The organism is Allosalinactinospora lopnorensis, from assembly GCF_000981225.1.
Classification (GTDB): domain Bacteria; phylum Actinomycetota; class Actinomycetes; order Streptosporangiales; family Streptosporangiaceae; genus Allosalinactinospora; species Allosalinactinospora lopnorensis.
Window position 1 is genome coordinate 1 of record NZ_LAJC01000020.1, and the last position, 55,902, is coordinate 55,902.

General features: G+C 69.5%; 55 protein-coding genes and 7 pseudogenes (1 of these 62 only partly in view). 26 read left to right on the top strand and 36 right to left on the bottom strand.

Going from position 1 to position 55,902, the window contains the following annotated elements:
* The 4 genes and pseudogenes from VS93_RS09545 to VS93_RS09560 form a co-directional block, all read right to left on the bottom strand.
* Positions 1-198: gamma-glutamyl-gamma-aminobutyrate hydrolase family protein (locus tag VS93_RS09545; RefSeq protein ID WP_046469619.1), on the bottom strand; the 198-nt coding region annotated here is incomplete at its 3' end.
* 39 nt (positions 199-237) lie between these two features.
* A pseudogene (locus tag VS93_RS09550) lies at positions 238-1,001 on the bottom strand (3-oxoacyl-ACP reductase).
* 17 nt (positions 1,002-1,018) lie between these two features.
* A pseudogene (locus tag VS93_RS09555) lies at positions 1,019-2,379 on the bottom strand (aldehyde dehydrogenase family protein).
* 50 nt (positions 2,380-2,429) lie between these two features.
* Positions 2,430-3,797 carry a glutamine synthetase family protein gene (locus VS93_RS09560; protein ID WP_046469620.1) on the bottom strand — a complete coding sequence of 456 codons (1,368 nt, stop codon included), beginning with the start codon at positions 3,795-3,797 and terminating at the stop codon, positions 2,430-2,432.
* 521 nt (positions 3,798-4,318) lie between these two features.
* Between VS93_RS09560 and eat the strand changes: the two genes are divergently transcribed.
* The 3 genes from eat (at position 4,319) to VS93_RS09570 (ending at position 6,372) form a co-directional block, all read left to right on the top strand.
* The gene (gene eat, locus VS93_RS09565) at positions 4,319-5,410 is read left to right on the top strand and encodes an ethanolamine permease (protein WP_236700440.1); all 1,092 of its coding nucleotides are present in this window, start codon (positions 4,319-4,321) and stop codon (positions 5,408-5,410) included.
* A complete protein-coding gene (locus VS93_RS31330) occupies positions 5,374-5,514 on the top strand; it encodes a hypothetical protein (protein WP_236700441.1) in 141 nt (46 codons plus the stop codon). The genes eat and VS93_RS31330 overlap by 37 nt, the downstream gene beginning before the upstream one ends.
* 105 nt (positions 5,515-5,619) lie before the next feature.
* Positions 5,620-6,372 carry a FadR/GntR family transcriptional regulator gene (locus VS93_RS09570; RefSeq protein WP_236700442.1) on the top strand — a complete coding sequence of 251 codons (753 nt, stop codon included), beginning with the start codon at positions 5,620-5,622 and terminating at the stop codon, positions 6,370-6,372.
* A 53-nt stretch (positions 6,373-6,425) separates the two neighbouring features.
* Here the strand turns inward: VS93_RS09570 and VS93_RS09575 are convergent, their stop codons facing one another.
* From VS93_RS09575 to VS93_RS09580, 3 genes are all read right to left on the bottom strand, one after another.
* On the bottom strand, positions 6,426-7,718 hold the full coding sequence (locus VS93_RS09575) for an NAD(P)/FAD-dependent oxidoreductase (RefSeq protein ID WP_046469621.1): 1,293 nt from the start codon (positions 7,716-7,718) through the stop codon (positions 6,426-6,428).
* Between the two features lie 116 nt (positions 7,719-7,834).
* On the bottom strand, positions 7,835-7,990 hold the full coding sequence (locus VS93_RS28990; RefSeq protein WP_156184748.1) for a hypothetical protein: 156 nt from the start codon (positions 7,988-7,990) through the stop codon (positions 7,835-7,837).
* A complete protein-coding gene (locus tag VS93_RS09580) occupies positions 7,987-9,432 on the bottom strand; it encodes a sodium:solute symporter family protein (RefSeq protein ID WP_046469622.1) in 1,446 nt (481 codons plus the stop codon). Before VS93_RS09580 ends, VS93_RS28990 begins: the two co-directional genes overlap by 4 nt.
* A gap of 136 nt (positions 9,433-9,568) precedes the next feature.
* Between VS93_RS09580 and VS93_RS09585 the strand changes: the two genes are divergently transcribed.
* A complete protein-coding gene (locus VS93_RS09585; protein ID WP_046469623.1) occupies positions 9,569-10,792 on the top strand; it encodes a CdaR family transcriptional regulator in 1,224 nt (407 codons plus the stop codon).
* Between the two features lie 182 nt (positions 10,793-10,974).
* On the top strand, positions 10,975-11,421 hold the full coding sequence (gene cynS, locus VS93_RS09590; RefSeq protein ID WP_046469624.1) for a cyanase: 447 nt from the start codon (positions 10,975-10,977) through the stop codon (positions 11,419-11,421).
* A 112-nt stretch (positions 11,422-11,533) separates the two neighbouring features.
* On the opposite strand, the gene VS93_RS09595 is transcribed toward cynS, so the two are convergent.
* From VS93_RS09595 to sigJ, 5 genes and pseudogenes are all read right to left on the bottom strand, one after another.
* Entirely contained in the window at positions 11,534-12,499 is a 966-nt protein-coding gene (locus VS93_RS09595) for a LysR family transcriptional regulator (protein ID WP_046469625.1), read from the bottom strand.
* A 173-nt stretch (positions 12,500-12,672) separates the two neighbouring features.
* The gene (locus VS93_RS32460) at positions 12,673-12,801 is read right to left on the bottom strand and encodes a hypothetical protein (protein ID WP_269082820.1); all 129 of its coding nucleotides are present in this window, start codon (positions 12,799-12,801) and stop codon (positions 12,673-12,675) included.
* Positions 12,802-12,873: 72 nt separating this feature from the next.
* Complete coding sequence (locus VS93_RS32905) at positions 12,874-13,533, bottom strand: MFS transporter (RefSeq protein ID WP_338022711.1); 660 nt, start codon at positions 13,531-13,533, stop codon at positions 12,874-12,876.
* A 41-nt stretch (positions 13,534-13,574) separates the two neighbouring features.
* Positions 13,575-14,255 (bottom strand): annotated as a pseudogene (locus VS93_RS32910) (MFS transporter); the annotation flags it as partial.
* A 439-nt stretch (positions 14,256-14,694) separates the two neighbouring features.
* Entirely contained in the window at positions 14,695-15,591 is an 897-nt protein-coding gene (gene sigJ, locus VS93_RS09605) for an RNA polymerase sigma factor SigJ (RefSeq protein ID WP_046469626.1), read from the bottom strand.
* Positions 15,592-15,698: 107 nt separating this feature from the next.
* Here sigJ and VS93_RS09610 point away from each other — a divergent pair, with 107 nt between their 5' ends.
* Both VS93_RS09610 and VS93_RS30045 read left to right on the top strand, forming a co-directional pair.
* Complete coding sequence (locus VS93_RS09610; RefSeq protein ID WP_046469627.1) at positions 15,699-16,508, top strand: SDR family oxidoreductase; 810 nt, start codon at positions 15,699-15,701, stop codon at positions 16,506-16,508.
* 221 nt (positions 16,509-16,729) lie between these two features.
* Entirely contained in the window at positions 16,730-16,906 is a 177-nt protein-coding gene (locus VS93_RS30045) for a hypothetical protein (RefSeq protein WP_173434286.1), read from the top strand.
* 275 nt (positions 16,907-17,181) lie between these two features.
* Here the strand turns inward: VS93_RS30045 and groL are convergent, their stop codons facing one another.
* The 9 genes from groL to VS93_RS09650 form a co-directional block, all read right to left on the bottom strand.
* The gene (gene groL / locus VS93_RS09615) at positions 17,182-18,831 is read right to left on the bottom strand and encodes a chaperonin GroEL (RefSeq protein WP_046469628.1); all 1,650 of its coding nucleotides are present in this window, start codon (positions 18,829-18,831) and stop codon (positions 17,182-17,184) included.
* Between the two features lie 87 nt (positions 18,832-18,918).
* Positions 18,919-19,944, bottom strand: coding sequence for an NAD(P)-dependent alcohol dehydrogenase (locus tag VS93_RS09620; protein ID WP_046469629.1), 1,026 nt, complete (start codon positions 19,942-19,944; stop codon positions 18,919-18,921).
* Entirely contained in the window at positions 19,941-20,663 is a 723-nt protein-coding gene (locus VS93_RS09625; RefSeq protein WP_046469630.1) for an iron-sulfur cluster assembly protein, read from the bottom strand. Before VS93_RS09625 ends, VS93_RS09620 begins: the two co-directional genes overlap by 4 nt.
* Positions 20,660-21,703 (bottom strand): amidohydrolase family protein, encoded by a 1,044-nt coding sequence (locus VS93_RS09630; RefSeq protein WP_046469631.1) that lies wholly within the window; start codon positions 21,701-21,703, stop codon positions 20,660-20,662. The genes VS93_RS09625 and VS93_RS09630 overlap by 4 nt, the downstream gene beginning before the upstream one ends.
* Before the next feature lie 118 nt (positions 21,704-21,821).
* On the bottom strand, positions 21,822-22,172 hold the full coding sequence (gene mimD / locus VS93_RS09635) for a propane 2-monooxygenase effector subunit MimD (RefSeq protein ID WP_046469632.1): 351 nt from the start codon (positions 22,170-22,172) through the stop codon (positions 21,822-21,824).
* Positions 22,169-23,272 carry an aromatic/alkene monooxygenase hydroxylase subunit beta gene (locus tag VS93_RS09640; RefSeq protein WP_046469633.1) on the bottom strand — a complete coding sequence of 368 codons (1,104 nt, stop codon included), beginning with the start codon at positions 23,270-23,272 and terminating at the stop codon, positions 22,169-22,171. The genes mimD and VS93_RS09640 overlap by 4 nt, the downstream gene beginning before the upstream one ends.
* Before the next feature lie 44 nt (positions 23,273-23,316).
* On the bottom strand, positions 23,317-24,369 hold the full coding sequence (locus tag VS93_RS09645; protein ID WP_046469634.1) for an FAD-binding oxidoreductase: 1,053 nt from the start codon (positions 24,367-24,369) through the stop codon (positions 23,317-23,319).
* 96 nt (positions 24,370-24,465) lie between these two features.
* Positions 24,466-24,888 (bottom strand): hypothetical protein, encoded by a 423-nt coding sequence (locus tag VS93_RS30325; protein ID WP_201776586.1) that lies wholly within the window; start codon positions 24,886-24,888, stop codon positions 24,466-24,468.
* Entirely contained in the window at positions 24,873-26,108 is a 1,236-nt protein-coding gene (locus VS93_RS09650; protein ID WP_201776587.1) for a ferritin family protein, read from the bottom strand. The genes VS93_RS30325 and VS93_RS09650 overlap by 16 nt, the downstream gene beginning before the upstream one ends.
* Before the next feature lie 112 nt (positions 26,109-26,220).
* Here VS93_RS09650 and VS93_RS33335 point away from each other — a divergent pair.
* The 5 genes and pseudogenes from VS93_RS33335 to VS93_RS09665 all read left to right on the top strand — a co-directional run.
* Positions 26,221-26,892 (top strand): annotated as a pseudogene (locus tag VS93_RS33335) (GAF domain-containing protein); the annotation flags it as partial.
* A gap of 521 nt (positions 26,893-27,413) precedes the next feature.
* Positions 27,414-28,175 (top strand): helix-turn-helix domain-containing protein, encoded by a 762-nt coding sequence (locus VS93_RS31340; RefSeq protein ID WP_052745635.1) that lies wholly within the window; start codon positions 27,414-27,416, stop codon positions 28,173-28,175.
* 105 nt (positions 28,176-28,280) lie between these two features.
* Entirely contained in the window at positions 28,281-28,889 is a 609-nt protein-coding gene (locus tag VS93_RS26840) for an enoyl-CoA hydratase/isomerase family protein (RefSeq protein ID WP_052745636.1), read from the top strand.
* 159 nt (positions 28,890-29,048) lie between these two features.
* On the top strand, positions 29,049-29,189 hold the full coding sequence (locus VS93_RS28995) for a hypothetical protein (RefSeq protein ID WP_156184749.1): 141 nt from the start codon (positions 29,049-29,051) through the stop codon (positions 29,187-29,189).
* A gap of 130 nt (positions 29,190-29,319) precedes the next feature.
* Positions 29,320-29,646 (top strand): putative quinol monooxygenase, encoded by a 327-nt coding sequence (locus VS93_RS09665; protein ID WP_046469635.1) that lies wholly within the window; start codon positions 29,320-29,322, stop codon positions 29,644-29,646.
* A 302-nt stretch (positions 29,647-29,948) separates the two neighbouring features.
* On the opposite strand, the gene VS93_RS09670 is transcribed toward VS93_RS09665, so the two are convergent.
* Together VS93_RS09670 and VS93_RS09675 are read right to left on the bottom strand one after the other, a co-directional pair.
* A complete protein-coding gene (locus VS93_RS09670; RefSeq protein WP_046469636.1) occupies positions 29,949-30,641 on the bottom strand; it encodes a GAF and ANTAR domain-containing protein in 693 nt (230 codons plus the stop codon).
* Between the two features lie 216 nt (positions 30,642-30,857).
* Positions 30,858-31,082 carry a hypothetical protein gene (locus VS93_RS09675; protein WP_046469637.1) on the bottom strand — a complete coding sequence of 75 codons (225 nt, stop codon included), beginning with the start codon at positions 31,080-31,082 and terminating at the stop codon, positions 30,858-30,860.
* A 313-nt stretch (positions 31,083-31,395) separates the two neighbouring features.
* Between VS93_RS09675 and VS93_RS29000 the strand changes: the two genes are divergently transcribed.
* Positions 31,396-31,605 (top strand): hypothetical protein, encoded by a 210-nt coding sequence (locus tag VS93_RS29000; protein WP_156184750.1) that lies wholly within the window; start codon positions 31,396-31,398, stop codon positions 31,603-31,605.
* A gap of 237 nt (positions 31,606-31,842) precedes the next feature.
* Complete coding sequence (locus VS93_RS09685) at positions 31,843-32,427, top strand: snapalysin family zinc-dependent metalloprotease (RefSeq protein WP_052745637.1); 585 nt, start codon at positions 31,843-31,845, stop codon at positions 32,425-32,427.
* A 114-nt stretch (positions 32,428-32,541) separates the two neighbouring features.
* Here VS93_RS09685 and VS93_RS09690 read toward each other — a convergent pair whose 3' ends face one another.
* The 3 genes from VS93_RS09690 to VS93_RS31345 all read right to left on the bottom strand — a co-directional run bounded on the left by VS93_RS09690 (position 32,542) and on the right by VS93_RS31345 (position 36,054).
* Positions 32,542-34,005 (bottom strand): catalase, encoded by a 1,464-nt coding sequence (locus tag VS93_RS09690; protein ID WP_046469640.1) that lies wholly within the window; start codon positions 34,003-34,005, stop codon positions 32,542-32,544.
* Between the two features lie 46 nt (positions 34,006-34,051).
* Positions 34,052-34,480, bottom strand: coding sequence for a Fur family transcriptional regulator (locus VS93_RS09695; RefSeq protein ID WP_046469641.1), 429 nt, complete (start codon positions 34,478-34,480; stop codon positions 34,052-34,054).
* A gap of 962 nt (positions 34,481-35,442) precedes the next feature.
* Positions 35,443-36,054: a hypothetical protein gene (locus VS93_RS31345; RefSeq protein ID WP_236700443.1), complete on the bottom strand. Its 612-nt coding sequence runs from the start codon at positions 36,052-36,054 to the stop codon at positions 35,443-35,445.
* A 278-nt stretch (positions 36,055-36,332) separates the two neighbouring features.
* Between VS93_RS31345 and VS93_RS09710 the strand changes: the two genes are divergently transcribed.
* Positions 36,333-37,295 (top strand): magnesium transporter CorA family protein, encoded by a 963-nt coding sequence (locus tag VS93_RS09710; protein WP_046469643.1) that lies wholly within the window; start codon positions 36,333-36,335, stop codon positions 37,293-37,295.
* A gap of 2 nt (positions 37,296-37,297) precedes the next feature.
* Here the strand turns inward: VS93_RS09710 and VS93_RS31350 are convergent, their stop codons facing one another.
* From VS93_RS31350 to VS93_RS09720, 3 genes are all read right to left on the bottom strand, one after another.
* Complete coding sequence (locus VS93_RS31350; RefSeq protein WP_236700444.1) at positions 37,298-37,993, bottom strand: MFS transporter; 696 nt, start codon at positions 37,991-37,993, stop codon at positions 37,298-37,300.
* On the bottom strand, positions 37,987-38,922 hold the full coding sequence (locus VS93_RS31355) for an MFS transporter (RefSeq protein ID WP_236700445.1): 936 nt from the start codon (positions 38,920-38,922) through the stop codon (positions 37,987-37,989). The genes VS93_RS31350 and VS93_RS31355 overlap by 7 nt, the downstream gene beginning before the upstream one ends.
* Before the next feature lie 84 nt (positions 38,923-39,006).
* Positions 39,007-39,621: a TetR family transcriptional regulator gene (locus VS93_RS09720; protein ID WP_046469644.1), complete on the bottom strand. Its 615-nt coding sequence runs from the start codon at positions 39,619-39,621 to the stop codon at positions 39,007-39,009.
* A 360-nt stretch (positions 39,622-39,981) separates the two neighbouring features.
* On the opposite strand from VS93_RS09720, the gene VS93_RS09725 reads away from it, so the two are divergent.
* From VS93_RS09725 to VS93_RS27905, 11 genes and pseudogenes are all read left to right on the top strand, one after another.
* A complete protein-coding gene (locus tag VS93_RS09725) occupies positions 39,982-40,989 on the top strand; it encodes a tripartite tricarboxylate transporter substrate binding protein (protein ID WP_046469645.1) in 1,008 nt (335 codons plus the stop codon).
* Between the two features lie 2 nt (positions 40,990-40,991).
* A complete protein-coding gene (locus tag VS93_RS09730; RefSeq protein WP_046469646.1) occupies positions 40,992-41,519 on the top strand; it encodes a tripartite tricarboxylate transporter TctB family protein in 528 nt (175 codons plus the stop codon).
* 13 nt (positions 41,520-41,532) lie between these two features.
* Positions 41,533-43,140, top strand: a complete 1,608-nt coding sequence (locus VS93_RS09735) for a tripartite tricarboxylate transporter permease (RefSeq protein ID WP_052745638.1) — start codon at positions 41,533-41,535, stop codon at positions 43,138-43,140.
* Between the two features lie 5 nt (positions 43,141-43,145).
* The gene (locus tag VS93_RS09740) at positions 43,146-44,126 is read left to right on the top strand and encodes an aldo/keto reductase (RefSeq protein WP_046469673.1); all 981 of its coding nucleotides are present in this window, start codon (positions 43,146-43,148) and stop codon (positions 44,124-44,126) included.
* Between the two features lie 32 nt (positions 44,127-44,158).
* Entirely contained in the window at positions 44,159-44,848 is a 690-nt protein-coding gene (locus VS93_RS29730; protein ID WP_052745639.1) for a GntR family transcriptional regulator, read from the top strand.
* 38 nt (positions 44,849-44,886) lie between these two features.
* A pseudogene (locus tag VS93_RS31360) lies at positions 44,887-45,971 on the top strand (Ldh family oxidoreductase).
* A complete protein-coding gene (locus VS93_RS09755) occupies positions 45,968-46,753 on the top strand; it encodes an HpcH/HpaI aldolase family protein (protein ID WP_046469647.1) in 786 nt (261 codons plus the stop codon). The pseudogene VS93_RS31360 and the gene VS93_RS09755 overlap by 4 nt, the downstream one beginning before the upstream one ends.
* A 188-nt stretch (positions 46,754-46,941) precedes the next feature.
* Positions 46,942-47,817: a diacylglycerol/lipid kinase family protein gene (locus VS93_RS09760; RefSeq protein WP_269082821.1), complete on the top strand. Its 876-nt coding sequence runs from the start codon at positions 46,942-46,944 to the stop codon at positions 47,815-47,817.
* 228 nt (positions 47,818-48,045) lie between these two features.
* A complete protein-coding gene (locus VS93_RS27900) occupies positions 48,046-48,222 on the top strand; it encodes a hypothetical protein (protein WP_394298811.1) in 177 nt (58 codons plus the stop codon).
* A gap of 71 nt (positions 48,223-48,293) precedes the next feature.
* Positions 48,294-48,434, top strand: a complete 141-nt coding sequence (locus VS93_RS30050; RefSeq protein WP_046469648.1) for a GPGG-motif small membrane protein — start codon at positions 48,294-48,296, stop codon at positions 48,432-48,434.
* 175 nt (positions 48,435-48,609) lie between these two features.
* Positions 48,610-48,850: pseudogene (locus tag VS93_RS27905) on the top strand (sigma factor-like helix-turn-helix DNA-binding protein); the annotation flags it as partial.
* Between the two features lie 80 nt (positions 48,851-48,930).
* Here the strand turns inward: VS93_RS27905 and VS93_RS09775 are convergent.
* The 7 genes and pseudogenes from VS93_RS09775 to VS93_RS09805 all read right to left on the bottom strand — a co-directional run.
* Positions 48,931-49,629 (bottom strand): hypothetical protein, encoded by a 699-nt coding sequence (locus tag VS93_RS09775; protein ID WP_156184752.1) that lies wholly within the window; start codon positions 49,627-49,629, stop codon positions 48,931-48,933.
* A gap of 164 nt (positions 49,630-49,793) precedes the next feature.
* Positions 49,794-50,090, bottom strand: a complete 297-nt coding sequence (locus VS93_RS09780; RefSeq protein WP_046469651.1) for a contact-dependent growth inhibition system immunity protein — start codon at positions 50,088-50,090, stop codon at positions 49,794-49,796.
* A gap of 77 nt (positions 50,091-50,167) precedes the next feature.
* The gene (locus VS93_RS09785) at positions 50,168-51,715 is read right to left on the bottom strand and encodes an RNase A-like domain-containing protein (protein WP_052745642.1); all 1,548 of its coding nucleotides are present in this window, start codon (positions 51,713-51,715) and stop codon (positions 50,168-50,170) included.
* A 36-nt stretch (positions 51,716-51,751) separates the two neighbouring features.
* Positions 51,752-52,114 (bottom strand): hypothetical protein, encoded by a 363-nt coding sequence (locus VS93_RS09790; protein ID WP_046469652.1) that lies wholly within the window; start codon positions 52,112-52,114, stop codon positions 51,752-51,754.
* A 429-nt stretch (positions 52,115-52,543) separates the two neighbouring features.
* Entirely contained in the window at positions 52,544-53,773 is a 1,230-nt protein-coding gene (locus tag VS93_RS09795) for an amidase family protein (protein WP_052745643.1), read from the bottom strand.
* Positions 53,774-53,896: 123 nt separating this feature from the next.
* Complete coding sequence (locus tag VS93_RS09800; RefSeq protein WP_046469653.1) at positions 53,897-54,799, bottom strand: hypothetical protein; 903 nt, start codon at positions 54,797-54,799, stop codon at positions 53,897-53,899.
* Between the two features lie 405 nt (positions 54,800-55,204).
* Positions 55,205-55,902 (bottom strand): annotated as a pseudogene (locus tag VS93_RS09805) (propionyl-CoA synthetase) (its annotated part continues 1,207 nt past the right edge of the window); the annotation flags it as partial.

Sequence of the window (55,902 nt, forward strand, 5' to 3'; positions counted from 1 at the left end):
CGCCGGCAGCAGCAGCGCGTCCAGCCGCCGCACCGCCTCCGCGGCCCCCTCCACCGGCGGCAGCAGCACCGGGACCGCCCCCGCGCCCGCGACCGAATCCACGTAGGCCTGGGGCAGGAGCGACGCGGGCATGTCCCACGCCTGGCCCCAGCGTGCGTTCTCGGCATAGGAGGAGATCCCGACGATCGGTCGCCGCACTGCTCTTCCTCTCGTGAAATCCGCGCGTCCGCGGCGGGGTTACAGGGGGGTGACGTAGGCCCCGGAGATGCCACCGTCCACCAGGAAGTTCGACGCCGTGATGAACGAGGCGTCGTCGCTGGCGAGGAAGGCCACCGCGGCGGCGATCTCCGCCACCTCGGCGAACCGCCCCATCGGCACGTGCACCAGCCGGCGCGCGGCGTGCTCGGGGTCCTTGGCGAACAGCTCCTGGAGCAGCGGTGTGTTCACGGGGCCGGGGGAGAGCGCGTTGACCCGGATCCCCTCCCGGGCGAACTGCACACCCAGTTCCCTGCTCAGCGAGAGCACCCCGCCCTTGCTGGCGGTGTAGGAGACCTGGGAGGTGGCGGCGCCCATGGTGGCCACGAACGACGCGGTGTTGACGATGGACCCCCGCCCTGTTCCCGCATGTAGGGCAGGACGTGCCTGCAGCACAGGTACACGGAGGTCAGGTTGACCTCCTGCACGCGCCTCCAGGCGTCGAGACCGGTCTCCAGGATGGAGTCGTCCTCGGGGGGAGAGATCCCGGCGTTGTTGAACGCGACGTCGATCCTGCCATACACGGCCTTGACCTCGGCGTAGACCCGCTCTACGGCGGCCTCGTCGGTGACGTCCGCCGCGACGAACAGCCCGCCGCTCTCCTTGGCGACCCGCTCCCCGGCGGCCTGGTCCAGATCCACTGCCACGACGGATGCGCCCTCCTCGGCCAGCCGCAGCGCCGTGGCCCTGCCGATTCCGCTGCCCGCGCCGGTGATGACGGCGACGCGCCCCTCGAACCGCTGCATGGTCCTCCTGTCGTTGCTCACTCGTCGGAGACGAACACCGTTTTGGTGTCGCTGAACGCGTCCAGGGCGTCCGGGCCGAGCTCGCGCCCGAGCCCCGACTGCCGGAAACCGCCGAACGGGGTCCAGTACCGGACCGCCGAATGGGAGTTCACCGACAGGTTCCCGGCGGTCACGGCGCGCGCCACCCTCAGGGCGCGGCCGACGTCGCGCGTCCACAGCGACCCCGCCAGCCCGAGCTCGGTGTCGTTGGCGATGCGCACCGCCTCGGCCTCGTCCTCGAACGGCACCACCGTCACTACCGGCCCGAAGATCTCCTCGGTGAACGTGCGGTCCCGCGTGCTGACGGGTGCCAGTACGGTCGGCGGGAACCAGAAGCCGGCGCCTTCGGGCGCGCTCCCGCGGAACGCGACGGGGGCCCCGCCGGGCACGTAGGAGGCCACCCTGTCGCGGTGGCCGGCGGAGATCAGCGGCCCCATCTCGGTCCCGCTCTCCCGGGGATCACCCACGGCCACGCCCTGCACCGCCGGTTCCAGCAGTTCCATGAACCGGTCGAAGACCGAGCGCTGCACCAGCAGGCGCGACCGCGCGCAGCAGTCCTGCCCGGCGTTGTCGAACACTCCGTACGGGGCGTCGGCGGCCGCGCGCTCCAGGTCGGCGTCGGCGAAGACGATGTTGGCGCTCTTGCCTCCCAGCTCCAGCGTGACCCGTTTGACCCCCTCGGCGCAGCCGGCCATGACGCGCTTGCCGACGGCCGATGAGCCGTGAACGCGATCTTGGCGACGTCGGGATGGTGCACCAGCCGTTCCCCCACCACCCGGCCGGCGCCGGGCAGCACCTGCAGCACGCCTTCGGGCAGCCCCGCCTCCCGGGCCAGCTCACCGATACGCAGAGCGGTGAGCGGGGTCAGCTCCGCGGGCTTGACGATGACCGTGTTTCCGGCGGCCAGGGCGGGCGCGACGCCCCAGGAGAAGATCGGCATCGGGAAGTTCCAGGGCACGATGACGCCGGCCACACCGAGCGGCTCGGCGAAGGTGACGCTCCAGCCGCCGGCCACCGGGATCTGGCGGCCGGAGTGGCGTTCCGGGGCGGCCGCGAAGTACTCGAACACGTCGCGCACCTGCTCCGCCTCGCCGCGGGCCTGGCTGATCGGGTGGCCGGCCTCGCGGACTTCCAGTTCGGCGAGTTCCTCGATCCGGCCGTCGACGGCGTCGGCGACCGCGCGCAGCATCCGGGCGCGCTCGCCCGGCGGGACCGCGCGCCAGGCCGGGTAGGCGGCCCCGGCCCGCGCCACGGCGGCATCGGTCTCCTCGGCCGAGGCCAGGGGGACCGACGCCACGGCCTCCTCTGTGGCCGGGTTGATCACGTCGTGCTTGGTCATGGGCTCCCCGTATCGTCCGGTGGGTCGTCGCTCCCCAGGGGTCCGGCCGGTCACAGCCGCTCGAAGCCGCGGAACAGCTCCCAGTCGGTCACCGTCTCCTCGAACGCCGCGAGTTCCACACGCGCGTAGTTGGCGTAGTGCGCCACCACCTCGTCACCGAAGGCGTGCCGCGCCAGCTCGCTCTTCTCCCACAGCTCCAGGGCCTCCCGCATGGTGGTGGGGACCGTGGGCGTGCCGCCGCCGGAGGCGTAGGCGTTGCCCTGGCAGGCCTCGGGCAGCGGGAGTTCCCGGTCGATACCGTCGAGCCCGGCCGCGGTCAGGGCCGCCACGGCGAGGTAGGGGTTGACGTCGCCTCCGGGGACCCGGTTCTCCACCCGCAGGGAGGGGCCGTGCCCGACCAGCCGCAGGGCGCAGGTGCGGTTGTCGACTCCCCAGGCCACAGCGGTGGGCGCGAAACTGCCCGGGACGTAGCGTTTGTAGGAGTTGATGTTCGGCGCCAGGAACAGCGTGAGCTCCCGGAGCGCCGCCACCTGGCCGGCGAGGAAGTGCTCACCGGTCTTGGACAGCCCCGGGCCCTCGGCCAGGACCGGGCTCCCATCGGCGCCCCGGAGCGAGATGTGGATGTGGCAGGAGTTGCCCTCGCGGTCGTTGGGCTTGGCCATGAACGTGATGCTCATGCCCTCCTGGGCGGCGATCTCCTTCGCGGCGTTCTTGTACACGCCGTGGTTGTCGCAGGTGGTCACGGCCTCGGCGAAGCGGAAGGTGATCTCGTGCTGGCCGAAGTTGCACTCGCCCTTCGCCGACTCGACGTGCAGGCCGGCGCCGGCCATCTCGTTGCGCACGCGGCGCAGCAGGGGCTCCACGCGCGCGCCGCCGAGCACCGAGTAGTCCACGTTGTACTGGTTGGCCGGGGTGAGACCGCGGTAGCCGCGGTTCCACGCGTCCTCGTAGGAATCGCGGAAGATCAGGAACTCCAGCTCGGTGCCTGCCATCGCCTGCCACCCGCGCTGTGCGAGCCGGTCGGTCTGGGCCTTGAGGATCTGCCGCGGTGAAGGGACCACGGGAGTGCCGTCGTGCCAGGCGAGGTCCGCGATGACCATGGCCGCGCCCTCCTGCCACGGGGTGCGGCGCAGCGTGGCCAGGTCGGGGACGAGGTGGAAGTCGCCGTAGCCGGTCTCCCAGGAGGACATCGCGTACCCGTCCACGGTGTTCATGTCCACGTCGACCGCGAGCAGGTAGTTGCAGCCCTCGGCGCCGTGCCGCACCACATCGTCGAGGAAGAAGCGGGCGGAGAACCGCTTGCCCTGCAGGCGCCCCTGCATGTCGGTGAACGCCACCAGCACGGTGTCGATCGCGCCGCTGTCGACATCGGATCGGAGGTCTTCCAGCTCCAGGGGAGGGGTGTTGTTCGCGCTCACCGGAGGCTCCTCAACTCTTAAGGTTCAAAACCAGACCTTTATCGGTATGCAAGCAGCGCGACGAGCGCCTGTCAATGTCCCGGCCCGGGGCCGCCTGCGTCGCGCCTTCGCGAAATGCCTGCGTAACAAGGGGTGATGTGCGAGAAAGCGGGGGCGCCGGTCTTGACATCGACGCCAGGGAGACGCACCATCAACCGTCAAGCGCGAAAGGACTGACCTTATACCTTTCGGTCGGTTGAGCCCATCCCGAGGGGAACGCCCATGACGGAGCCAGCAGGCGGGCACATCCACACCCAGACCGCCGACTACACCGAACTCGGCGACGACTATCTGCGCAAACGACAACTGAGAAGGGGCGCGGCCGGCTGGGTACTGCTCGCCGGGCTCGGTGTCTCCTACGTGATCTCCGGAGACTTCGCCGGCTGGAACTTCGGTCTCGCCGAAGGGGGATGGGGCGGTCTGCTCATCGCCACTCTCCTCATGGGCGTGATGTATTTGTTCATGGTGTTCGGCCTGGCGAGATGGCCTCGGCGCTGCCCGCGGCCGGGGCCGGGTACGGGTTCACCCGCCGGGCCATGGGCCCGCTCGCGGGGTTCGCCACCGGAACGGCGGTGCTCATCGAGTACGCCATCGCGCCCGCCGCCATCGCGGTCTTCATCGGCGGCTACGTCGAGGCCCTCGGACTGTTCGGCGTCGCCAACGCCTGGCCCGTCTACCTGGTTTGTTACCTGGTCTTCATCGGCATCCACCTGTGGGGGGTCGGCGAGGCGCTGCGCGTCATGTTCGTCATCACCGGCGTGGCGATGGTGGCCCTGCTCGCCTTCGTCCTCGGCATGATCCCCCAGTTCGAGGTGTCCAACCTCTTCGACATCGAGCCCACCGGCGCCGCCGGCGCCAGCGCCTTCCTGCCCTTCGGCTACGCGGGCGTGCTCGGCGCCTTCGTCTTCGGGATCTGGTTCTTCCTGGCCATCGAAGGCGTGCCGCTGGCCGCCGAGGAGGCGCGCGACCCCAAGCGCGACATGCCGCGGGGGATCATCGCCGGGATGACCGTGCTGCTCGTCACCGCGGCCTGCATGCTGGTGCTGGCCCCCGGAGGCGCCGGCGCCTCCACCCTGGCCGACTCGGAGAACCCGCTGCCCGAGGCGCTGCGCGCCGCATACGGCGGCAACACCGCCCTCGCCGACTTCGTCAACTACGTGGGGCTGGCGGGCCTGATCGCCAGCTTCTTCTCGATCATCTACGCCTACTCCCGGCAGCTGTTCGCGCTCTCGCGGGCCGGTTACCTGCCGCGCTGGCTGTCGGTGACGGGTCGGCGCAAGACCCCGTACATGGCGCTCATCGTGCCGGGCAGCATCGGCTTCCTGCTCGCCGCGACCGTGGCCGACGGAGACCAGCTCATCAACATCGCCGTGTTCGGCGCCACCGTCTCCTACGCGCTGATGATGATCGCGCACATCGTGCTGCGGCGCCGCGAGCCGGGGCTGGTCCGCCCCTACCGCACCCCCGGTGGCATCTTCACGACCGGCGTCGCCTGGTGCTCGCCCTGGCCGCGGTGGTCGCGACGTTCTTCGTGGACATGGTCGGGGCGGCCATCACCGCCGGGATCTTCCTGACTTTCCTCGGCTACTTCTGGTTCTACTCCCGCCACAGGCTCGTCGCCAACGCCCCGGAAGAGGAGTGGGCCCTGCTGGACAAGGCCGAGGCCGAACTGAAGTGAACCTCCGGCCGCCGCCGGCGGGACAGGCGTTCCCTCCGGCGGCGGGCCGGGTCGGCTGGCTAGAGTGGGAGCGACGGGCGGTGACTCTCGAACGGAGGAACAGACGTGCCGGAGCTGCAGGCCGGGCCGGGCGGCGAGCTCGGCGAGCCGGCCGCCGGCGCCGTCTTCCGGCCCGTCCGAGCGGGCAACGCGTTCGAGGAGACCGTCGAACGGCTGCTGTCGGCGATCAAGCTGGGCGTAGTGGGGTACGGGGAGCGGTTCCCGCCGGAGCGCGAGCTCGCCGCCCGGCTCGGGGTCAGCCGGATCACGCTGCGCGAGGCCATACGCGCCCTCCAGGAGTCCGGTTATGTCCAGCCGCGCCGCGGGCGGGCCGGCGGTACCTTCGTCACCTACGTTCCGCCCCGCCCCAGCAAGGACGAGGCGCTTCGGCTGCTGCGCGAAATGGAGGGCGGCCTTGAGGACCTGCTGGCCTTCCGGGAGGCCCTGGAGATCGGGGCCGCCGTCCAGTTGGCCGCGCGCGGTCTGACCTCCGAACAGGAGGCCGTTCTGCTCGCCCGGCTCGCCGAGGTGGACGCGGCCGGCCTGGACGACTACCGACGCTGCGACACGGTCTTCCACCTCACCCTCGCCGAGCTGACCGGGTCGACCTCCCTGACCACCACGCTGACCGAAGCCCGGATGCGGGTGAACGACCTGCTCAACGCCATGCCGTTGCTGGCGAAGAACCTGCAGCACAGCAGTGTCCAGCATGGGGCCATCGTCGCCGCCGTCCGGGACCGCGACCCCGACGCCGCCCGCGCCGCGGTCGCCGAACACCTGGAGGGGACCGCGGCGCTGCTCCGCGGCTTTCTGGGGTAGCGTCCCGGACGGCGGCAGGGGCCCGCGGAACCGGGCGCGCGCCCGCCGCGCTTTCACGCGCTCAAGGAGCGTTCCCCGGGCCTTTCCCGACCCGTTCCGTCCCGCCGCCGGAACCGGTCGAGGGCGAACGGCCGCAGGACCTCGCTCTCCGTCCCGCGGACGACGAGGGGGGCCAGAGCGGACGCCGTCCCCGGCGCGAGTGTCAGGCCCAGCATTCCGTGTCCCGTCGCGGCGAAGACTCCGGGTGCGCCGGGAACCCGGCCGATCAGGGGCATGCTGTCGGGGGTAGCGGGACGCATCCCGGCTCGCTCCGCGTGGACATGGCTCGGATCCCACCGCTTCAGATAGGGGGCCGCGGCCCGCAGGAGCCGGCCGGCGGAGCGGCGGGAGGTGTGGTCGCCGGGCCCTCCGAGCTCGAACCGGCCGGCGATGCGCACGCCGTCGTTGAACGGCGCGATCGCGATGTTGGGCTCCATGAGCTTGAGCGCGTGCCGCGGAGGGGAACTCATCCCCTCCGCGGTCACGGTGTGCCCCGTACCCGACAGCAGGGGAACGGGCACGCCGAGCTGGTCGAGGAGGCGGGTCGACCACACCCCGGCCGCGATGACGACCCGGTCGGCGGTAACGGCATACTGGCTGGTCACCACGTTCCATCGTCCGTCGTCGGCCCGTTCGACTCCCTGGACCGCGGTGCCCTCGTAGCGCAGTGCCCCCGCTGAGCCCACCATGTCGATGAGCGCGGACCTCAGGGTCTCGGGCTGAAGGTGCGCCTCCGCGCGGGCGTGTACGGCTCCGAGGACGTTCGGCGCCAGCGCGGGCTCCCGCCGCACCAGGGCCTCCTGGTCCAGGATCTCGAAGTCGCCGCTGTACCCCTCGGCTCTGGCCTCCTCCAGCAACGCGACGGCCTCGCTGAGGCCCCTGGGCTCCCGGGCGGTGAGCAGCACCCCCGTGTGGTGCATCTCCATTCCCTCCTCGGCCGCCGAGAGCTTGCGGAACGCGTCGACACTGTCGTTGGCCAGCGACAGGACCGCGCGCAGCCCGGCCCGGTGGCGCTGGTCCGTGCCGCTGCGGGCGAACTCCCACAGCCAGCGCGCCAGCCGGGCGGGCGGGGCCGGCCGGATCCCGAACGCGCACCTGCGGTCGACGATCTGGCGCGCGAGCTTTCCGGCCACCCCCGGTCCGGACAACGGGGCCGACAGCGATGGGACGACCCATCCGGCGCTCACCGGGGTGGCGGTTCCCGGCCGCGGACCGTCGTCGATGACCGTGACTCCCACCCCCTCACCGAGGAGTTCGAGCGCGCAGTAGAGGCCGATGACTCCACCACCGATGACCACGACGTTCATGAAGCTCCCTCAGGGGTTGCGGGAATCAGGGTGTGCGGAAGTTTTCGGGCCGGTCCTCAGGGGGTGGGGAGATCTCTTGGACCGGCCCTTAGGGGGTGCGGGAGTGTTCGAGGCGGTCATTCCGCCGGGTTCGACCCTTCTGAGGCCGCGTCCCCGACGGTGTGGCGCACGACCTCGTCGACGTAGAACCGGAATCCCAGGAACCCGACGTAGACGGTGGTCACGATGCAGACGAGCGGGACGGCATAGAGCAGGATCGCGTAGATGGTCACGACTTCTCCTCAGCGGGGGCCAGGTAGGGACGGTCGGGCAGCGGGGGCGTGTGGTTGCGGGTGGCGTAGGCCACGGCGGTGAACACGGCGAGGTTCACCAGCACGCCGAAGACCAGGCCGTCCCACTCCGCGAGCGAGCCCGGCTTGGCGCCGGCCGGGATGACCCAGTCCCACAGGTAGGTGACCAGGCCGCCGGAGATGATGGCCGACCAGGCCGCGGGCGCGGAGCGAACACGCAGCAGCAGCGCGGCCAGCAGCGGGATCACGATCGTGGGCGCCCAGAAGCTGTAGCTGTGCAGCAGGGCGTCGACGATGCCGGGAACGGAGACCGCGAAGAGGATCGCGCCGGCCCCCACCACGAGGGTGAGCACCCGCTCCAGTGCCAGGCGGCTCCGGTCGCTGACCCCCGGGTGGATGAAGGGTTTGTAGACGTCCTTGACGAAGACGATCGCGCAGGAGTTGAGGTAGGAGCTGGCGGTGGACATGACCACGGCCAGCAGCGCGGCGATGGCCAACCCGGTCAGCCCGACCGGCAGCAGCTCCATCACCACGGTGGGAATCGCCTGGTCGCCGGCGATGCGGTCGGGGAACAGCGCCAGGCAGACCAGCCCGATGGTGGCGGTGACGAAGTAGAACAGCAGGGAGAACGCGCCGGTGAGCATCATGCCCTTGCGGGCGTTGCGGCCATCGGGGGTGGAGAACACCCGCTGGGCGTAGGGCGGGACCAGTGTCTCCCCGAGCAGGAACGCCAGGAAGAGCCCGATGAACACCGGGGCGCTGAACTGGCCGATGAGGCTGGTCTGGCCCTCGGGCATCGCCGCGAAGAGCCCTTCGGCCCCGCCGAGCTGGAACAGGCCGATGAGCAGTGTGACCGGCAGCAGCAGGCCCAAAAAGACGAACTGCAGCATGTCGGTCTGGATGACCGCCCAGGCGCCGCCGAACGTGGAGTAGAGCACCACGATGCCCATGCCGATGAGGATGGCCGGCACCATGGCCATGCCGATCGTCAGGTTGATGACCACCCCGACGGCCAGGGCCTGGGCCCCGAGGATGCCGGTGCACACCAGCAGTGAGAGCACGCCGGTGATCAGCCGCGACCCGCGGCCGTAGTGGGCCTCCATGATGTCGCCCACGGTGTGGGCGTGGACGTAGCGCTTCAGGTGGGGCGCCACGAAGGTGCCCACCAGAAACGCCGAGAGCGCGAAGGCGGAGAACGCGAAGAAGTAGACATAGCCCTGATCGGCGGTGTTGCTCGCGTTGCCCATGGAAGCGCCCCCGCCCAGGAAGGAGGCGGCGAGGCTGCCGAAGAGCACCGGCCAGACGATGCGGTTGCCCGCGACTGCGTAGTCGTGTGAGCTCGTGACCAGGCGCACCGTCTGCACACCGATCACGATGAGGGCCGCGAAATACAGAGCGAGCATGGCCCAGTCGATGACTGTCATGGGGGACTCCTCCTGGCTGGATGTCACCCCAACGCTAGACAGCCCTGTGATGGAGGTCACTGTATGAGTGATACTTATAGCGGTCGCATTCTCGGCGCTCGATCGTACGGTTCGTACAGCATTCCGGAGGGGGCGCATGCTGCTGACACACTCGCTGGCGCAGGAGATCGCCCGCGACACCAGCGCCGTCATCGGCTATAACGTGCTCATCACCGACGACAAGGGCATCGTTCTCGGCAGTGGGGACGCCAGCCGCGTCGACAGCCTGCATGAGGCGTCGCTGGACGTACTGCACACCCTCCGCGAGGCCACCCACGCTTCGGCCCAGGCTCAGGACCTGCGGGGAGTGCGCGCCGGGATCACCCTCCCACTCGTGCTGGGGGGCAAGGCGGTGGGCACCGTCGGGATCACCGGCTCGCCCCACCACGTGCGCCGGTTCGGGCAGGTCGTGCGCCGCCAGATCGAGATCCTGCTGCAGGAGTCCGCCACCCAGTACTCCCAGATGCTCCGCGAGCGCGCCGTGGAGGATCTCGTCCGGGACATCGCGTCCTTCGAACGGGACCGGGTCGACCCTGAGGCCGTCGAGGTCCGCGCGCGCGATCTCGGATACTCCCCCACGCTGCGCCGCGTCGCCATCCTCATCGACGTCCCGGAGCCCGCGGGCGCGCGGCAGCGCCGCGCGCTGGGCGCCGACACCCTGCGCCCCGAGATCCTCCGCACGATCCGCGAGGCGTTCAGCGGAGGGCAGGACATCGTCGCGGCCACCGCCTCGGGCCGGTTCGCGGTCCTGCGGCACTGGACGGACCGGGACGCGGCTCCGGACACGGACGGCGCCGTGCGGCGGGTGTGCCTGCGGGTGCTCGACACCATAGCCGCGCGCCACGGGCACACCACCCGTGCCGGCATCGGCGGCCTCGCGACGACGGTGGCCGGCCTGCACGACGCCTACCAGGACGCGCTCGACGCGCTGCGCCTGGGACGGCGCGCGCAACCCGGCGAACGTGTCCACCGCATCACCGATCTGCGCATCCACCAGGCCCTCGCGGCCATGGGCCACCACCCGCGGGAACGTCTTCTCAGGTGCGTACCGCCGACGCTGAGCGGCCACCGCGACTGGCCTCTCTACCGCGAGACGATCCTCGCGTGGTGCGAGAACGGCTTCAACCTCATCCGGACCGCCGCCGCTCTGGGAGTCCACCGCAACACCGTGGTGCACCGCCTTGAGCGGATCGAGAACCTGTACGGCGGTTCCATCCGCGACCACCCCACCTCGCTGACCCTCTACCTGGCCTGCGTGGCGGACGGGTTGGAGAGCGGCGCTGGCGCCCCCTCCGGGCTCGGGGCCGGATCCGGGGGCTGAACAACGGCCGCGTCCGCGGTATCCGGAACGGCCGGTGGGAGCGGCCGCCGGACCCTTTCCCCGGCCGCGCGGCGCCGACCGGCTCGCGCGGGATCCCGCCCACTACGGGCTGCGCGCCTCGCTGCTCTGGGGCTGACCGCCGAACAGACCGCAAGCTAGCCTGTGACCAGGGGGGTTTCGAAATGATCGACCGTTCTACCGCAACCGAACGCATCATCGCCGCCAAGGCGGAGTCCGGCCTGAGCTTCGAGGAGATCGCCAAGGCGGTCGGGGCGCACGAGGTGTGGGTGGCCTCCGCACTGCTGGGCCAGAACACCATGACCAGGGAGCAGGCGGTGCGGGCCGGCGAGGTACTCGCCCTCGACGCCGAGACGGTCGCGGCGCTGCAGGTGGACGCCAGCCGGGGGTCCCTCGGCGCGGCGGTCCCGACCGACCCGCTCATCTACCGGTTCTACGAGATCGTGCAGGTCTACGGCACCACGCTCAAGGCGGTCATCGAGGAGAGGTTCGGCACCGGGATCATGTCCGCGATCGACTTCACGATGGACGTCTCCCGCCGTGAGGATCCCAAGGGCGACCGGGTCGTGGTCACCCTGGACGGCAAGTTCCTGCCCTACCGCACGTGGTAGCCGGCGCCCCTGGCGCCGCCGAGCAGGGAGGACGTCCTCGCTCCCGCCGGGCGGCGCCACGGGCGGCGCGGGGGCCTCCGCGCTCCGCTGCCGCGCGGAGGAGCGGCGGACGTCACAGGGTGAGATCGCGGTCCCCGTTCCGCTGAGCCGGGGACACGGAGGGCCCTCCCGGGTCGGTCTGCTCCAGGTGACTCTGTATGTCCAGGCCGCGGGCGGTTTCCAGCAGCGCCCGCGCGAGGACCGGTTCCGGCTCCCGGTCGTAGACGACGAGCCCGACCTGCTGGCTTATCTCCGGCTCGACCAGCGGTATCGCGCGCATGCCGTCGGGAACGCCGGAGAGGTACAGCCAGGCGTGCGACATGACAGCCGACCATGCGCCGTCCCGGACATGGGAGCAGAGCGCGGTCACCGAGTTGGTCTCCACCGTTGGTGTGGGCTCGCACCCGGCCTTCCGGAACGCCTCGTTGAGGATGCGGCGGTTCTGCATGTCGGGGGAGAGCAGGCACAGTGGTATTTGGGCGGCCTCGAACCACGTCAGGGAATCGCGGTCGGCGAATCTTCCCTCCGCCGAGGTGAGCAGAAGGTAGCGTTCCTCGTAGAGGGGGATCTTCCGCACGTTCGCCAAAGGCTCGTTGTCGATGTAGGTCGCTCCCACGTCGATCTCGAATCCGGAGAGGCTCCGCTGGATTTCGACCGACGACATCGACGTTATCGACAGCCACACGAGCGGATACCGCAGAGAAAAGGGAGTCGTCAGCAGGGATATGGAGCTGAGCGTCGTCGGTATCGCCCCTATGCGCAGGCAGCCGCTGAGTCCTTCGCGCATTGTGTTGACGTTGTCGACCAGGGCGTCCCGCTCGGCGAGGACCCGTTGGGCCCAGCTTACGATCCGCTCACCCTCCGGGGTGAACCCCATGAACCGATTGCCGCGTTTGACGATGGGCACCTGGAACTCGGTTTCGAGTTTCCTGATCGCTGCGGAGAGCGCGGGCTGCGATACAAAACACGCTTTGGCCGCACGGGCGAAATGACACTCTCTGGCCAGCGCTGTGAGGTATTCCAGCTGGCTTAGCAACATGTTGTGATATTACTCGTTCCCGTTTTCCGGTCGCGGGAGGCGTCCCTGCCGCGAGGCGCGGACGTGGACACGTGGCGCCGCGGCGGGCCGGTCAGGCGGCACCCGCACTCCCGCGGGGCCGGCGATCGCCCCCCCTGCCGCCGGGGCGTGCGTTCTCGCCATTTCGGGACCGGTTATCCGGAGAACAGCGCGGCGGCCTGAATAGCGGTCTGGAGAACGCCGTAGCCGAGAGCGCCGACAACGAGCACCCAGAGCAGGCCGGCGCACAGGACCGACAACGTGTGGGACCGGTCGTTGGACATCTGCTCTCCTGGTTGTGCCGTGGAACGGGGCCCGCACCCCGGGGCGGCCGGGCAGCCGTCCCGGGCGCCCGCTCAGCTCGGGGACCTCTCGGCGGGGACGGAACGTTCGCCGCGCGGCTGCGGCGGAGCCTGGCCGCCGAGCGGCCGGATCAGCATGTTGGCGCAGAACCCGATCGCCATCACCCCGACCATGACGTACAGCGACAGTACGTACAGTTCGGCGCCGGTACGGCCGAGAGCCAGCTGGAAGTCCGCGATGACGTTGATGATCAACGGGCCGGCGATGCCCGCGCAGGACCAGGCGGTGAGGAGCCGGCCATGGATGGCGCCGACGTTGTAGGAGCCGAAGAGGTCCTTCAGGTAGGCGGGTACCGTCGCGAAGCCGCCGCCGTAGAAGGAGAGGATGACCCCGGTGACGGCGACGAACAGCACCACCGAGCTGGTGCCCGAGGTCGCGATGAGCAGGTAGAGCAGCCCTCCGACACCGAGGTAGCCGATGTAGGTGCGCTTGCGGCCGATGACGTCGGAGGTGGACGACCAGATGAACCGCCCGATCATGTTGCACAGCGAGAGGAACCCGACGTATCCCGCCGCCTCAGCGGGGCCCACCGTGCCGAAGAAGTCCTGCACCATGGGGGAGGCCTGTTCGAGAAGGCCGATACCGGCGGTGACGTTGCAGAACAGCACGATCCACAGCAGCCAGAACTGCCGGGCGCGAAAGGCGCTCTCCACGCTGACCCCATCGGTACCGTCCGTCCGGCCGGCGGTCGCCTGCTCGGGCCGCCCGTTGGCCGGCGCCCACCTTCGGGGGGAACCCGGACCGCCACCGCCCCCAGCATCATGGCCGCGAAGTAGACGGCGCCCAAGGTGAGAAACGCCGGGACGATCGCGTCCGCGGGGGTGGGGGCATAGAGGTCGAGAAGCATGGTGGACAGTGGGGACGCGATGAGCGCGCCGCCGCCGAACCCCATGATCGCCATCCCGGTCGCCATCCCCGGGCGGTCCGGGAACCATTTGATCAGTGTGGAGACCGGGGAGATATAGCCGATCCCCAGCCCGATACCGCCCAGGAACCCGTATCCGAGGTAGAGCAGCCACAGCTGCCCCGTGGCCACGCCGAGCGCGCCGACCAGGAAGCCGCCCGTCCAGAACACCCCGGAAACGAACATGGCCTTCCGCGGCCCGTTCTGCTCCACCCACTTTCCGCCGAAGGCGGCGGAGAGCCCGAGCATGACGATGGAGATGCTGAAAACGATCCCTATCGCGGTCAGCGAGCTGTCGAATCTCTCGACCAGCGGGTTCTTGAACACGCTGAACGCATAGACCTGTCCAATCGACAGGTGCACCGCCAACGCCGCTGGGGGGATTAACCACCGGCTGAACCCTGGTGGCGCTACGCTGCGTTCACGGTCAAGAAATGACAACATTCGCCATCCTTCACGCATTTCGGTCATTGGTGCCACCACCGCGCCCCGATTGTGAGGCGGTATGTATCAAGAATTCGGCCGGGCCCCCCGGATCGCACCCTGTTCGATTGAGAGGGCTCGGCGGCGCCGCGGGGCGTGGCTGGAGCGCGGGCGGCCGGCGGGGCCCGGTTGCGCTGAGGACCGTCGTGATCGAAAACCCCTCGTGTTGATTCCACGGACACGCTGTGAACAGCGCGGCCAGGGACCATGGTCGGACGCCGCGTGATAAATATCAAATATAATTTTCCTAAGTTGCGATAAACACTGTTTATCGCAAGTAATTTCGTCACTGCGGGTAGCGTCCACAAGGAGCCGCGCGGACGGAATGGTGCGCGTTTCGAATTGCGCGGTGCGGGTCCGCGCGACGAGCCGTTCCCGGTGGCGGTCGGCCGCGCGCCGCGCCCACCCGCCCCGGGCCGGTGCGTCCTCAGTGATCGGGCAGGCGGGACGGGTCGAGCCCGCGGAGGCGTTCGGGGTCGACCAGCACGTCGATGGCCGCGATCCGGCCCTGGGTGACGGTGAAGCCCATGATCGACAGTGGCCGTCCATGCGCGGCGACGATGCCTCCGGCGGCGCCGTTGACCAGCACCGGCCGGGTGAACGGGGACAGCCTGGCGAAGGTGAGCGCCTGCTCGGCCACGGACTGCGCCCCGCGGAGGACGGTCGTTTGGCGAGCACGCGCGAGGCCGCCGTCGGCGCGCAGTACGACGTCCGGGGCGAGCACGGTGACGAGCGCGCTGAAGTCCCCGATGCGGGCGGCGGTGAAGAACGCGTCGACGACCTCACGCTGGCGTGCGAGGTCGGGATCGGGGGCCGGAGCCCCCTGGTGGACCCGGCGGCGTGCGCGGCTGGCGAGCTGCCTGGCCGCGGCCGGGGACCGCTCGACCATTGGGGCGATCTCGTCGAACGGCACGGCGAACATGTCGTGTAGCACGAACGCGAGCCGCTCGGTCGGAGTCAGCGTCTCGAGCACCACCAGCAGCGCCAGTCCGACCGAGTCGGCCAGCAGCGCCTCGTGCTCGGGGTCGAGTCCGGACTCGGGGCTGACGATCGGGTCGGGCACGTGCACGTCCAGTGGTTCCTCCCGCCGCGACCGGCAGGAGCGCAGCATGTTCAGGCACACCCGCCCCACGACCGTGGTCAGCCATCCGTCGAGGTTCTGCACGCCACTGGTGTCGGTACGGTGCAGCCGCAGCCAGGCCTCCTGCACAGCGTCCTCGGCCTCGCTGACCGAGCCGAGCATCCGGTAGGCCACCGCGCGCAGGCGGGGACGGTGCCGCTCGAACTGCCGGGTCGACGATGCGCGCTCACTCGCCTCGCCCATCGGTCACATTCCTTCCCTGCCGGGGGTCATAGCAGTAGACGCGCGGAAGCCGGCCGACGTGACCAGCGGCGTTCGGCTCCCGGAAGTCCACAAGCCGTGGAGGAACCATGACAGCACCGATTCTAGTGACCGGCGGCACCGGGACGCTCGGGCGCCGCATCGTGCCGCGCCTGCACCAGGCCGGCGTCGACGTGCGGGTTCTCAGCCGGCGCGGTCACGGCACCGCCGACGGCGTCGAGTCCGCCACCGGTGATCTGGCCACCGGCGAGGGAATCGAGGCCGCAGTGGAGGGAGTGGAGACCGTTGTGCACTGCGCGGGCAGCGCCAAGGGCGACGAGGACAAGACCCGCACCCTGGTGCGGGCGGCATCCCGGGCAGGGGTGCGGCACCTGGTGTACATCTCGGTCGTCGGCGCCGACCGGATCCCCGTCGCCAGCGGCCTGGACCGCGCGATGTTCGGCTACTTCGCCGCCAAGCGGGCCGCTGAGCAGGTCGTGGCCGACTCGGGCCTGCCGTGGACCACACTGCGCGCCACCCAGTTCCACGACCTGATGCTGACCGTGGCCCAGCAACTCGCGAAGCTGCCGGTGATCCCGGTCCCGGCGGGGTTCCGGTTCCAGCCCGTCGACACCGACGAGGTGGCCGGGCGCCTGGTCGAAGCCGCGCTCGACCGACCGGCTGGCCTGCTGCCCGACCTCGGCGGCCCCCGCGTTTACAGCACTCCCGACCTGCTCCGCGGTTACCTGCAGGCCCGCCGTCGACACCGGCTGATCACGCCGGTCCGGTTGCCGGGCGGGGCCGCCCGCGCGGTCCGCGCCGGTGCCAACCTCACTCCCGACCACGCCGCCGGCCACCGCACCTGGGAGCGGTTCCTGGCGGAACAGGTCCCGGCGGAACAGGGCACCGGCCGCGACTAGGAGGTACCGGGCTGATCGTTTCGGCGGGGCGTCGAGAGCGCGTCCCGCCGGAACCGCGCACCGCGACCGGCCGCGCCGCGGACACCGCTTCAGCGGCACCGGCACGAGGGCGGGGCCGCGCATCCGGCGGGCGCGGGCCCTCGGTTAGCCGAACCGCGGTGTCGCGTCGTAGGCTCTTCGCGACAGATGTCCGGCATGTGGCGTGTAAGGAACGCTTGAGGATGGCTGCCCGGAAGAAATCAGGTGGTTCCCGTCCGAGACGCGGGGGAGGCAAGACCCACATCCCGCGCACCCCTACCCGGGACCCGGGACCGACCGGGAATGTCGGATGCTATGTCCTCGCTTTCTCCATGCTCGGCATCGTCCTCCTCATCGTGCTGCTGGAAGTGCTCGGCTAGCCAGGAGCGCTGCCGGCGGCGTGTGTCGTGGCGGGCGTCGCCGTCCTGGCCCCGTGCGGGAACGGGCGACGATCGGGGCCGGAGAGGAGCCGGCCACCGGGAGGCGTGATCGACCCGTGCGAGCGCCGGTACGCTGTTCCGGGCGTGGGCCGAGTGCCGCGACTCACCCGGGGCCCACACCCGGCCGACCGTTCAGGTGGTATCCCACCGAGCGGCCGGGACCTGCCTTTCCCGTGCCGTACGGGACCGGTTCCGAGCCGCCCCGGGGACGGCCGCTAGTAGATGTTCGAGGGCCGGACCATCCCCTCGGCGAGATCGCCGAACTGGGGCGCCACGATCGCCCCCGGATTCTGCACGATCTCCTCGACCAGCAGGGTTTCCGTGGTGAGCAGCAACGCGGCTATCGATGCCGCGCTCTGTAGAGCGGAACGGGTCACCTTCAGCGGGTCGATGATGCCAAGGCGGAACATGTCGCCGTATTCTTCGCTGAAAGTGTCGAAGCCCTGGCCCTCCGGCAGCCTCTTGACACGCTCGACGATGGCGTCGCCGTTGTGGCCGGCGTTGATCGCGATCCAGCGCAGCGGTTCTCCGAGCGCTCGCCGGACGATTTCGGCGCCGATTTCGGCGTCCCCGGTGACATCGAGTCGGCTCAGCACGTGCTCGGCCTGCGTCAGGGCCGTCCCCCCGCCCGCTACGACGCCCTCCTCGATCGCGGCGCGGGTGGCCGACAGGGAGTCCTCTACCCTGTGCTGCTTTTCCCGCAGCTCGACCTCGGTGGCGGCGCCCACGTGAATCACCGCGACGCTTCCGGACAGCCGTGCGATCCTGGTCTGCAGGCTGTCCTGGTCGTGCTCGTTCTCGGCGCGCTCAAGCTCGCGCTTGACCTGCTCGATGCGTGCGGTCACCAGCGCATCGGCCCCGGCACCGCCGACAAGCGTCGTGCTGCTCTCGGTAATCGTGATCTTGTCGCAGCTACCGAGGTGGTCGAGCTGCACGGAATCGACGCTCTGTCCGGCGTCTCCGGCGATGACCTGTCCGCCGGTGAACACCGCGAGATCCTCCAGTTCGGCGATCCGCCGGTGCCCGAAGCCGGGCGCACGCACGACGACCGACCTGAACGTGTCGTGGACGTTGTTGGCGACCAGCATCCCCAGGGCGGGGCCGCTCACGTTCTCAGCGATGACCACCAGCGGCCGTCCACTGCGGGTGACCTGCTCCAACACGGGCATCAGGGTCTGGATTCTGGAGATCTTCTCGTTGGTCAGCAGAATGTAGGGGTTCTCGAAGACCGTTTCCATGCGGTCCTTGTCCGCCGCCATGTACGGCGAGACGTAGCCGTTGCCGAACTCCACGCCGTCGGCGAAACTCACCTCAAGGCCGAACGCCGGCGACTCCTCTACGGTGACCACACCGCCAAGGCCGACACGTCCCATCGCCTTCGCGATCGTCTCCCCGATCTCCGGGTCGTTGTTGGCCGCCAGGCTCGCGACGTGGGCGAGGTCGGCCTGGTCCGAGATATCGCGGGCACGGTTGACGAGCACCTCGATCACCGCGTTGACGGCGCGCTGTATTCCTATCTTGAGCTGCATCGGGTTGGCGCCCTCATCGACGGCGCGCAACCCCTCCCGCACGATCGCCTGCGCCAGCACGGTGGCCGTGGTCGTCCCATCCCCCGCGACACCGTTGGTCTTCATCGCCACCTCTTTGACCAACTGCGCGCCCATGTTGGAGAACGGGTCGCGCAACTGGATCTCCTTGGCGATGGTCACGCCGTCGTTGGTGATGGTCGGTGCGCCGGTCAGCTTCTCGATCACGGCGTTGCGGCCTTTCGGGCCAAGTGTCACCTTCACCGCGTCGGCGAGAGCGTTCACGCCCGCCTCGAGGAGCTGGCGTGCCTCGGCATCGAAGCGCAATTCCTTGGCCATGACTCGACTACCCTTCTCGCTTGGATTGAGTGGAACGAGGTTTCGCGGGTCTGGGTGCGCCCGCCGGCTTGCGCGAGGGGCGGCGGCTCATGGCACGAGAATCGCCCTGCCTTTGACCTGACCGTTGTCGAGGTCCTCCAGCGCCTTGCCGAAGTCGGTCAGCGGGTAGGTGCGCGTGTGCAACGAGACCTTCCCCCGTGCCGCCAGGGTCATCAGCTCCTCAAGGTCGTTGTAGGAGCCCACGAGGTTGCCGACAAAGTTGATCTCGGTCGAGATGATGTCGATCGTCGGGATGGCCAGGGTCCCGCCGTAGCCGACGACGTAGTAGTCGCCCGTCCTGCGCAGCATGGCGATGCCGTCCTCGATGGCGCCCCCTTCACCGACGAAGTCGACGACCGCCTCGGCCCCGTGGCCGTCTGTCAGGTCGAGGACCGCTTCGACCTGGGTGCCATCGGCGTTGACCAGGTGCTCCGCCCCTGCCAGTTCGGCGAGCCCGAGCGCCTCCCACGAGCGGTCGACAACGATCACCTCAGCCGGCGTCATCGCCTTCAGCGCTTGGACGCCGATGTGGCCGAGCCCTCCCGAACCGATCACCACCACCGTGTCCCCCGGGCGCAGTGCGGCAACGGCCTTCCTCGCGGCGTGGTAGGCCGTGAGGCCGGCGTCCGCGAGGGCCGCCACAGCGGCGGGTTCGAGCGAGTCGCCGAGCTTGACGACGGCACGGGCGTTCGTCCGGAGGAACTCGGCGTAGCCGCCGTCGGTGTTGATTCCGGGGAACGTCGAGTTCTCGCAGTGGACGTCGTCCCCGCCGCGGCAGGGCCGGCACAGGCCGCAGGTCACGAGTGGGTGCAGGATCACGGGGTCGCCGACCTCGACGTTGCTGACCGCCGAACCAACGGCGTGCACCCAGCCCGCGTTCTCGTGTCCCAGCGTGTACGGCAGGGACACCCCGGTCTTCTGCGCCCACTGCCCCTCGATGATGTGCAGGTCGGTCCGGCAGACACCGGCACCACCGATCCTGACGACGACATCCAGAGGTGCGGCGGCCTCGGGCTCTGCCACGTCCGCGATCTCGGGCGTTCGATCGTAGTTGCTGAGCTGTACGGCTTTCATCCCTCTCCCTCCTGTGCGATCCGCTGGTACCGCGTTTGCAGCAGTCCCCGGCAGACGCCCGCATTGCCGTCGATGCTGACCCGGACCGCTTTGGCGAAGCGCAGCCGTTTCGCCACCTGGTCGGACGGAACCCGATCACCGCTGTCCTCGACGAACAGGGGCGCGTCGAGCTCCGTGCGCAACCCGAGCTCGGACCGCCTGCGCAGCAGGCTGTCGCGCTCCTGCGACGCGGGGAGGTCGCCGATCCGGCCGTCGGCCAGTGCGTCGATTTCCCACCCGTCGTCGATGAGCCGCCTGCATGCCCGTTCAAGGCAGGCCAGGTGTGCCTTGCGCCGGAAGGCCGCCCGGAGGTCGGACAACTCGCCGGTGGCCTGCTCGGGGAAGGAGCCACCGAAGCCGGCTTCCGCGGCGACTCCCGCGTTGATCTCATCCGCCGCGAAATGGTCCTCCAGCTCGACCCGCACCGAGGAGACTCCCCGCACGGCACTGGCGGCGTCGTGCGCGTCGGCCACCATCAGGTAGGCGAAGTTCGGGGCGCAGAAGTACGTCGGTAGTCGCAGCCGGAGGCGCACCCGCCGTCCGCCCGCACTGTCCGCGGTGACGTCCAGCCCTTCCACGAACCCGAGTTCGGTGATCGGCTGGTCGAGTTCCGGGTCGACAACGGTGTCCAGCGCCTCCCAGACCCGGACCGTCAGCGTGTCCTCGACGGCGGAGCTCATGCCGGCACCCTCGGCGCGGAGACGAGCCCGCCCCCGGCCCGCTCACTCTCCGGAAGCTGCGCCGCGACCTCGGCCGGAACCTCGATGTCGTAGAGCCTGGCCGCGTTGATCCCGAGGATCCTCCGCTTGGTGTCGGCGGTGAGGACGCCGTACTCGCCCTGCATGTCCCCGGGGATCTGGAAGTCGACGAACCGCTCGACGAGCCACTTGGGGTGCCAGATCGCGTAGTCGCTGGCGAAGGTGATCCGGTTCTCGTCCAGCCAGTACAGCAGTTCGCCGATGACCTGGGCGAAATAGCGCGGGCGGGAGTGGATGAACGGCATGACGACCGCCAGCCCGCCGTAGACGTTGGGTTCCTGCGTGGCGATCCAGCAGAAGTCCTCCAGCCGCGGCAGCCCCACGTGTTCGATGATGAAGTTCAGGTTCGGGAAAGCGGTGGCGACGTCATCGACGTCGGCGACGTCGAAGGCGTCCCGGTTGAGCGGGTAGATCGTCGGGCCCTTGTGGATGTGGATGTTGCTGATACCAAGCTGCTCGCACTTCTCCAGGTAGCGGTAGGCCCAGGGATCGGTGAGCTTCCACCCCTTGGACTCGCCCCTCCACTCCGCGGTGTAGAGCTTGACGCCATGCAGCCGCCAGCGTTCGGTGAGCGCTTCGAGCCGGGCCAGGCCGGCTTCGCCCTCACGCGGGTCGAACGCGCCGTTGACGATGAATTTGCCGGGGTGCCGTTCGGCGACCGCGCCGTCCTGCTCCGTGGTGTTGAACCCGTTGACGTAGAAGTCGGCGAGGTAGGTCGGCTGGAAGATGGCCTTGTCGACATAACCGTCATGGAACAGGTCGTTCACCAGGGTCTCTTCGGAGTACTTCTCGAACTTCTCCTTCGGCCAGTGGTACTCCTCCGGACTGAGGTTGCGGTGGTAGTCGAAGAAGCACTCGATGAAGCCCTTGCCGTACCGGTTCGCCTGGTTAGCGGGACTGCCGTCCCAGAAGTGCACGTGGCTGTCCACAACAAAGTAGTTCTCGCCGTCTTTTCGGTACATGTCTCTCCTTGAGGTTCGAGGAAGGGCGCGAAAGGCGCGGGCGGGGCAGCGGGCACTGGCCGCCGCAGTGCGCGCCGCCCCGGTGCGCCCTCCCGTTCCTCCCGTCCGGCCCGCTCGGCTACCGGACCGGTTCGAGGTCGAAGTCGATGTATTCGGCCGCGTCTTCGGGGTTGGCGAACAGCACCGTTTCGTCGTCCAGGTGCACCATGCGTCCGTAGTGGGTCGACATGATCTCCTCGAACTCCGGCTGGGAGAATTCGAACCCGATGGCCTCGGAGATCTCGTCCCAGTTGAAGATGATCTTCCGTTCCCCGTCGACGCGGATCATGGACGGGTACTCAGCCACCGCCACGCCCGGCTTGTCCCGCATGATCTCGGCCACCACGTGCCCGTTCTGGTTGTTCATCAGCGTCACACCGCACATGTTCGATGCCGTGGGGTTGACGTCGTACTGCTTGCTGTCCGTCATGCGGGGAGTCCTTTCGGGTCGGAGAGGCCGAGATCGGCCAGCAAGGAGCGGAAGCCCTCGACAGCGGCTCCCCAGGACTCGGTGAAGGTGACGGCCTTGTCCTGGGGTTTCGACCAGATCGGCTGGAGCTCGTGGGCGGCCCGCACGCTTAGCGGGACCCATGTGTCCAGCCATTCCTGCATCTGGGCCCTGTTGTGCTCGGAGTGTTGGTCGTCACGCGTCAGCGTGCTGAACAGGGCGCGGGTGTAGCGGATGTCCCTGTCGTAGTCGTGCTCACCCGCCCCGACGAGTGTCGGCGTGACGTAGTCGCCGTTGCGCGCCGAGATCTGCATGACCAGATGGCTGCGGAACAGCACTCCGACCAGCGGTTCGAAGATGACGTTCGCGGCGAAGAGAGACTCGGCCCAGTCGCCGATCGCGGTGAGCCGCTCGACGTTCTCCCGCACGCCCTGCCAGACGGGGTCGGTGTGCCAGGTCTCGCGATGGGCCGTTCCGTCGAAGTCGATGTCCGATTCGCTCAGGTCGAGGTTGTACAGCGCGAGATCCTGGGCGAAGCGGAGCTTGTGCGCGGTGTTCACCGCGATCGCGTTGTTGATCATGTTGGTGGGCGCTGAGCGCTGTTCGGAGCAGAACACGTGCATGCCAAGGCCGTGTTCGGCGTGCATCCAGGCGCCCAGGTGGCACTCGACGAACCTGATCCAACTGGTGGACCAGTTCCGGTAGGCACCGGCCTTTCTCGCGTTCTCCAGGTTCAGCTGGATCTGCCGTACAACGTTGGAGTTGTTCCGGTAGATCGTCTGTTCCCACTCCTCGTTGGGGTCGAGGAACCGGTGCCAGTCGGACGATTTCAGCCCGGTCCATTCCTTGGGGTAGCCCCCGGGCCCGTTCGCGAACCCGTAGATCCACCCCTGGGACAGGTGCCGTTCCGGGTCCGGCTGTACATCGACCGTGACGTCCTCGTACATCGTCGCCCGGCGCTTTTTCGGTGTGAAGTAGTTGTAGCTCCGGCTCTTCGAACTCGGGAATTCGAGCAGCCCGGCCTCCGCCCCGGTGAATTCCGGTTTCGGGAAGCTCTGCTCGGATTTTTCGGCAGTGGCCATGGAGCACACCTCTCTGCGTCGTTTCCGGTAGCCGTCCGCGGGAGTCACTCCTCGACCGCGGCGGTTATCGTGAATTTGTCGTAGAAGACCTGGGCGTTGGGCACGCCCAGGCTTTCGAGCAGGGGCAGCGCGGCGTCGATCATGGGCGGCGGGCCGCAGAGGTAGACGTCGCAGTCGGCGAGGTCGGTCTCGCAGCGTTCCAGCACCTCGGTGACCAGCCCGGTCTCGCCCTCGTCGCCGGTACCCGGCCATCCTTGCGGCCAGCTTTCGGACAGGCAGGGGACGAAGCGGAATTTCGGCAGACGCCTGCTGATCTCCGCCATCTCCTCCAGGTGGAAGAGGTCGTTCTCGGTGCGGGCGCCGTAGTAGTAGACGGCCTCGCGTTCGTTGCCGCTCTCGGCCATCTGCCGCAGCAGGGCCAGGATCGGGGCCATCCCGGCGCCCCCGCCGACGAAGACCAGCCGCCGGTCCGAGCTCACCCGCAGGGTGAACGCCCCGTAGGGGCCGGTTACCTCCAGAGGGTCGCCGGGCGCCAGCGAGCCTTCGAGCAGTCCGGAGAACTTTCCTCCGGGGTACCGCTTGATGATGAACTCGAGCTCCCCGTCGGCCGAGAGCGTGTTGGCCATCGAGAACGACCGGTGCTCCCCGGTCCCGGGAATGGCGATGTCCACGTACTGCCCGGGGTGGAACCGGAAATCGGTGGTGCCGTCGAGCTTCAGCCGCAGCAACGAGATGTCGTGGGTGAGTTCGACGATCGATTCGATCCGGGGCTGCGTGGTGAGCACGGGCAGACCCGACCGGATCATGTCCTCGTCGTAGTTGGTCAGCTCGATCTCGAGATCGCTGTAGGCGTGCCCGCGGCACAGCAGGACGAAGCCTTCCTCGCTCTCGTAGTCGGCCAGCGCGAAGGTGGAGTACCTGTCCATCTGCAGGTCCCCGTCCAGCAGGAACGACTTGCAGGCCGAGCACTGCCCTTCGCGGCAGCCGTGCATCAGCATGAACCCCTGGCGGAACGCGGCGTCAAGAATCGTCTCGTCCTCGTCCACCTCGATATCGATGCCGACAGGCTCGAACCGCACGTTGTACTTCTCGCCCATGAACGAAATTCCTTAGATGGGTGGTGGGAGGCCCCCGCCGCGCCCGAGGTCTGGGAGGTCCGCGGCGCGGCGGGGAGCGGGCGGGCCCCGGTGCGATCAGGTCACCGTGGGCGTCACGTTCGGGTTCGCCTTGTAGGCCGCGACGTGCTCTTCGCGCTCCTCGTCGGACATTTCGTTGAGCGTCACGTTCGGACTGGCGAACGTGATGCCGCGGACGTCGTCGAGCGTCCACAGCTTCTTGGGGTCGTCGAGGTCGAGGTGCGGCTGCGGCACGAGGGTCTTGCCGTCATCACGGACGTACCCGAGGTCGGTGATGATGTCGGCGAGATCCCGCCCGTGGTACAGCGACTCCCACTCCCGGGCACCGGTCAGCCGGCCCATGTTCGGCGTCCGCCTGCCCTCGTACTCGGAACGGAACGCCACCGCGTCGGTCCAGTGGCAGGTCTCCGAGCAGTAGGTACGCCACTGGTCGTCGACCTTGTCCACCACCATGTCCTCGCGGATCAGGCACGGCACCATGCAGGTCCAGCAGCGGTGCGGGTACTCGTAGCCGACGTCCTCGAACGCGATCGGCTTGTTCCGGCCGGGGTACCGCAGCCGGTTATACTCCTCCCACCACCTGCCGAACTGCGCGTACCAGCCGGGTACTTGGACTCGAACCACTCGAAGTCCTCGTCGGTCATGGGGTCGATCCGCCAGTAGTTCACCGGCCATCCTGTCGCGAAGAACTGCGCGACCCGGTGCACGTAGTGCTTGTTGTAGATCCGGTTCCACGCCTCCTCGACCAGGTCGTGCGGGATGTTGAGCCCGTACTTCTCCAGCGGGATGAGGTAGCTGCGGTAGTAGTCGTCATAGATCCACCGTCGCCACATCTCCGCGTAGCTCTCGCGGTCCTTGCGGCGGTCCTTGCTGCCGTACTCGATGAACGTGCCGATCGCGGCGTCCACCACGCAGTGGTTGTTCCACCACGCGTAGCGCAGGTCGCGCTCCAGCAGGAGACGGTTCTCCTCGTCCGCCAGGGCCATCAGCAGGATGGAGTACCCGTTGCTGATGTGCCGCGACTCGTCGGACTGCACGGAGTGGAAGACCGTCGGCAGCAGGTAGTCACCATTGGCGGCCGCCTCGGAGGGCATCGCGACGAACAGGGTGTTGGTGAAGGCCGTCTCGGCGACCACGGTCAGGTAGATGTTCGCCGCGGTGATCGCGTCTCCGGTGATGAAGCCCTCGCCGAACTGGCGGCCGATCGTGCCCGCGTAGTTGTTGGAGAACGCCTTTTCGGTGATGTCGAAGCCGGCCGGGTCGATGTAGTGGTTCATGTACAGCCGCTTCAGGTTCATCTGGATCGTCGAGTGCCGGACCTCGTCGATCATCTGCACGGCGAGACCGTTGTGCACCTCCGGGTTGGGCACCGCGTCGATCGCCATCGGCATCGCACGTGCGGCCGAGATCTCCGGGAACGGGATGATGGAGAGGAACAGCTTCTGCCACTCCATCCAGCGCTCCTGGACCTGGCGGAACATGTTGCCGCGAATGGCGCCGTCCATGGCGCCGAACACCCGGTTGTCCTTCTCCTCCTCCATGGGGAAGTAGGAGCGGAGGATCTGCTTCAGCGGATCCTTCTTCGGGGCCTTGTCGAACGTGTAATCGGTCCCGAACCGCTTGGCCGGTGTGGCGAACGTCGGTTCCCAGGAGAGTTCGGTGATCTTCTTGTGCGCCTTGCTCAGACTCTGTCGACTCACGCCATGACTCCAGTGATGGGTTACGTCTCAGCACCTGGCTCGGCTCGCTCGGGCTACTCGCGGTTGATCCGGCCCGCGGCCGGATGAAGCTCGCGCGTCGCCGTCCTGGCTCATGGCCATCAGACAGCGGATCGAGTGTGATCGAGGTCTCAATGTGAGACACTCAGGTCATCGCGCCGCGCCTAGTCTGAGCCACGTCACAGAGTCGTGTGTTGACAATCACGTCACAGCGCGATGTGCCCGGGGAGGTGCACGGTTGACGAACCCCCGAGGGCAGGAAGGGCGCTCGGACGAGCTCGCCGTAGCCCGCGAGCAGTTCCTGCGTGAAGAGAGCGTCGCCCCCGACGCCGTGCGGAGGACGATCCTTGCGTCCTGGTGGCGCTCGCGGACCTGGAAGGTCGCCGCCGACAGCATCGAACTGTCCTACGTCGAAGACCCGGACGTTGACACACCCCTTGCCCGGTGCGCCCGGCCGATCCTCGAACGCCTGCAGGAGCAGCTGAACGACTCGCCGGTAAGTGCCGTCCTCACCGACGAGAAGGGTGTGGTTCTCGACCGGCGCACAGAGGACCGCGAGCTCGAACGCTATCTCGACCGCGTGCACCTGGCTCCGGGCTTCAGCTATGCCGAGGAGTTCGTCGGCACCAACGGGATCGGTACGGCGCTGGAGGGGTTGCAGCCAACAGCAGTGTTCGGCCATGAGCACTACGCGGAGGACCTGGACACCCTCGCCTGCGCGGGTGCGCCGATCCGCCACCCGGTCTCCGGCCAGGTGGTCGGCCTGCTCGACTTCACCTGCTGGCGCCGTGACGCCAATCCGCTGCTGATGACCCTGGCCAAGGCCACCGCCCACGACATACACAAGGAGTTCACCGCGCAGGTCGGCGTCCGTGAACTCACCCTGTTCGCCGAGTACCTCCGCGCGTGCAGGCGGGGCCAGGGCATCGTGTTCGCCGTCAACAGCGACCTGGTCATGACGAACGAACACGCCCTCCAGACTCTCGAGCCCCAAGACCAGGCGGCCATGCTGACCCGTATGGCCGAGGTCATCGCGGAACACAGGGAGAGCACACTCACCGTGGATCTCCCCAGCGGAACGCGAGCCCGGATGTCGTGCACCCCGGTGAGCAGTGGGGCCGGTCCCGCCGGCGGGGTCGTCCGCGCCCGGCTTATCCGCGAGGCGGTACCCCCGAGTGCCGTCGTGCCTGCCCAGACGCAGCGCTTGCCGGGAGTAGTGGCTCCGGCGCGTTGTGGACGCGTGCCTGCCAGGAGGTCGCAAAGCACCACCGGGCTCGGGAGTGGCTGGTGGTGGAGGGTGAGACGGGGGCGGGAAAACTGGCGCTCCTCCAGGGAGTCCACGGCAGCTCATCACCGGCCGCGCCACTGGCCGTCATCGACTTCGCGGACAGGGGGCAGAGGGAGGCGCCTTTGCCGCAGCTGCGCCAGGCTCTGGCGCGCGAGACGGGGACCGTCGTTCTGCGCCACCTCGACGAGCTCTCGCCCGTTGACATGCCCGACGTCGCGGAAGCTCTGGCAGTCGCCGGCCGCAGCGAGACCCGTGGCCCGTGGGTCGCCGCGACCGTCCGCGAGACCGGCAACGGCGAGCTCAGCGATGACATCCTCTGCCGCTTCCCCTGCTCAGTGGCGATTCCTCCGCTGCGTCACCACATCGAGGACATCCGCGAACTCGTCCCGTTCCTGCTCGTCAAACAGAGCCAGGGCGCTCAGCTCACCTGCGCCCCGGCCACCCTCCAACCCCTGCTCCGGGGAAACTGGCCCGGTAACATCGCACAACTCCAGCGGGTGCTGCGGAAGGTGGTGGCATACAGACGCTCGGGAACGATCCTCCCCGAGGACCTTCCGCCCGAATGCCAGGCGGTGACCCGCAGGGTGCTGACTCCGATCGAGTCGATGGAACGCGACGCCATCGTTCGCAGCCTGCTCGACTGCGAAGGCAACAAGGCGCGTGCGGCGCACGCGCTCGGCATGTCCCGTGCCACGATCTACCGCAAGATCCGCGACTATGGCATCGATGTCCCTGGTCAGCCTCCGCATGTCTCAAAGTGAGACCTCACTTGCCGCCGAGGGAGGTTTCCCTGTCCACGTGCTGCCCGGCGGTCCGGGGCCGCCGGGCAGGGCGCGGAATCAGCCCGGCAGGAAGGGTGGGACCTCATGCTCGACATCGAGTGCCGCGGCGGGGCGGCTGTCATCCACATGCGGCATGACGAGGCGAACGCCCTTGACGTCCCCATGCTGCGGTGCCTCGCGGCCGCCCTCGATTTCATCGGGGGGACACACGCCGTAGTCGTGACCGGTTACCGGTCCACATTCGCCGTCGGCGCCGACGCCGGCGCGGAACGCGCATCGGGCGAAGAGGCGTTTTCCGTCACGGACCTGCACGCCGCCCAGAGGGAGGCGGTGCGGAAGGCGGCGCACCATCCTCGCCCCATTGTCGCGGCGCTCAACGGCGACGCGCTGGACACCGGGTTCGTGCTGGCGGCCCTCGCGGATGTCCGGCTGATGAGCCGGGGCGTGCTTGGGGCTACCCTGCCCTTGTCCGAGAGCGTGTCGCTGGATCCGGGGCTCCTGGAGAGCGTCGGTCGTGCCGCCGGCCCGCTGGCTGAGGGGATCCTCGTGGCGGGCGAGACGCTCAGCTGCGCGGAAGCCGAGTCGATCGGACTGGTCGAGCGGCGGACCACTCCGCTGCGGCTCCTCGACGAAGCGATCCGACGAGCGCATACACTTTCCCGAACCCCCTTCGCCGCCTGGGCCTACCAATGACCCCTGGTCACATCGGTCGTGCAACGGAGCGCGCCTCAGGGCGGCGGCGGTCGCCAGCGAGTGGATCGGCGCCACACGTCCGCCGGCGGACATCCGTACCGCGGACGCCGACCACCGGACCGCAGCAGAAGAGCACGACAGTTCGAGTATGAGGAGACGGTGACGATGTTCGACCCGTTCACCGCGCACGACTTCCAGAACGCCTTGGCGATGTGGGACACATTCCGCCTGGAGGACGACGCCGCGACCATTGAGAACGCCGACGAACCGCGGGACGCCGGCGATCGGAACGAGCAGTAGCGAATAACCTGGGCGGCGCGCTCCGGCGCGGTGGATGGAGATCGGGCGAGCCGGCCGATGCCGGCGGCGGCACGACGACCGCCGTCGGGAGCCGCGGCACGAAAGAAACCTGAGCCCAGGGAGGCGACGCGTGATCCTCATCGTGGTCAAGTTCACCATCCGTCCGGAGCGGGCCGAGGAGTGGCCCTCCCTCGTCGAGGACTTCACCCGGGCCAGCCGGGAGGAGCCGGGCAACCTCTTCTTCGAATGGTCCAGGAGCGTCGACACGCCCAACCAGTTCGTCCTGGTGGAGGCGTTCGAGTCGGGCGAAGCCGGCGAGACGCACGTGAACTCCGACCACTTCAAGGCCGCCATGGCCTGGATGCCCAACGTGATCGCGGAGACGCCGGAGATCATCAACGTCGAGGCCCCCGGAAACGGGTGGTCGCGGATGGCGGAGCTCACCCCTGCTCCGTAGCCGGTAAGCGGCCGGATCCCTTTACGGCCGGGCACGCTGAGGCGGGCCCGGCCGTGCCGACGCCATCACGTGCTCCTTCGAGATCGGCACGGGTGGAGGACAGCGCACTGCGGGCCCGACCGTGCCGGTCACGCAGCGGAGTGGTAGCCATCGGTGATATTCGGGGGCGGGCCGAATCTCCTGGGATCTGGTGGGCAGTGGGGACCCAACTCGTGTGTTGAAATCAACAGCCCACGGGCCAGTGTGGAGGGGACGGACCGCGGCTGTCCCCCTCACATGCGAAACGGGCGCTGAGCGGGCGGCTATTGCACGCCGGGCTCCTGTCCCGTGGCGGCTACCCGTTCAGCGAGCTCGCGCAGTTTGGTGTTGGTGTCCTGAGATACCTGGGTGAGCATGTCGAAGGCATGGGAAGCCGTGACCTTGTGGCGCTCCACCAGTATCCCTATCGCGATGCCGATGCTCTCGCGTGAGTCCATGGCCGCGCGTAACGACTCCTGCATCCGCTGCGCGGACAGCGCCGCTCCGGCGTGAGCGGCGTAGATGGATGCGATGTCGCGGGTGGAGGCGTCGAAGGCCTCCCGCTTCTGCGAGTAGAGGTTGAGCACTCCCAGCATGCCTCGCGGACTCTCCAGGCCGTATGAGAGCACGCTGCTGATGCCCAGCTTCTGGGCGCTCGCGCCGAAGCGTGGCCAGCGCGGGTCCGTTCCGACGTCGTCGCTCTGCACCCACCCCACATCGCTGGTCGCGATGTCCAGGCACGGGCCCTCACCGATGTCGTACTGGAGCTGGTCGACCTCGACGGTGGCTCTGCCGGTGGACGCCGGGGTGAAGACCTTGCTGCCGGGCTGGGAGATCGTAATGCCGGCATAGTCGCATCCCGGGATCATCTGGGTTGCCAGGTCCACCGCCTGCTGCAGCCCGGCGGTCATACGGTCGGCCGACAGCTGCTTGGCGACCTCGGCGAATCTGTGCGCCAGCTCATGTTCCCGATCCATGGTTCCCTCTGTGTTGAAGCAGTAGTACCGATCGACTCAAGGGATGAATCCTGCGCAACGCCCTAGCGTCGGCCCTTTCAACCTACTCGACCGTAGACGGTGCTCCAGCGTTTCTCGGCCGCCTTGGGAACGTGGGAGTACACGCTCGGTGATGGACCACGCCTTTGGCGGGCGGCGCTTTCCGTGCTCAACGTCGAGGTCGCTGTGGAAGTCGGTTCAGTGCGGGACTGCCGGGGGTGGTCCGGTGCGCGGTTGGAAGGAGACGCCGCGCCAGCGGAGTTCGGCGTAGCGGGTGCCCAGCACGTCGCTGCGGGTGGTGCCGTGGTCATCGGCGAGGGCCTCCAGCAGGGTGCGGCAGTAGCGGCGCAGCAGATCCTCCGAACGCGGAACACGCAGGCCAAGGCGCGAGCATGCGGTCGTCGTCGACGAGGCGCTCGCCACAGGCGGAGTGCTCTCCCCGCAGAGTGGCGGGACTACGAGAAGGTGGAACGGCGGGCGGTAGAGATTCGGGAATGCCAGCTCGCCTTGTTCCCCCGACCGCTGCAGACGGCTGGGGTTGTTGTGCGCAAGGTGATAGGTACGCGAGACATTCTGCGCGAGCAGCTTGACACGGTGCTGAAAGGGGGAGTGAAAGCGCTGGTGATCCCGACTGCGTCGAGTGCCGCGCTTTTCTCGCGGAGGCGCGGGCCGGGGCAATAGAAATATGGCGGCACGCGCAATTGGCCGGTTATGTGCGGTGTGTCGGTTTTTTCGGATGGCTTTTCGACGCCGCTTCTTTCCCGCCACATGCGTATCCCTGGCCCCGGCCTGCGCCGCGATGCCGGCCATCGCGCAGACCACAGCGGACGGCTCGATGCGCCGCGTCGATCCCGAGCGCGCCCACGACATCCCGCCGCGCGGCGATCCGATTCTGGAGGACGGCGAGACCCCCGCCCACCCGCTGAGCCAGGACGACCTGGACTGACCGGGCCGCGCCGCCGAAGCCGGACACGCGGCAGCGGTGAGGCCGGCATTCGCCCCGTGATGCCGGCGGTCCTCAGCGAGCGGCGGCTTTTCGCGGTAATTGCGCAGAACAGGGGAGTGAGTCACCGGTATCCCGTTTTAGGGCTCTTGTGACGATTAGTCGTCATACGTACACTCGACGCGCCCTGACCCGGGGCGTGCGCAGTGAATGCTCGTTTCGACCCCCCGAAGGAGACACATGCTGCGACCTGCAATGACGACTGCCCTGATCGGTATCGCCGGCGTGACGCTGTCACTGGCAGACGGGACGGCAGCCGCGGCCGCCGCCCCCGCGCCGCACGCGGAAACGGAAGAGGTGCAGCAGGTCACCCTGTACTACGACGATAGCGAGGCCGCGGAGTTCCAGGGCGAGATCGCTGCGGGCGCCCAAGAGTGGAACGACAACGTGGAGAACGTCACCTTGGAGAGGGCCGACCAGGGGCAGGACGCCGAGATCCGGATCGTGGCCACTGACGGATGGCCGCAGGCGACACTCGGTCCGGTACGCCCGGGCGGTCAGGCCAGGATCGAGTTCGGGCGCCAGGCGGTGGACGAGGGGTACGACACCGTTCGCATCGCCTCCCACGAGCTGGGCCACAGCCTCGGCCTGCCCGACGACAAGCCCGGGCCGTGTTCGTCGCTGATGTCCGGCTCCACGGGCGGGGTGGACTGCACGAACCCGACCCCGAACGAGGCCGAGCAGGCTCAGGCGGAGGCGAACTACGGCAACGGCGTCGCCGGCGAGGAACCCGCTGACGACAGGGTCCTCGTCGACGCCCCCTGACCGGCCCGGCTGGTCCGTGGGCGGTGGCCGACCGCGGAACGCCCCGCGGTCGGCCACCGCCCACGGACATGGCGAAGCCCCCGCACGAGGCGCCGTGCACGGGCTATTGGTCGGTCAGTCGTTGCTCTTGACGGACTTCTCGATCCGGTCGCCGGTCTCCTGGTCGATGTTCCGCCAGTACTCGAACGCGCGCCGCAGCACCGGCTCGGTGACCCCGTTCGAAAGGTGGCCGGCCACGTTGGCCACCAGCCGGTCCCGGGCGGCGTCGTCCATCACCTCGCGTACGAGGGTGCCCGCCTGGACGAAGTCGCCGTCGTCCCGGCGCGGAGTGTAGGCGGCGTGCACCATCTGCCCGCTGGTGTGCCAGCCGGCGGGCTCGCCGAAGCGGGCGGTGTCGGCGCTGGGGCCGCCCTTGCTGTTCGGCGCGTAGACCGGGTCCGAGACGTTGGTGACCCGCATGGCACCGTCCTTGCTGTAGCTGTGGACCGGAGCCTGCGCCGCGTTGACCGGGATCTGCTTGTAGTTGACCCCCAAGCGGGCGCGGTGCGCGTCGGCGTAGGAGAACAACCGGGCGAGCAGCATCTTGTCCGGACTGGGGCCGATACCGGGCACGAGGTTGTTCGGCTCGAAGGCGGCCTGCTCGATCTCGGTGTGGTAGTCGGCCGGGTTGCGGTCCAGCGTCAACCGGCCCACCCTGTGCAGCGGGTAGTCGCCGTGCGGCCACACCTTGGTGAGGTCGAACGGGTTGAACCGGTAGGTCTCGGCGTCGGCGAACGGCATGATCTGGACATAGAGGGTCCAGCTCGGGTGGTCGCCCTGCTCGATCGCCCGGTACAGGTCACGCGTGTGGAAGTCGCTGTCCTCGCCGGCGGTCTGGTCGGCCTCCTCCTGGGGGAGGAAGTCAATGCCCTGGTCGGTCTTGAAGTGGTACTTCACCCAGAACTTCTCGCCCGCGGCGTTGACCCACATGTAGGTGTGGCTGGAGTAGCCGTTCATGTGCCGCCAGGTCCTCGGGATCCCCCGGTCGCCCATCAGCCACGTGACCTGGTGGGCCGACTCCGGAGAGAGCGTCCAGAAGTCCCACTGCATGTCGTTGTCGCGCAGGTTGTTGTCCGCGCGGCGCTTCTGCGAGCGGATGAAGTGCTGGAACTTCATCGGGTCGCGCACGAAGAACACCGGCGTGTTGTTGCCGACCATGTCGTAGTTGCCTTCGCTGGTGTAGAACTTCACCGCGAAGCCGCGCGGATCGCGCCATGTATCGGGGCTGCCCCGCTCGCCGGCGACGGAGGAGAACCGGATCGCGATCTCGGTCTCGGTGTTCGGCTGGAACACGGCGGCCTTGGTGTAGGCGCTGACGTCGTCCGTGACGGTGAACCTGCCGAACGCACCGCCGCCTTTGGCGTGCGGCTGGCGCTCCGGGATACGTTCCCGGTTGAACTGCGCCATCTGCTCGATGAGGTAGTTGTCCTGCAGAAGGATCGGCCCGTCCGGGCCGACGGTGAGCGAGTGCTCGTCGCTCGAGACCGGGATACCCGCGTCCGTCGTCGTTGGTGCCGGGTGCGCTTCCGTCAACGCCATTGCCTCCTCTGGACGGGAGGGCCGGGAACCGGCCGCCTCGCGTCCGTTATCGCCTACTCGAACAATCCGGGCATACGCCCCAAAACACGACCTCGGCCTCGTCAAGTTCGTGTCCCCGCTCGTCGGAGGGGGTCAGGCAAAGCCGGGTGCCCGTGGCGCAGTCGACGTCCTCAATACGGCCGCAGATCCGGCACACCAGGTGGTGGTGGTTGTCACCGGTGCGGCGTTCGTAACGGGCGGGATGGCCGGCCGGCTCGGTCCGCCGCACCAGCCCCGCCCTGACGCATGCGCCGAGCACGTCGTAGACCGCCTGGGTGGACACCGACCCGACGCGTTCCCGCACTCCCCGGCCGATCTCCTCGACCGTGGCGTGCGGGTGTTCTGAGAGCCACTCCAGCACCGCCACGCGGGGCCCGGTTACCCGCAGTCCCGCCTGGCGCAGATGCGTGCGCGCCGGCGCGTCGCCATGGGGCATACCTCCACCCCATTAGCTTTTCTGGAGTGAGTCAAGTATCTGAGTGGAACCGGTGTGGCGTCCGCGCTTGCCGCGGACGCCCCCGGGGTCGCGTGCTCAGGTGCCCGCGCGGCCCCTGACCCGTGGCGGCGCTTCTCGGGGAAAGCGTTCCTCCGAAGCGCGCGGAGGAACGCTCTCGGCGGGAGACCTGCGACCACCGATCGGACGAAGTGGGATCACCAGATCATCCGTCCCCATCCCGAACATCGATACAGAAGTGTCAACCGGAAAAATGCTCTCCGGGGCGCCGTGCCCTCGGATCTCCGGGGACTTTCCCGCTGCTGTGGGCAATGGCGCGGACACGGATCGGTTTCGGCCGATACGGGCTCCTGGAATGCCGTATCAGGGGTGGCCGAGATCGGGAGCGGTGACCGGAGTAGTAGGATCTGTCAACGAGATCCCCATGTCGGCTCAACGAACCGTCCCGCAATTAGTTATACCGCGTTCCCCGAAAAATCCCGGTGCCTTTATTCGGGTGCAGACGCTCCTGAACCGATGGAGTGAGCTGCGCGTATCGCGGAGCGAGGGAGGAGGTGCGTCCGCCGCCGGACCCACTGGTGGTTTCTCCGTGGTGCCGCCGGCAACACAAGGTTCATCGCCCCCTAGGGTACCGGCTCCGAAGAGGGGTATATGAAATACGACTGGTCCCGCGTAGCCCGTATCGGTGCGATCGTACTGATGGCGACCGTGGTCCTTGCTCTTCTCGTGGTGGTGGTGTCGATCGCATTTGTCCTTGCCTATCACAGCTTTGTGCCCACGGGGAGAGGGCCGATTGTGAGCCCCTGGTGACCCGGAGGTTCTCGTCGCCGGGACCGCGGTCCCGGGAAAACGCCGCAGAATTCCCGGGGCGGCCGCCGACGGCTTCCCGCCGAGGCCGCGTATGAACAGGGCGCGAACGAAGGGGAACGCGGCCGGAAGCGGGGTCAGGGGAGCAGGTCCTCGGCACGTTCCACGGTGGCGGCCCGGCGCAGCCAGGCGTTGAGCTGGTCGAGGTCGGCGCATTCGGTGACACGCTGGTGAATGCCTTCCGGGACATCGAGACCGCGGGCCTCCAGAACGGTGAGGATGTCCTCGGCTTTGCCCTGGGCCATGCCCTTGGCGGCGTAGGTGCGGGCGAACTCGCTCTTCCACTGGTAGGTGCTGGTGGCCAAGATGTCCTCCGGGTACTTTCTGGCCGCGGCGGGTAGCGCCGCGAGCACATAGGTCGTTGTGCTGTGCGGCTCGGCGGTGATGCTGGCTGTCGTCCCCTGGTTCTGGACACGGCAGGGCGTTGATGTCACCGGGCACGGCATCAGCATCACGCAGCGGCCGATGTGGTGGCACCGCGGCCGCGCCGCCGAGATCCCCTGGCGGGACGTCCACCACATCGCCCCCACCCGGGTCGCGAAGTACCCGGGCTCGGAGTCCGCGGATCCCGTCCTGGAGTTGTTCCTCCATCGTGTCGACCACGGTCTGCGCCTGCCGCGCTGGGCCAGGCCGGTTCTCGCGGGGGAGGTGAAATGGAGCCGGGTGGCGTCCCTCCCGCGAATTGTCATCAGCCTCACCGACCCGGAGGCACTGCGCAAGCTGGAGTCGCTGCTGCGGCGTGCCCGTCCCGATCTGTTCGACCCACCGGCCTTCGCGTCCCCCCACCTGACGATTCGGCGCCGAGTGGCATGGGTATACCGCCGCTCGGGAATGGGGCCCGCTTTCCCGCGCTCCGGCTCGGCCGTTCTCGTGCGCGGTGGTTGGCGCCGCGTGGGCTCGTGCCGGATACCGAGGGATTCGGGGCGGGCGCCGTGTCCTGGGGCCCTGCGTTCCCTAGGCTGAGATCATGCTGCACGGCCTGCTCTTCCGCGATGGCGAGACCACCGGTGCGGACGTCGACCCGAGCCGGCTGCCGGAGCTGGGCGGGCCGCGGACCGTGGTGTGGGCCGCCGGCGATCCCGGGTCGCCGGCCGACCTGGACAGCGCCGCCGCCCTGTGCGGCATCCCCCGCGCCCGGATCGAGGCGATCATGACCCCCGGCCGGCGCGGCCGGCTCTGGCGGTCCGACGGGCGCTACGCGCTGCCCGCGCAGGCCGTCCGCCCCAGCGCGGACGGTGCGGAGTTCACCCGGCTGGTCATGCTGGTCTCCCCCGACGCCATGGTGACCTTCAGCGAGAAGCCCGCCCTCGACATCGGGAGCGTGCTGGCCGATGACCTGGACCATGCCGCTGTCGCCCGCGACGGCACCGCCGCACTGGTACGCCACGTGGTGGAGCGGCTGATCACCGGGTACCAGGAGACGGTCCTCGACATCGACGAGGGGATCAGCGAGGTCGAGGAGCTGCTGTTCGAGAACGCGCCGGCCGTGATCGCCCGGGTCCAGCGCGACACCCACCTGCTGCGCCGCCGCCTCGCGCTGCTGCGCCGCGCGGTGCTGCCGCTGCGCGAGGCCTTGGACGAGCTGCGCCAGGCCGACACGCGCACGAAGGGACGGCCCGGCCAGCACGTCCACGGGCTCGTCCGGCAGCTCGACCACCTGCTCGGCCTCATCGACTCCCTTCGCGAGATGCTGGTCTCGGTGCTGGGCACCAACATCAACCTGCAGCAGAACCGCCTCAACGTCACCATGAAGAAGCTCACCGGGTGGGCCGCGGTGATCGCCATACCCGCACTGATCACGAGCTGGTACGGGATGAACGTGGAACTTCCGGGGCGGCACGAACTGTGGGGGGCGGTGCTCGCCAACGTCCTCGTGATGGGCGCGGCCCTCGCGATCTACCTTTCCTTCCGCCGGCGCGACTGGCTGTGACCCTACTCGGCGGGCGCCTTTCCGGTGGTGTCCGCGGGCTCCGCGCCGGGGTCGCGCTCGGCCTCGCCGATCGTGGTGGCCAGGGGCTTCTCCACGATGAAGAAGCTGAGCAGCACGCCGACCAGCACGATCGGAACACCGAAGAGGAAGACCGGGGGGAGGGCGTCGGCGAACGCGCGCACGATGAACTCGCGCACCGGTTCGGGCAGTGACCGCAGCATCTCCGGGGTGAGCGAGCTGATGCCGGCCTCGCCGCCCCGCACATCGACCCCTTCGGGGACCCCCGCCGGGGTGGCCGCCAGTTGGTCGTTCAGTCGGCCGATGAAGACCGATCCGAACACCGCGACACCGAACGAGGCGCCGATCTGCCGGAAGTAGTTGATCCCGGAGGTCGCGGCCCCCAGCACGTGCCGCGGCGCGGAGTTCTGGACGATCAGTACCAGGTTCTGCATCACCATGCCGACCCCCAGCCCGAGCACCAGCATGGCCGCGGCGTTGTAGGCGTAGGAGGTGCCGGCGTCCATCCAGGACAGCAGCACGAGCCCGACGGCGGCGACCGAGGCCCCGAGGGTCGGCCACATCTTGTAGCGGCCGGTCGCGGAGATGATCCGCCCCGTCGTGATCGACGAGGTCAGCATCCCGCCCACGATCGGCAGCATCAGCAGCCCGGACTCCGTGGCGCTGGCGCCGTTCACCATCTGCAGGAATGTGGCAGGTAGGCCACCGTGGAGAACATCGCGATACTCACGGAGATCCCGATGAGGGACGTCAGCACGAAGTTGCGGTCGCGGAACAGGGTCAACGGGATGATCGGCTCGCTCGCGCGCCGCTCGACCCGCACGAACAGCACCGCGGCGACCACCGTGCCCGCACCGAGGCCGATGATCACCGGGCTGCCCCAGGCGTACTCGCTTCCGCCCCAGCTCGTGAACAGCACGACGCACGTGCTCGCGGCGGCCAGCAGCAGCGTCCCCGCGTAGTCGAGCCTAGGCTTGGCCCCACCCGGCTTGGGCAGCGCCAGTACCACCGCGGCCACCGCCACGGCCGCCACACCGAGGGGGATGTTGATGTAGAAGATCCAGCGCCAGTCCAGGTGGTCGGTGAAGAACCCGCCGATGAGGGGACCGGCGACCGACGCGACGCCGAACACCGCACCCATCGCGCCCATGTACCGGCCCCGTTCGCGCGCCGGAACCACGTCGGCGATGATCGCCTGCGCGCCGATCATTAGCCCGCCGCCGCCGGCCCCCTGGAGCGCGCGGAACAGGATGAGCTGGGTGATGTTCTGCGCGATGCCGCACAGCACCGATCCGGCCAGGAACACGATGATGGCGAACAGGAAGACGCTCTTGCGTCCGAAGAGGTCGCCGGCCTTCCCGTAGATGGGCATCCCGACCGTCGCCGCCAGCATGTAGGCGGTCACCACCCACGACAGGTGCTCCAGCCCGTTGAGCTCGCCCACGATCGTGGGCAGCGCCGTCGCGACGATGGTCTGGTCCAGCGCGCCCAGGAGCATGGTCAGCATGACGCTGAGGAAGATCCACCTGATCGTGCGTTTCGGCAGGGGACCTGCGGGGGGCGGCGCGCTCGCGCCGGCTAACCGCTCGTCAGACTCGCTGGTGCTCATCGGATGGTGCTCGCTTCCCCATGGTGGTGGCGGGCGCCGCGGATACGGGCCGCGCGCTCGTGGTGGGCGGTTCGGTTGCCGGTGTCAGCCCCCGCCGGGCTCGGTGAACGTCGTGCGGAGGAGGTCGAAGGTTTCGTCGAGCAGCCTGCGCAGGTCGATCTCGGTGTCGTCGTCGACATCCTCGATCCTGCGCACGCTGAACCGCATCAGCGCCGCTGCCAGCGCCGCGACGAGGCGGGGCCGCACGTCCTCGGGCCGGGCCCTGAGGCGGTCGGCCACGTCGGCCACCATGTCACGTTCCATGGCGGCGAAGTTGGCCATGACGTGCGGCATGAGCTGGGGCTCCTGCTCTACCAGGCGCTCGCGCAGCCGGACCTTGGACATGATCTCCCGAAGGTCGTCGCGGTCGCCCTCGGTGATCGAGGCGAGGTAGTCCTTCAGGTCCGCCATCAGGTCGCCGGTAGGGCCGCCGCTGATGAATCGCTCCCGGGCCTCCGGGGTCGGCCGCGGCGGCCCGCCGCCGATGAGGGCGTCGTCCTTGGAGGCGAAGTAGTTGAAGAACGTGCGGGTCGACACGTCCGCGGCCGCGGCGATGTCGTCGACCGTGACGTTGTCCATTCCGCGTTCGAGGACGAGGCGGACGGCTTCGCGTTCCAGGGCGCGCCGGGTCGCGCGTTTCTTCCGCTCCCGCAGTCCCATGCTGGCCCCGTCCCCTCCTGCACGCCTTCGGCACAATTTTTGCATCCTATGCAAATCTGCACCAGATGAAGAATGTGCGGTCTCCTTGGACGGGAGGCGGCGGCCGCCTCCGGCCTGCCCCGTTTCCGCTGGTGGTGTGGTTCGGCGTTGGATCGCGGCGCTGCTCGTAGCGCACTCATCCGATGACCCTCAGTATTTTGTAGACAAAATCACGGATCATGGATTATGAATATGTGACAGGAACCACGGTGGACCGTTTTGTGCGTCACATCCCCCTCTAGTGGCCCTGTTTCGGCGACGCACGTGGTCGGACGGCCCCGCGGTCGAGCGGTGTCCGAAGCCGAGGAAGGGACGGGAGCGATGGGAAAGGCGAGCTGGCCGGCGGGCGGCGCGGTGATAGTGCTGCTGGCGACGGCGTGCGCGGACGGGTCGGGCGGCCCCGCTGAGGCCGAGGCTCCCACCGGGGACTGGCCGGAGGAGCTGACCCTCTACATCCCGAATCCGCCCGGCGGTGGTTTCGACATCGCCGCCCGGGCGATGCAGCCGCAGATCGCCGAGGCGATCGGCAACGATGTCGTACCCGTCAACCAGGACGGCGCCGGCGGCGCCGTCGCGGCCGAGCAGATGCTCAGTGAGCCGGCGGACGGCAACCGGATGATGATCGTCTCGCGGACGATCTCCTCGCTGCCCTACACCGGGACACCGGAGCTGGACCCGCTGCACGACCTGGAGCCGATCGGCGTGACGCACCGCGACGTCTCGGCGCTGAGCGTCGCCGCCGACTCCCCTTACGAATCGGTCGAGGACCTCCTGGTCGAGGCCCGCGACAACCCGGGCGACATCACGATCGGGACGTCCGGCGAGGGCGGGGTCTGGCACGCGGCGGGAGTCGTCCTTGAGCAGGCGGCCGACGTGGAGTTCGAGTTCATCCCCTACGAGGGCGGCAGCGACGCCGGGCAGGCGGTGGCCTCCGGCGAGGTCGACGCCACAACGATCGGCGCCCCGGAGACCGCCCCCTTCATCGAGAACGACAGCCTGCGCATGCTCGGCGTCATGGACTCCGAGCGGGTGGGTCTCTTCCCGGACGTGCCGACGTTCGCCGAGGCGGGCGTCGACGACGTCGAGTACGTGGTCTGGCGCGGCTTCGTGGTCAGCTCCGAGACGCCCGAGGACGTGCGCGCCGAGCTGGGGTCCCGGGTGGAGGAGGCCGTCACCTCGGAGGCGACGGTCGAGGCCATGGAGGACGCCGGGTTCGACCCGACCTGGGAGGGCACGGAGGAGATGCGCGCTCTGATGGAGGGGGAGGACGCGCTCTTCCCGGAGCTCTTCGCCGACACCGACGTCGTCGTCTCGGAACCCGAGCGCTGAGTATGGACGCGGAACCGGACGGCGAGCGCGGCGGCGCGGCGCCGTTGCGGGACGCCGTCGTGGCGGCGGGCTGCGCCGGCATCGGCGGCTGGATCTGGGTCGAGGCCAGCGGGTACCCGACCGCCACCGACCCGGCGCGCGACCCGGCGGTGCTGCCGCTGGTGGTGGCCTGCCTGCTGTGGCTGTGCGCGCTCAGCATCGGGGCGCGACTGCTGGTGGGGGCCGTCCGGGCGCGCGGCGGCACCGGTGGGGCGGGAAGCGCGGAAACGCCCCGGCGCGACTGGTCATCCATCGCGGCCGTCGCCCTGGTCGCGACCGGCGTAGTGGTCTACATCTGGGGGGCCTTCGAGGTGGGCTACCTGACCGCCACCTCGCTGTTCCTCGCGGTCATGGGGATCGCGCTGGGCGGTCGGCCGACCTTCGGGCGCGCGGCGCCGGCGGTTCTCGCGGCGGTCGCCTGCGCGGTCGCCATCTGGTTCGGGTTCGTGCACCTGCTCGGCGTTCGACTGCCGATCACGTGGGCGCTGTGACGGGGGGAGGGCGATGACGACCGCTGCCCTGTCCCCCCTGGTGGCCTCGTTCGGCGGGGTGGGCCTCTACACGCAGGGCGTGGATTTCGTTCTGCAGCCGGCCACGCTCGCCATGATCGCGGTCTCGGTGCTGTTCGGCATGCTCGTCGGCGCCATGCCGGGCCTGACCGCGAACATGGGGGTCGCGGTCCTGGTTCCGCTGACCTTCACCATGGAGCCGGCCGCCGCCATCGCGTGCCTCAGCGGGATCTGGCTCGGCGCCCTCTACGGCGGGACGGTGCCGGCGGTCCTGATCAACATCCCGGGAACGCCCGGCGACATCATGACCTCGCTCGACGGCTACCCCCTGAGCCGGCGGGGCAAGGGCGGGCTGGCGATCGGGGTGGGGGTGCTCTCCAGCTTCGTCGGCGGTGTGATCAGCGTCGGGGTCCTGGTGACCGCCAGCCCCGTGGTGGCCGGTATCGCGGGCAGCTTCGGGTCGGTGGAGTACTTCGCGGTCACCATGCTCGGCCTGGCCGTCATCGCCGCCGTCACGGGTTCCTCCGTGTCGAAGGGCGTGGCGGCGGCCGCACTGGGGCTCCTCGCCGGTAGCGTCGGTCGCGACCTGCTCTCCGGTCAGCCGCGCCTCACCTTCGAGCAGCCCGAGCTGCTGAACGGGCTGGAGCTGATCGCGGTCGTCGTCGGCATCTTCGGGCTCGCCGAGGTCTTCGAGCAGGTGTACCGCCGCGGATACCGGGGTACCGCACGGCCCCAGGTGGTGGACCGGGTCACAGACGCGTTCCGCTCCTTCTGGGGACTCAAGGGGGTCGTCGCGCGCTCCTCCGTTGTGGGTGTGTTCACCGGCGCGGTCCCCGGCGCCGGTGCGACCATCGCCAGCGTCGTCGCGTACGGCACCCAGAAGCGCCTGTCGAGGGAACCCGAGCGCATGGGGAAGGGCTCCCTGGAGGGGGTCGCCGCCTCCGACTCCGCGAACAACGCGTGTACCGGCGGTGCCATGGTCACCATGCTGTCGCTGGGAATCCCGGGCGACGCTGTCACGGCGATACTCATCGGCGCGCTGGTGGTGCAGGGGGTGCAGCCGGGACCGGCGATGTTCGAGAGCGACAGCGGGCTCGTCTCCGCGATCTTCCTCAGCCTGCTGGTGGCCAACCTGTTCCTGCTGGTCTTCGGCCTGCTCGGAGCGCGGTACCTGGCGCATGTCCTGCGCCTGCCGCGCGGTGTACTGCTCCCCGTTATCGTCGCCCTGTGCGTGATCGGGACGTACGCGCTGAACAACAGCGTGTTCGACGTCTACGTGATGCTGTTCTTCGCGGTCGTCGGGTTCGGGTTCGCCCGGCTCGGGGTACCCAAGGCGCCGTTCGTGCTCGCCCTGATCCTCGGACCGATGCTGGAGACGAACCTGCGGCGGAGCCTGCAACTGGAGGACGGCGACACGATCGCGTTCCTCACGACGCTGCTCTCCCAGCCGATCTCCCTGGTCCTGACCGCACTCACGGTGCTGGCCCTCGGTCTGCCGCTGCTCCGGTCGCTGGCGGCCGGCCGCCGGAACGCGGGACGTCCGGGGGAAGGTACCGCACAAAGCACGCCCGGAACCTCCTCCGAGGCCGATACGAAGGGATGAGCGAGATGAGACTCGGTGAGCAACCGCGCACGGTTCCCGGCACCGACCTGACCATCAGCCGGGCCGTCTTCGGAACGATGACGTTCGGCTCACAGGTCGAGGAGGACGACGCCGACCGCATGGTGGGGCAGTGCCTTGAGGCCGGCATCACCACCTTCGACACCGCCAACAGCTACAACAAGGGCGCCTCGGAGGAGATCCTGGGGCGGGTCCTGCGGCGGCGCGGCGACGACGTCATCGTGTCGACGAAGGTGGGCAACCAGATCACCGACGGGCCGGACTTCCGGGGCCTCTCGGCGGACGCCGTCCGGAAGGCGGCCGACGCGAGCCTGCGCCGCCTCGGACGGGACCACATCGACATCTACTACCTGCACATGCCCGACTGGGACACCCCCATGGAGGAGACCCACGAGGCGCTGGCCGGCCTGGTCGAGGCGGGAAAGGTCCGCCACGTCGGGCAATCCAACTACGCGGCCTGGCAGATCACCGAGATGCACGCGCTCGCCCGGCGGAACGGGTGGCCGGTGCCGGCGGTGTCGCAGCCGATGTACAACCTGCTGGCGCGGCGCATCGAGGAGGAGTACCTCGCCGCCTCCACCTACCTCGGGCTCTTCAACATCACCTACAACCCGCTGGCCGGCGGGCTCCTCACCGGCAAGCACCGTCGCGAGCAGGATCCCGAGGAGGGCACGCGGTTCGCCAAGAGCCTGTACCGCCGCCGCTACTGGAACGAGGCGCAGTTCGCCGCCGTGGAGCGGTTGCGCGGCATCGCCGCAGACGCCGACATGTCCCTCATCGAGCTGGCGTTCCGCTGGCTGCTGGCCCAGCCCCGGGTCGGCGCGGTCCTGCTCGGCGCGTCCAGCCCGGCGCAGCTGGCCGCCAACCTCGACGCCTGGGACGGTCCGCCGCCGGACGTGGGCACCCTGCAGCGCTGCGACGACGTCTGGCGGGACCTGCGCGGCCCGGCGCCGGCCTACAACCGGTGACACGGTCCGACCACGGAATCAGGGGGGAGACAGTGGAAGCGAGCCTTCGGCGTATCGAGTCGGTCGCGCTGAGCGAGCGCGTCTACGAGTCGATACGCACCGCGATCGTACGGTGCGAGCTGTCGCCCGGGGAGAGCGTGCGCGACCGCGATCTGGCCGAACAGCTCGGCGTGAGCCGGACCCCCGTCCGGCAGGCGCTGAGCCGGCTGCAGGCACTGGGGCTGGTCTCCGGGCACGAGGGCGGGAGCTGGAGCGTGGCGCCCATGACCGACCACGACATCCACGAGCTCTTCGAGCTGCGCCGTGCCCTGGAACCGCTGGGGCTGGACCACGCGCAGGCGGACCCGGACATCGAGGCGACCGAGATCGAGGAGATCGCGTCGTCCTTCGACGAGTTCGGCGACACGATCGACGTGGCCGAGTACCCGCACTACTTCATGGTGGACCACGAGTTCCACCGCAAGCTCGTCGCGTTGAGCCGCAACCAGCGGGTGCACCGCTTCTACGCGGTGGTCGAGAGCGAGATCGACCGCGGCCGCCATTTCCTGTCCACCGGATGGCACGGCCGGGTGGACGAGACCCTTCGCGAGCACAGGGCGGTGTGCGAGGCGCTGCGCAACCGCGACTACGACACCGCCCGCGACGCACTCATCAGCCACCTCAGGACCGGGGAGGAGCTCATGTCCGCATTACTGCACCGTGGAAGGGGACCAGCCACGTGACCGGACCCACGACGGACGCCTACGGCCTTGGGGGCCACATGGGCGGGGCGCCCGGCACCGTTCCGCTGGACGGGCTGCGCTCGTTCCTGGCGGCGCTGTTCGAGGCCGCCGGGTACCGCTCGCCGGACGCGGAGCTGGTCGCGGACTCGCTCTCCGACGCCGACGCGAGGGGCATCGCAAGCCACGGGACGATCCGCACCCGCGTCTACATCGACCGGGCGCGCCACGGGCTGGTCGACGTCGCGGCCGTGCCCGCTGTCTCCGGCAGCGGCCCGTGCGCCACCGTGGACGCGCGCAACGCGCCCGGCCACGTCGCGGCGCTCGCCGGCATGCGCACGGCGGTCGAGCGTGCCCGCCGGCACGGGATCGGCGCGGCCGGCGTCCACTCCAGCAACCACTGCGGAACACTGGCTACTTCCTGCGCCAGGTCGCCGGCGCCGGGCTGGTGTGCATCGCCGCGTCGAACGGACCCCCGGTGATGGCCTACCACGGCGGCCGCACGCGCGCGGTGGGGACGAACCCGTTCGGGTTCGCGGTCCCGAACGGCGACGGCCCGTCCATCGTGCTGGACATGGCGACCAGTGCCACCGCCCGCGGCAAGATCATCCACGCGGCGAGGACCGGCGGCACCATCCCGGAGGGGTGGGCCGTCGACGAGGACGGCCGCCCCACCACCGACCCCGCCGCCGCGCTGGCGGGCGCGGTCGTGCCGTTCGCGGGACCCAAGGGGTCGGGGCTGGCGATGATGGTGGAACTGCTGTGCGGCGCGCTCCTGGGCGGCGCCACCGGAACGCAGATCGGTGACATGTACGAGCAGTGGGACCGCCCGCAGAACGTGGGCCACATGTTCCTCGCACTGGACCCGGCGGAGTGGGCGGCAGGCGGCGACCTGGCGGAACGCGTCGCCGACTTCGGCCACCGGGTCCACGGCCTGCCGGCGGCGGCCGGACACGACCAGGTGCTGCTGCCCGGCGAGATCGAGGAGCGCGCCATGCGGGCGGCCCGCCGGCGCGGTGTCACGCTGCCGGGGCCCGTACTCGACGACCTGCGCGGCCTCGCCGCGGAACTCGGCCTGGAGCGCGGGCTCCCGGTCGTCCCCACCGACGATGGGAGCGGTTCATGACCGGCAATCCACTACTCGACCACCTGCGTTCCGGTGAGGTGGCGCTCGGCTGCTTCTGCGCCGTGCCCAGCGTGATCACGGCCGAGCAGGTGGCCGGGACAGGGGTCCAATACGTGGGGGTGGACCTCCAGCACGGCGCCATCGGGTACAGCGACGCGATGAGCATGTTCCTCGCCATCCAGGCCGCCGGGGCGATGCCGATGGCGCGGGTAACCGCGAACGACCCCGCTGAAATCGGCAAGATCCTCGACGCCGGGGCGCTCGGTGTCATCGTCCCGCTGGTGAACAACGTCGAGGAGGCGGAGCGCGCGGTCGCCGCCTGCCGGTACCCGCCCAGGGGGCGGCGCTCGTTCGGCCCCATCCGGGCCGCGACCGCCGTGGGCTCGCGCCGCACGGCCGACCTGGAGGCGGTCGCCTGCTTCCTCATGGTCGAGACCGTCGAAGGGCTCGGCAACGTTGACGAGATCGCCGCCGTCCCGGGGGTCGACGGTCTCTACATCGGCCCCGCTGACCTGTCGCTCGCCCTTGGGATCGAGCCGGCGTACGAGCACGACGACGACAGTCACCGAGAGGCCGTGCGGCGGATCCGCGAGGCATGCGGGCGGCACGGGCCGGTCGCCGCCGTGCACTGCGACGGCGGAGACTGCGGCGGGCGCCGCATCGCCGAGGGGTTCCGCATGATCACACTCGGCACCGAGGTCGTGCACGCGCGGCGCCGCATCGAGGGCGAGGTGGCGCGGGCCAGGCAGGCCGGACCGCGCGGCGCCGAATCAGCCGGGTAACCCCCACGGGTCCGGTCGCCGGCCCGTACACAAGCCCGCCCGGCCGCCACCAGCCACGGGCGGCCGGGCGGCTCTTGGCTGGTGGCGATATACCATTCTCCGGGACGATCGCGTTCCTTCCCCCGCGCGGACGCCCTGCCCACGCACGTGCTCCGGCGGACCGGAAATGGAGACTCGCCATCCTCGTCATCACGAACACTGGGGCGGGCAGCGTCGAATCCGGCCGGGTCGACGCTGTCATGGAACGCCTCGGCCCGGAGGCCGAACTGAGCCGCTGCACCACTCCGGCCGACCTCGACGCGGCGCTGGACCGCGACCACGACGCGATCGTCATCGCGGGCGGCGACGGTAGTCTGCACGCCGTCGCCAACGCGCTCCACCGGCGCGGCCGGCTCGGCGACCGCACCGTGGGACTCGTTCCCATGGGAACCGGGAACGACTTCGCGCGCGGTCTGGGGATACCGCTGGATCCGGTCGACGCCGCCGGCGCCCTCCTGGAGGGCGTGGAGCGGCGGCTCGACCTGCTGGTCGACGACACTGGCGAGGTCACGGTCAACGCACTGCACATCGGTGTCGGGGCCGATACGACCCGCGCGGCGAGCCGGTGGAAGAAGCTCCTGGGCCCCGCGAGCTTCCCGGTGGGCGGGCTCATCGCCGGGTGGGCCGCGCGAGGCTACCGGCTGTGGGTCGAGGCCGACGGTGAGACCGTGATCGACACCGACCACAAGGTCCTGATGGTCGGGCTCGCCAACGGGCGCAACGTCGGCGCCGGGTCCGCCGTGCTGGATCCGGACGCACGGTCCGACAACGGTTCGATCAGCCTGGTGGTGTCGCGCTCGCGCGGTTTCACCGCGCGCGTCGTGCACGCGATGCGCCTGTACCGGGGCACGCACCCCATGGAGAGCGACGTCTACCGGCGGATGGTGCGGACCGTCACGGTGACGGGCGAGCGCTCCCCCGGAAGCGTCGACGGCGAGATCAGGGACGACCTCACCGGCCGCACCTGGCACATCATGCCGGGAGCGTGGACCTTCCTGCTCCCCAAAGACCCCCGGCTGTCGTGAGGCCGCCGGAACCGGGATCGCGGTTCGCGGACCCCGGCGCCGGCGGAAGGCACTCACCGGCGTACGAGGAGTTCGGCCGGGGCGCGGTACCGGGCTCGCGGACCGGGTCTCGGTCATGGACGGCGCAATGGTGATGCGCAGCCCGGCCGGCGGACCGCCCCTGCTGGGAGTGGGGCTTCCGCGCGATCCGAGCATCCTCCGATCCGAGTAGTCCTCGCCGAGGGCGGTGTGCTGCTGCGTGAAGGACTCGTCGGGCTGCTGGACCGCTTCGTCTCCGAAGCCGCGGTGGGCGAGCATATCGGCAGCATCTTCCGCAAGCTCGACCTGCCTCCGTCCGACGACGTCAACCGCCGGATCCTGGCGGTACTCGCCCACCTCGCAAGCAGCGGACGGCAGACCGCCTAACCGCCGCCTGGCGCGATGAACTGCGCATTCGCCGATGTTTTCTGCGCTGACCCCAAGGGCGGTGGGGAGCCATGGGCATCATTTTGTTGATTCTTGGGATCGTCCTTATCGTCGCCGGCGTCTTTTCCCTGTTCTGGGCTCAGATGCTGTGGGGAATCGTCCTTATCGTCGTCGGCCTGGCCGTGGCGCCCGGTCACTTCTACATAGGGTAGGCACTCACCTTCGCAGCCAAGCGGTATCGGACGGGCGTCTCCGGCCCTCCTCGTGCCCGCCCCCTACCTCCGGGCGGGCGGCGTCTCCACTGCCGGAGCGGGGCGCGCGGCCGACGACTCGTGCCCCCCGGATCCCGGGACCGTCTCTCTGTCCCGCACACCCCGCGGCAGCATGCTGGGGCCCCTTGATCCCGTCCTGGAGCACGTGGTGGAGCGCGAAGCGCTCAAGACCGCGCTCGCCCGCATCCCTGAGCGTGAACGGCGCATCCTGCTGCTGCGCTTCTTCGGCGATATGACCCAGTCCGGGATCGCCGCCGTCAGCGGCATCCGTCAGCGGCATATCCCAGATGCACATCTCCCGGCTGATCGCGAAATCTCTGGACCGGCTGCGCATCGGGCTCACCGCCGACGACTGATCCCGCGCCGCTCGGGTACGGACGCGGCTACGAAGCAGATCCGTCCCGGCCCTACCGCCCCGGAACGCAAGAGCGGGGGGCTATTCAGTGGTGCCCGATCGCGCCGCCCCGGCGAACTCGTCCGCTACAGCGGCCAGTTCCGCGCGGTGCCGCCGCAGGAACCGGCGGACGTGCTCGCGGTCGCCCCACACAGGGCCGCCGCCCCCGTCGCGGCCGACCGGTGCGCGGCGCTCCAGCTTTCCCCGCGGATCGAGCGTGACCAGCGACTCTTCCCGCTCTCCCCGCTGCTTCACCAGTGTGTCCACGAGACCAAGGGAGGCCAGCAGGCGCCGGTCGCCGTCCGCCACCTCTCCCGTGCGCCGGGCCCGGACCCACGCCGCCGGATCGGGGTAGATCTCGTGGACGCGCTCGATCACCGCGACCGGTTCGTGCCCCGCCCACTCGACACGACTGCGCAACCGTACGACCGCGGCGCCGCCCGCACGGCCGCGCAGCTCGATCCGGAACGATGGCAGGTACAGGAACGCCCTGCCCGGCCCGCCGGCAGTGAGACACCTGATGAAGTCGCAGCCGGGGTTGACGACCACCTCCACGCGTCCGAACGGACCATGCGCGGCGGCGTCCGCCAGCCAGGTCGGGATGACGGCCGACCACACGTCGTTACCGGCCACCGCCTCGCGCGTACGGGACACGATGTCCGACCAGGATTCGGAGTCGGGTTCGTTCTCGCGCAGGAACACGGACGCGCGTTCGCATTCATGCGGGATATCTGTGGACATCAATCCTCGACATAACGGCCCGAGTTCGCGGATCCGCCGCACGGCGGTTTCCGGGAGTGCCCCGGAGCGCAGGGTCTCGACGTCGCACAGGAAGTCTCCGAACTCGCGGGCGGGTCCGTGCTGCTTCACCGGTGTGGAGCGGCCGGTCAGCCTGCTGACTTCCGTCAGCGGGCCTCCTGCGCGGCGATGATTCTGTCGCGGAGCCTTAGGGCGGCGTTCTTCCACCTCGGTTGGGGGAGGTCGGCGGCTTCTGACCCGATGATGAACCGCAGCTCTTTGCGGATCCGCTTCTCCGACCACCGTTCCGCCATGTCGGTCAGACTCGCCACGGCCACTGAGGCGTGGGCCGGCTCGTCCTGCGCGAAGCGTGTGATGGCCTCCTCCTGTGAAGCGAATTCAAGGTCCCAGTCCATGTGGAAGTAGTCCTTGAGCCGTTCGAGGCCCTGGGGCGGTTCGGTCATGCTGTCCTGTCTTCTCGGGTGCGCCCCAGACGTTCGCGACAATGGGGCAGCGCGAGCCACCTCTGTCATGGACACCGTCAGCTTCTGCTCTTCTTCTTCGGATATGCCGTGAGGACGATGAAGCCGGACGGAGAGGTATCGCTCTTCTTCAGTACGACGTCGTAGTGGCGGGCTGTGTAGATCTTTCCGTCCTTCTCGGCGTACTTGCCGATGTTGCCTCCGCCGGGGTTGTCCTTCAAGACGAGATTGCCCCTGGCGTCCTGGTCGCCCATCCACTTCTTGACCTCATCGCTGCGTGTGTCCAGCGCGTCTCCGATCAGGCGTTCCGCGGTCGCCTTGTCGTGGAAACTGGATGCGCGTCCTCCGGCGGATGAGTCGTTCTGGGCCCGCTCACGGAGCCACTTGTCGTCCTTGCCGACGTGGCGGTCTATGACATGCCCACCGAGCTTTTCGTTCTCGGTCAGGTTGCCGCCGGGCATGCTGCCGCACGGGTCTTCGTTGTGGACGAGTGCCGCGTGGTCGGAGGTTCCGACGTAGTAGGTGTTCAGGTCGGCGACGGTGAGGTTGTGGACCTGCTGGTGGTCTACGGTGCGCGCCTCGGCCGCGATGACCTGGGTCCAGGCGCCGGTGGAGCCGCGCAGCCAGGTGCCGGGCTCCAGGTCGATGGCCTCGACCCATTCGGCGTGCTCGGGAACCCAGAAGGGGTGCCCGCCGGTGGCGGTGAGGGTGCCGGTGGTGCCGTTGCCGCCGTCGACGGAGATGTCCACGAGGGTCTTCTCACCGGTGCTGCCGGGCAGCGCGGTCACCGGGCGAGGGCCTTCTTCACCGGTGAGCGGGTCCAAGGCCCACACATCGTCGCCGATGCCGATGTCCTGGATGGCGGTGGTGGACCCGTCGGCCATGAGGACGGGGGTGCCCGGCAGGAAGCTGCTGCGGGCGCAGCTGCGGCCGTCGCCGTCGTCGTCGCGCCGGTCGCCGTCTCCGTCGGCCCGGTCGTTGCGCGGGGTGTCCGGGCCCTTGCCGAGCTTGCCGAGTTTGCCGGCCTTGGCGGCCCAGCCGGCGCCGGGGATGAACCAGGAGCCGATGTCCCAGGCGCCGTTGCCCAACGCGGAACCGTAGTCGCCGTTGCTCCAGTCCTCCCGGGCTTCCTTGCTGATGATCAGGGAGAGCGGGTCCTCCTTGATCCCGTTCCAGGTGTCGGTGATGGTGTCGATGGGGTTGGTGGTGAAGACGTCGACGAGGCCGGTGGCGTCGTCGACGATGGCCCCTCCGGCGCTGGTGAAGAAGTCGCCGACGTGCTGCAGGACGCTCTTGTCCTCCCCGCCGCCGCCGTCGTCCTCCCCAGCACCGCCGCCGTTGTCGCCGCCGTCCTCCTCGTCGTCGCCGTCGTCGCCGCTGCGGCTGCCGATGTCATCGTCCCCGTCCCCGCTACCGGAGCCGGGCGGGTCCCCGCCGCCGGCTTGCGGGCTATAGAGGTCGTCGACCGTGGTGCCGACGGTGTCGGTGATGGTGGAGGTGATACCGGAGGCATAGATCGCGCCTAGCAGCGCGCACACGAGCACGATCACCGTGCCGTATTCCAGGAGCGAGGCACCGCGGTCGGGGTGGTGGATCTTGAGCAGCATGGTGGGGCCGCCTCCGGGGCGGGAGGTAAGGGGCGGTCAGCCGGCCAGGTAGGCGCGCGCCGCCGGGCGTGTGACGAATATGAGGATCAGGACCGGCAGGAGCGATTGCGTGATGGCGCGGGGGTCGCCTCCGGCGAGATTGCCCAGTGTCAGGAGGAGGACCAGGGCCTGGACGGCGATGATCGACCAGAACAGGCCCCGGCCGCCTTTGCGCAGGCGCAGGCCGAAGGCCAGGCAGAGGATGCCGGGCAGCATCACCCAGGTCATCGTCCCCAGCGTCGCACCGCTCACGCCGGCCGCGGCCAGACCGCCGATCCCGGTGATCAGGGAGATCCCCGCGGTGAGGAAGAGGCACCACCGGGCGGCCTTGAGCGGGCGGGGTAACTCGCGCTCGGTCACAGACGATCCCTTCCGGCCCCGCGGGCCGAGAATCCGGTTATAGAACCCATGCACTCTCACACACGGAAAATACGGGCGTCTTGGGCCCCTGGACCCCAATCCGCGGCCACAACAAGGGCACGCCCCCCTACCGGGGGACGATGCGCATCCCGGCTTGGCCGCTTCCGGCCTGCGGTCCCGGCCTGCTGCGGCCGCCGCCCGGGGCAGGGGACGAGCGACCCCGGCGGCGGTGCTCTCGTTACCGGGGAGGCGGGCGCGGTCACACCAGGGCGCCGTCGACGGGCTCCGCGTGTGCGTACGGGACCTCGAAGCCTTCGACGGCACGCCCATCGTGGACGTCAAGCCGGTACTCCCCGGCGGACGCTGAAGAGCGGGGCGGGAATCGCCGAACCCGCCGGTCCCCGCGAAGCGATCTCCTTCGTCGGCTCCTCACTCCCACTCGAACGGACCGCTGACGGGCCCCAAGAGGAGGCGGTCGTTTCCGGGCCGCGCCACGAGGCAGACCCCTACCGGAAGGCCCTCGACCCGCCCGAGCGGAAGGGAGAGCGCGGGAGCGCCCGCAAGGGAGGCGAGGCAGGTCAGGCGTCCGGCAGCGACACGGGCCTCCTGGCGGGGGCCGGGGCCCGCGTCGCGCGCGGGGGTGACCGTACCCGCTGCCGCGATGACGAGCACCTCGTTCCGCCCCAGGCGCCGCACCGTCGCCGCGACCGCGTCCGCGACGGGTTCGGCCCGCTCGATCTCCTCGCGGCTGATGCGGGCCGCCCTGTGGACGCGCGCCTCGACATCCGGACCGAGCGCCGGCCGGATGTTCTCGATCCAGCGGCTGAAGTTGTTCCACACCTGCGTCCCTTGCAGCACACTGAAGGCATCCAGCGCGGACGACAGGTTCGGGCCGCCGTGGCGGAGCAGTTCGACCTCCTCCCAAGGCACATCGAGTGCGAGGCCAATGCGGACGGTCGTCTCGCGCACCACCTCGGCCACGCGGGGATCGCAGACGTCGAGCGCTTCCGTGGCGAGAAGCAGTCGGCGCGGCGGTTCCGCGCCGGCCGCGTCCGCGCCGAGCAGCACCCCGGCGGCCCCGCGCAGTACGTGGAGGTCGCGGGACAGCAGGCCGACCGTGTCGAAGCGCTGCGCAAGGGGAAGCGCCCCCGTGGTGGGGATCGCGCCATGCGTGGGACGGTAGCCGTACAGGCCGCAGTAGGAGGCGGGAACCCGGATCGAGCCGAGCGTGTCGGTTCCCAGGCCGAGGTCGCACAGGTCGGCCGCGACCGCACTCGCCGGACCGCTGGTGGACCCGCCGGGGTCGTGGGCGGGGGCGGCCGGGTTGCGGGGCATGCCGTAATGGGCGTTGTCGCCGCTCAGGCTGTAGGCGAGTTCGGCGCACCGCCCCTTGCCCACGCAGCGCGCCCCCGCGCGCAGCAGCATCGCCACCGCTCGCGCGTGCCGGCGGGCGGGATCGTGCGAGGCCGCCCAGTCGGGGTTTCCCGCGCCGGTGACCGTACCGGCCACGTCGAGCACGTCTTTCACGACGAACGTCAGGCCGTCCAAGGGGGCGGCTCCCGACGTGCCGTCCGGTGTCGCGGCGATGACCGGCGTCTCGGGAACGAGCGCGCCGAGAGAGTCCGCACTTTTGTCCGTCCCTGGGTGCGTCCACGTCATAGGTTCGGTGTTCCCTGTCCGTCAACGGTCGTCGCTCTAGGCGGGCCGGTGAGAACAGGATCCGCGCCGGCGCGGGACGTCCCCGGCCGCCGGGCGACGGCCGGTGCTCACCCGTGCGGCGCCCTACTGTCCGGACTCGCCGGCATCGAGGAGGTCGGGGTCGAGATCGGCGAGCAGTTCGAGGGCGAGCGCGGCGCGGCGGACGCGCTCCCGCCCGAGATCGACGGCGACCGAGCGCAGGTGGGCCCCGCTGGGATAGATGTTCGGCGCGTTGCGCACGCCGAACTTCAGATGCACCGGCGCGGCCGCGCGGATGACGTCGGGAACGTCGTAGAAGCGTACGGCGCCGCCCTGGTCGTCGGGAACCTCGATGTACACGTCGATCGGCGACCGGGTGGCGTAGCGGACCTCGGTGAGGGTGGCCGGGTCGAGGTCGGTGGACACGTTCAGGCTGGTCGCGCCGAGCCGCTCGTACAGCGATGCGGTCGGGCCGTTGGTCAGCGGCATCACCACGGACGTCTTGAGCACCAGCTCCGCCGGGAGGGTGCCCGCGGCCTTGAGTTCGCCGAGCACGGCGAGGGTGCCGAGGTCCCCGACCAGGAGGCTGCGGATACCGAGGTCGCAGGCGCGCAGCGCGTCGTTGACACTGGCGGCGACGGCCGCGTTGCCGCGCGCGCTTCCGGCGACCGCGGCGGTCACCTTGGCCTGCCCGCCGGTGTCCCATCCCGCGCGCGGACCGAGGAACAGGTTCACCTCGACGTCGTTCGCGTCCCCGAGCTTCGCCATGTGCCGGATCTCCGCGTTGCTGAGCATCATGACGCCGCTGCCCTGCGAGACCCGGTCGATGGTGACGTCCCGCTGCGCGGCCTCCTCCAGTACGGCCTCGAACACAGCGGGCCCCTCGCAACTGGGAATCTCGACGCGGTAGCGCGATCCGTCGGGGAACCGCCGGCCGCTCTCGGTGATTCCGGCGGCCACCGGGTGGCCCTGGTCGGCGAGAAGTTCACGGAGCCGGTCGTTGCGCATGGTGCCCTCGCTGGGGGTGGGGGTCGGGGTGGAACGTGATGTGCCGGCGGTTCGGTGATCACCGCCGGCAGGCCGAGTCCGGAGTCCTACCCACACCCGGTCGCCGTTCACATGGGAGGCCGTTCCGCTGCGGCTGTCCCGGCCCCCGATAGTCTCGTGCTCCCGTTCCAGTGGTCGTCGCGACATCCCATCCCAGGGGAGGCGCTGGGTGCTGCGCCCCTGGGGCATGGCCGGTGGGCGTTCGACGTCCCGGATCCCGAGCCGGGGGCGCTACCTCACCGGCCGACTCGGCTCCTCCGCCTTCCACGGCTGGGGAGGCCGCTGCCGTCTCCCCGGGGAGCGAGGTGCTCGCCGCCCACGACGGCGAACCCGACCGGGGGGCGCCTCCTGCCATAGCGGGGCCCGTCAGGAGCCGGGGTGGTCGGCGCGCAGCGTGGGGCGGAGCCTGTCGAGCACCTCGGGATCCTCGATGGTCGAGGGCACCGTGGTATCGCCGCGATCGGCGATCTCCCGCATGGGTTTGCGCAGGATCTTGCCGGAGCGCGTCTTGGGCAGGCCGTCGACCACGTCGACGTCGCGGAACGCCGCGACGGGTCCGATCTGCTCGCGCACGGCGGCCACCAGCTCGTCGCGCAGCGTGGCGCGGTCGATCTCCACACCGGACTTGAGCACGACGAACCCGCGCGGCACCTGGCCTTTGAGCGTGTCGTACACGCCGATCACCGCGCACTCGGCCACGGCCGGGTGCGCGGCGAGCACCGCCTCCATGGAGCCGGTCGACAGCCGGTGGCCGGCAACGTTGATCACATCGTCGTTGCGCCCCATGACGAAGACGTAGCCGTCGCTGTCGATGTAGCCGTTGTCACCGGTGGCGTAGTAGCCGGGATACTGCGACAGGTACGACTCGCGGAACCGCTCGTCGTCCCCCCACAGGGTGGGTAGCGTTCCCGGCGGCAGCGGGAGCCTGATGCAGAGCGCGCCGTCCTGCCCCGGCGGTAGCGGCCGTCCCGACGTGTCGAGGACGGCCAGGTCGTATCCGGGAACCGGGACGGTGGGAGAACCCGCCTTGACCGGCATCGGCTCCAAACCGCGCAGGTTCGCGC

Excerpts from the sequence above, each read along its gene's own strand:
- eat (WP_236700440.1), top strand. The coding sequence starts at position 4,319 with ATGGCCTCGGCGCTGCCCGCGGCCGGGGCCGGGTACGGGTTCACCCGC.
- VS93_RS31330 (WP_236700441.1), top strand. The coding sequence starts at position 5,374 with ATGGTCGGGGCGGCCATCACCGCCGGGATCTTCCTGACTTTCCTCGGC.
- VS93_RS09575 (WP_046469621.1), bottom strand. The coding sequence starts at position 7,718 with ATGAACGTCGTGGTCATCGGTGGTGGAGTCATCGGCCTCTACTGCGCG.
- VS93_RS09580 (WP_046469622.1), bottom strand. The coding sequence starts at position 9,432 with ATGACAGTCATCGACTGGGCCATGCTCGCTCTGTATTTCGCGGCCCTC.
- VS93_RS09585 (WP_046469623.1), top strand. The coding sequence starts at position 9,569 with ATGCTGCTGACACACTCGCTGGCGCAGGAGATCGCCCGCGACACCAGC.
- cynS (WP_046469624.1), top strand. The coding sequence starts at position 10,975 with ATGATCGACCGTTCTACCGCAACCGAACGCATCATCGCCGCCAAGGCG.
- VS93_RS09595 (WP_046469625.1), bottom strand. The coding sequence starts at position 12,499 with ATGTTGCTAAGCCAGCTGGAATACCTCACAGCGCTGGCCAGAGAGTGT.
- VS93_RS32460 (WP_269082820.1), bottom strand. The coding sequence starts at position 12,801 with ATGTCCAACGACCGGTCCCACACGTTGTCGGTCCTGTGCGCCGGCCTG.
- sigJ (WP_046469626.1), bottom strand. The coding sequence starts at position 15,591 with ATGGGCGAGGCGAGTGAGCGCGCATCGTCGACCCGGCAGTTCGAGCGG.
- VS93_RS09610 (WP_046469627.1), top strand. The coding sequence starts at position 15,699 with ATGACAGCACCGATTCTAGTGACCGGCGGCACCGGGACGCTCGGGCGC.
- VS93_RS30045 (WP_173434286.1), top strand. The coding sequence starts at position 16,730 with ATGGCTGCCCGGAAGAAATCAGGTGGTTCCCGTCCGAGACGCGGGGGA.
- groL (WP_046469628.1), bottom strand. The coding sequence starts at position 18,831 with ATGGCCAAGGAATTGCGCTTCGATGCCGAGGCACGCCAGCTCCTCGAG.
- VS93_RS09620 (WP_046469629.1), bottom strand. The coding sequence starts at position 19,944 with ATGAAAGCCGTACAGCTCAGCAACTACGATCGAACGCCCGAGATCGCG.
- VS93_RS09625 (WP_046469630.1), bottom strand. The coding sequence starts at position 20,663 with ATGAGCTCCGCCGTCGAGGACACGCTGACGGTCCGGGTCTGGGAGGCG.
- VS93_RS09630 (WP_046469631.1), bottom strand. The coding sequence starts at position 21,703 with ATGTACCGAAAAGACGGCGAGAACTACTTTGTTGTGGACAGCCACGTG.
- mimD (WP_046469632.1), bottom strand. The coding sequence starts at position 22,172 with ATGACGGACAGCAAGCAGTACGACGTCAACCCCACGGCATCGAACATG.
- VS93_RS09640 (WP_046469633.1), bottom strand. The coding sequence starts at position 23,272 with ATGGCCACTGCCGAAAAATCCGAGCAGAGCTTCCCGAAACCGGAATTC.
- VS93_RS09645 (WP_046469634.1), bottom strand. The coding sequence starts at position 24,369 with ATGGGCGAGAAGTACAACGTGCGGTTCGAGCCTGTCGGCATCGATATC.
- VS93_RS30325 (WP_201776586.1), bottom strand. The coding sequence starts at position 24,888 with ATGGTGCCGTGCCTGATCCGCGAGGACATGGTGGTGGACAAGGTCGAC.
- VS93_RS26840 (WP_052745636.1), top strand. The coding sequence starts at position 28,281 with ATGCTCGACATCGAGTGCCGCGGCGGGGCGGCTGTCATCCACATGCGG.
- VS93_RS09670 (WP_046469636.1), bottom strand. The coding sequence starts at position 30,641 with ATGGATCGGGAACATGAGCTGGCGCACAGATTCGCCGAGGTCGCCAAG.
- VS93_RS29000 (WP_156184750.1), top strand. The coding sequence starts at position 31,396 with ATGGCTTTTCGACGCCGCTTCTTTCCCGCCACATGCGTATCCCTGGCC.
- VS93_RS09685 (WP_052745637.1), top strand. The coding sequence starts at position 31,843 with ATGCTGCGACCTGCAATGACGACTGCCCTGATCGGTATCGCCGGCGTG.
- VS93_RS09690 (WP_046469640.1), bottom strand. The coding sequence starts at position 34,005 with ATGGCGTTGACGGAAGCGCACCCGGCACCAACGACGACGGACGCGGGT.
- VS93_RS09695 (WP_046469641.1), bottom strand. The coding sequence starts at position 34,480 with ATGCCCCATGGCGACGCGCCGGCGCGCACGCATCTGCGCCAGGCGGGA.
- VS93_RS31345 (WP_236700443.1), bottom strand. The coding sequence starts at position 36,054 with ATGACAATTCGCGGGAGGGACGCCACCCGGCTCCATTTCACCTCCCCC.
- VS93_RS09710 (WP_046469643.1), top strand. The coding sequence starts at position 36,333 with ATGCTGCACGGCCTGCTCTTCCGCGATGGCGAGACCACCGGTGCGGAC.
- VS93_RS31350 (WP_236700444.1), bottom strand. The coding sequence starts at position 37,993 with ATGGTGAACGGCGCCAGCGCCACGGAGTCCGGGCTGCTGATGCTGCCG.
- VS93_RS31355 (WP_236700445.1), bottom strand. The coding sequence starts at position 38,922 with ATGAGCACCAGCGAGTCTGACGAGCGGTTAGCCGGCGCGAGCGCGCCG.
- VS93_RS09720 (WP_046469644.1), bottom strand. The coding sequence starts at position 39,621 with ATGGGACTGCGGGAGCGGAAGAAACGCGCGACCCGGCGCGCCCTGGAA.
- VS93_RS09725 (WP_046469645.1), top strand. The coding sequence starts at position 39,982 with ATGGGAAAGGCGAGCTGGCCGGCGGGCGGCGCGGTGATAGTGCTGCTG.
- VS93_RS09730 (WP_046469646.1), top strand. The coding sequence starts at position 40,992 with ATGGACGCGGAACCGGACGGCGAGCGCGGCGGCGCGGCGCCGTTGCGG.
- VS93_RS09735 (WP_052745638.1), top strand. The coding sequence starts at position 41,533 with ATGACGACCGCTGCCCTGTCCCCCCTGGTGGCCTCGTTCGGCGGGGTG.
- VS93_RS09740 (WP_046469673.1), top strand. The coding sequence starts at position 43,146 with ATGAGACTCGGTGAGCAACCGCGCACGGTTCCCGGCACCGACCTGACC.
- VS93_RS09755 (WP_046469647.1), top strand. The coding sequence starts at position 45,968 with ATGACCGGCAATCCACTACTCGACCACCTGCGTTCCGGTGAGGTGGCG.
- VS93_RS30050 (WP_046469648.1), top strand. The coding sequence starts at position 48,294 with ATGGGCATCATTTTGTTGATTCTTGGGATCGTCCTTATCGTCGCCGGC.
- VS93_RS09775 (WP_156184752.1), bottom strand. The coding sequence starts at position 49,629 with ATGTCCACAGATATCCCGCATGAATGCGAACGCGCGTCCGTGTTCCTG.
- VS93_RS09780 (WP_046469651.1), bottom strand. The coding sequence starts at position 50,090 with ATGACCGAACCGCCCCAGGGCCTCGAACGGCTCAAGGACTACTTCCAC.
- VS93_RS09785 (WP_052745642.1), bottom strand. The coding sequence starts at position 51,715 with ATGCTGCTCAAGATCCACCACCCCGACCGCGGTGCCTCGCTCCTGGAA.
- VS93_RS09795 (WP_052745643.1), bottom strand. The coding sequence starts at position 53,773 with ATGACGTGGACGCACCCAGGGACGGACAAAAGTGCGGACTCTCTCGGC.
- VS93_RS09800 (WP_046469653.1), bottom strand. The coding sequence starts at position 54,799 with ATGCGCAACGACCGGCTCCGTGAACTTCTCGCCGACCAGGGCCACCCG.